The sequence below is a fragment of the Nocardioides terrae genome (assembly GCF_900112345.1).
Taxonomy (GTDB): domain Bacteria; phylum Actinomycetota; class Actinomycetes; order Propionibacteriales; family Nocardioidaceae; genus Nocardioides; species Nocardioides terrae.
On record NZ_FOLB01000009.1, the window covers coordinates 1 to 55361 of the forward strand.

The window sequence follows — 55361 nt, forward strand, 5'->3', positions numbered from 1 at the left end:
CCGCACGGCGGAGGACCTCGTTCTCCTGCTCCAAGAGTCGGATCCGCTTGTTCGCTTCACGCAGCTGCTTGCGCTCGTCCTCGGTGATACCGGGACGGTTGCCGTCCTCGATGTCGGCCTGCTTCAACCAGTTGGTCAGCGAGCCTTCGGAGACGCCGAAGTCCTTCGCGATCTGTGCCAGCGGCGCCTGGCCCTTGCGGGCCACGGCCACGACGTCGTCGCGGAACTCCTTGGGGTAGGGCTTTGCCACGGGGACATCCTTCCGCCTGAGGCCGAAACCTCAGAGGTCAGGTGTCAACCAAACTCGGGGCAGACCCTAAGACGGCCAAGCATCGAGAGGTGCCCGCTCCGAGCCGCCAGCGAAGTGCGCGCCGCCCTCCGCGAGTTCACGCACGGCCTCAACACCCCAGACAGCGTTAACGTCATCGCAGCTTGGCCCCGCCACGCCGAGGCACCCGCGACGTTCCCCAACGCGCCCAACGGCACCGAGGCGGTAGTTTGAGGACGAGGACGTCTTCGTAGTGGAACGCCCCTGAAGGGCCGACAATCGCTCGGCTGTTACCCAAACGGGATACAAATCCCCTGAACGAATCGGAGTTTGCGCAGGTCAGCATGGGTCAGTCAGTCAGTACTACGACCTGTAGTCACTTCTCAGGTAGTGCTCGAACTCGGCGTTCGGGACGATGAGGGCTCCGGCTTGGCCGGGGCCCTCACTGCCTTCTCGACGACCCGAGAAGTCAAGCGTGCAGACGTCAGTACTCCCCCACCGTTGCTGCTCACCCACTCACGGATGCCGAGGTCCGGATACTCGCGGCTTCGCTCATGAGAGCGACGAGAGTGCGTCGCCCTGAGAACGGCGCATCGACTAGGACTACAGCAGGTCTGACCGAGCACTCAAAGCCTCGCCGGTCGGTCCCAGTGTGGTGCCCGCTGAGGCACCGACGCCGTTTTCGGCCCATGCACATCGGCGCCGCCGCAGAGGACCATGGGCAGACGCCAGGCGTCTTCGCCACTGGGCCCTAGCCCTGCCGGGGACGAAGGCAATCCGGCCCCGGCCAGGCTCCGCAATCTCGTTCGTTTGATGCCGGGCCTCTGAGTCACCGGGCCGGGGCCATTCAACTCACACGGACCCTCACACGGACCCTGAATCCGTCCACTCCCCGCGGGGCACAGGATGGGGCGGGGCGGGCGCGTTGCGAGAGCAGGGCTGTTAGGTCGCGGTCGTGACCGTTTCCATGTTCAGCTCGAGTCCACCGTCTATGTCGCGGGTCGTGAGTGACGTGGTGATGTCGGAGAGCTCGGTGATGTCTTGGATGTGGGTGCCGCCGCAGGGGATGTTGGTGTGGCCGGTGGAGAGCTCGCATTCCCAGGTGCGCCGGGCGGAGAGTGAGTCATCGTCTCGATGGATGCGTACTGCGCCTCCGGCTGCCAACCAGCCGGCGAGTTGGTCGTTGACGCGTTCTGCGACCGCCGACGGGTCGGCTAGAGCGGCGGGCGTGAACCCCTTGCGGCGCAGGGACTTGCCGATGCGGTAGGTGTCGGTGGAGCGGTGCGGCTGGATGCGCGAGCGCTGGATCGCTAGGGCGTCGAATGCCGGGTTGCCCAGGGCATCTGTGGGTGCGGCCTTCGTCCATGCCGACGCTAGAGCGGCGTCGAGGGCGAGCGCGGCGAGGTGGCAGGCGGTGTGCGCGGCTGAGAGCGCCGCACGGTAGCCCCGGTCGACGTCGACCCGGGCGGCCTCACCGGTCACGGGTGGTGGTCCTGCGACGATGTGGGCGACGACGAAGGTCCACCCGTTGGTGCCCAGGCGGACGGGCAGGTCGGCGCCGAGGTGGAGGATGCCGTCGTGGATGCCGCCGGTGACGGCGTCGACGATGGGGAGCCGGCCACTGCTGGTGGTCAGCGTTCCGCGGTCGGCCGGCTGGTCGGGCCAGGCCGTGTCGACCGGGTGGAACGCCGTGGTGTCGAGGATGACGGCGGATCGTTCGTCGGTGATCGGCTCGACGTGCAGCACAGTTCCGGTGGAGCTGGTCGCACCGTCCGGGTAGGTGATGATGGTGTCGATCGCGGGCAGTGTCATGGGCGGAGTCCGTTCGTCGAGCTGGTGGAATTGGCTGCGGCACGCGTCGCGTGCTGGTGCCGGTGGCTCAGGGGACGCATCCGTGCAGGGTCTTGAGCCGGCTCGGCATGCTAGGTGCGGCTCGAGCCGGTGTTTCCCTAGAGCCTTGTGAGCGTCGTCGCGATGGCTTCTACAAATCTGTCGACGTCCTGTTCGGTGGTGTCGAAGGAAGTCATCCACCGCACTTCCCCGATGGCGGGGTTCCAGTCGTAGAACCTGAATTGCGCCCGAAGCTCGTCGGCAGCGCGAGGTGGCAGGGTCGCGAAGACGGCGTTGGCCTGGGTGGTCTGGGTGAACGTGAGTTCGGGCAGTTCGCGGTGTTCCAGAGCGGTGCGGAGGCGAGTGGCCATCGCGTTGGCGTGCCTGGCGGAGCGGAGGTAGAGGTCGTCGGTGAGTAGCGCGAGGAATTGCGCGGAGACGAACCGCATCTTCGAGGCGAGCTGCATGGAGAGCTTGCGCAGGAACAGCAAACCGTCGGATGCTGTCGGCTCGAGGACGAGGATGGCCTCGCCGTACAGCATGCCGTTCTTGGTGCCACCGAAGCTCACGATGTCGACGCCGGCGTCGGTGGTGAACCCGCGGAAGGGGCCGTCGAGCGCTGCGGCTGCGTTGCTCAGTCGTGCTCCGTCCATGTGGAGGAGCATTCCCTTCGCGTGGGCGTGCTCAGCGATGGCGCGGATCTCCTCGACCGTGTAGAGGGTGCCGAGCTCGGTGGTGTTGGTGATGCTCACGGCGAGGGGTTGGGCGCGGTGCTCGTCGCCCCAGCCCCAGGCCTCCTGGTCGATGAGGTCCGGAGTCAGCTTGCCGTCGGGTGTCTCTACGGGGAGGAGCTTGAGCCCGCTGATGCGTTCGGGGGCACCGTTCTCGTCGACGTTCACGTGCGCGCTCTTCGCGGTAATGACCGCGCCCCACCTCGGGAGAAGGCTCGTGAGAGCAGTGACGTTGGCGCCGGTGCCGTTGAACACCGGGAACGCTTCAGTGGCCGGGCCGAAGTGCGCCTTCATGACCTCTTGGAGGTTGGCGGTGTAGTTGTCCTCGCCGTAGGCAGGTTGATGTCCGCCGTTGGCCTCCGCTATCGCTGCAAGGATCTCGGGGTGTGCTCCGGCGTAGTTGTCAGAGGCGAAGTCGCGCTGATTTGGGTCGTGCAGCTGACGCATCGTTCTTCTCTCAGTCTTGGTTCATCGGGTTGGAGACGCACGCTGGACGCGAAATGCCTGCCGGGCGCGGGTAGGCGGAAGGGCCGTGGGTCAGTGGATGAGCCCGGTGACGGCGGTGCGCGCTTTCCCGGACAGGCGCACCCGGCCGGAGGTTCCGGTGTCGACGCTCAGCGCTCCGCCGCGCGCTGATGCCTGTTCGGCTGCCAGGACGGTGCCGAGCTGGTCTTGCCAGTAGGGACCGATGGTGCAGTGGGCTGAGCCGGTGACGGGGTCCTCGGGTATCCCGTAGACGGGGGCGAAGTAGCGTGACACGACTCCACCGGCACGCGCTTTGGCGGTGACGATGAGGCCGCCTGCAGGAAGCCGAGCAACGGCCTCTTGGTCGGGTGCGAGGCGACGTAGGACTTCCTCGGACTCCAGGACCGCGAGCACGTTGCGTTCTCCGGGGTCGTCGTTGCTTGTGATGCCCGTCCAGACTGGCGTCGCGCCGCTGAGTGCGGCGAGCAGGTCGGTCATGAGGTCGGCTGATGGCGGCACGGGGTTCGCCGGGACGGCGGGGAAGTCCAGCACGATCCGTTCATCCCGGCGCTTCGCGATCAGCGTTCCGCTCAGGGTCGTGAACGTGATCGCTGCGCTGTCGGTGACTGTTCTGCTCTCCCAGAGCCAATGGGCGCTGGCCAGGGTGGCGTGACCGCACAGCGCGACCTCGGCAACCGGGGTGAACCATCTCAGCCGGAACGACGTGGCCTCGTCGACCGGCACGAGAAAGGCCGTCTCGGCCTGGTGCAGCTCATTGGCGACGCCTTGCATCCACGCGTCGCCGGGGAAGGCGTCCAGGACGACGACCCCGGCCGGGTTGCCCGAGAACGGGCGCCCGGTCGTGAACGCGTCGACGATGGCGAAGGCGGTCTCTGTCGGCATGGGTCAGCGCGGCCCGTAAGCGGTGGTGAGGGCGGCGTCGAGGTCGGCGATGAGGTCGTCGTTGGACTCCAGGCCGATGGCGAGGCGGACCAGGCCGTGCTCGCGGAACGGCTGTGCGAACGCGGCGGCTGGGCCCTCGGGGTACTCCTCGTAGGCGATGAGGGTCTCGTCGTGACCCAGGCTCACCGCGGAGGTGATGACGCGCAGGTCATTGACGAAGCGCAGCCGGTCACCGTGTGCGCCGCCTATCGCGAACGCCACTACGCCACCGAAACCTCCGAGCAGCTGGGCCACGGCTGCGTCGTGCTGGTCGTGACTGGGGAGTCCCGGGTAGGAGACGTGCACGACCCGGGAGTCGCTCTCGAGGAACTCTGCGATGGCCTGAGCGTTCTCGCACTGCCGCTGGAGACGTAGCGGGAGGGTGGTGGAGCCGCGCATGATGAGCCAGGCGTTGAACGGGCTGATCGCTCCGCCGGCGTGCCACATCGCTCCAGTGCGGGTCTGCTCGACGAGGTCGCGTTTGCCGATGACGACGCCGCCCATGGCGTCACCGTGGCCGTTGTAGTACTTCGTGAGTGAGTGGATGACGAGGTCGGCGCCGTGGTCCAAGGGCCGCATCATCGGTGGCGGGGTGAAGGTGGAGTCGATGGTCAGCAGCGCGCCGGCGTCGTGAGCGATGGTCGCGAGGGCCGGGACGTCGGCGACGCGGAGGTCGGGGTTGGCGATCACCTCGGTATGGACGAGTCGCGTGTTGGGGCGCACCGCGGCGCGGACCGCGTCGAGGTCGGTGATGTCGACGAAGTCGACCTCGATGCCGAGCTTGGCCGGGAAGACGTCGGTGAACAGACCGGCGACGCGCATGTAGACGACGTTGGAGACGATGGCGTGGTCGCCGGGGTTGAGGATGGTGAAGAACGCGGCGTGCAGGGCGGCCATGCCGGTGCCGAACACCGCGGCGGCCTCGCCGTGGTCGAGCTTGGCGAGCTTTTCCTCCAGGCCGCGCTGGTTGGCGCCGTGTTCACGCGTGTACACCAGGCCTTGGTAGCCGGGGGCGTCGATGTCGCTGGGGTCCTCGGGCAGCCGATAGGAGTTGGCCATCACGATGGGGGTGCGGATCGCGCCGGTGGTCTCGTCGGCGTGGTTACCGCCGTGGACCGACCACGAGTTGCCGGTGAGAGTGTCGAAGTCGTGCTTGTCGGGGCGGGTCATGACGGGTCCTCGCTCGTAGCGTCTGCGGCTTGATCAGGGGCTTGATCCAGGGCTTGGTCGGGGATCTGGTTTGTGGGCTGCGAGGCGCCGGGTGGGGCGGGCAGGCGGCCGTCGCCGTAGGTCGCGCGGACGTCGGAAACGACGATGCGGTACCCGTCGTACCAGCGCTCGACCTGGCCCCTGGCCTCGCGGTGCTGGGGGAAGCGCCCGAGTTGTGCGACGGACTTGCGGTCGGCGAAGTAGTACATGGCGTTGACGACGTCCCCTTCCGGTGAGAGCCACTTCTCGACGCGGTCGAACCCGGGCAGGCTGCGTGCGTAGTCGTCGATCTCCCCGTCGAGGCGGTAGAAGTCGTCGTCGTAGGTGCCGGGCTTGAAGATGAACTGGCAGCAGATCATGCGCGGGTCTCCTGGGCGGCAGTGCCGGTCGTTGTGGGGGTGGTTGGGATGAGGCGCCGCGCCACGCGGACGCCGGAGCCGAGCCTTCGGAGGTGAGCAACGAGCTCATCGCCAGCGGCAGCGGCAGCGTCGTCGGTGATGGGCGCGAGTGCGTCGAGGATGAACAACGCGGCTGTGGTGTGCGGGGAGAGCTGGGTGCGACGGCCTTGGCGCCAGTTCCAGCGGCGGCAGGTGACGCCGGCGTCGTCGCACCACACGACCTCACCCACGTCGGGGTGCTCGATGGTCGGCTTGCCGTCGGCGAGGGTGTCGAACGGCTCCGTGCCCGTAGCGCGGACGAGCCGCGGCGTACCGGCGTAGGCGTTCAGGTCCTCCCCGCCGATGGGAACTTCGTGGAGGACGCTCATGGCGTTGTAGATGTCAGTGAGCGGGTTGACTCGAGGTAGCCCGGACCCAGCTACCCCTACGCGGCGCAGCAGTGCTTCGAGGCTGTTGCGGGTGCGCTGCGGCTTCGCGCCGAACGCCCGGTAGGCCTCGCGCCACGCGGCGACATGCGAGGTCTCTTCCACGGGCGTGGTCGCGAGCAGCTCGGCGGCCGACCTCTCGGCGCGAACGAGCAGACCCTCTACGGTCGAGTCGCTGGCGTTGCTGGCGCCGCTGAAGGACGCGGGAAGGCCATCGACGGCGATGAGGAACGCGCGGTAGTCAGGGCGCAGGGCGGCTACGGCGTCGTCGACACTCGCGCCAGCGAGGAACGCATCGAGGTCAGTCATGGCTGGCCTCGGTCTTCGTGCCGGCACCCACGCCGGGCTCGAACACGGTGAGGGAGAACCGGGCGGGTTCGGTGCCCTCGTTGGCGTAGGAGTGCGGCACGTCGCTGGCGAATGAGATGGCGTCATCGATCTCGAGCACCTCGGCATGGTCGCCGACGGTGACGGTCACCGTGCCCTCACGAACCTGCAGAATTTCCTTGGTGCCACGCACGTGAGGCTCGCTGTCATGACGGTCGCCCGGTGCGAGCGTCCAGTCCCACAGCTCGAGGATGTCCGGTGGCGTGGTGCCGGCCAGCAACACTCCTCGACCACCGCTTTCGCCGGTCCACAGCGCTGGGGCATCGCCAGCGCGGACGACCTTCACGGGCTTGGTCTGCGGGACCGCCACAAGAGCCTGCAGACCGATGCCGAGCGCGTCGCTGAGTCGCAGCAGCGTGGTCACGCTCGGGTTCGCGGTGCCCTGCTCGACGTTGATCAGCATGCGCCTACTCACGCCCGAGTGCTCGGCCAGCTGGTCGAGGGTCCACTTGCGCGCCTGTCGCTCGGAACGGACCTTCGCACCGATGGCAGCAGCGAGCGCGCCGGCGTTGTTGTCCATGAGTGCAGCATAGTGCATCATAAGTGCAACGCAACTCGCATTCAAGGAGACCGGCATGATCGCTCCCCCCAGCTCGCCCGCGATCGTCAAGCGGGCGGCGGACAGCGCCTCCGCGCCCGCGCCTTCCTCCGTCGACAGTGGCGTCCTCCGGGAGATCTCCCGTCGGGTTCTGTGGCTCTCGGCGGCCATCGTCGATGCGGCCAATCGCGGCCGGCCAAACCACAGCGGCGTCAAGGTGGGTGGGCACCAGGCATCGTCGGCCTCGATGGTCGACATCATGGTCGCGCTGTGGTTCCACAGCTTGCGCGGCGAAGACCGGGTCTCGGTAAAGCCGCACTCCTCCCCGGTGCTGCACGCCATCAACTACCTACTCGGCGACCTGGACGAGTCCTACCTGACGACGCTGCGCGCCAAGGGTGGCCTGCAGAGCTACCCCAGCCGGCTCAAGGACCCCGACACCGTGGACTTCTCCACCGGCTCGGTCGGCATTGGCGCCACAGCAGCACTGTGGGCCGCCATCGCGCACCGCTACACCCGCTCTCACTTCGCCGACACCCCTGTGGCGGGACGGTTCGTCAGCCTGCTCGGCGATGCCGAGCTCGACGAGGGCGCTATATGGGAGGCGGTCGCGGACCCGCAGGTCGCTTCGCTGGGTGAACTGCTCTGGGTGGTGGACCTTAACCGTCAATCTCTGGACCGCGTCGTCCCAGACATCCAGATCGAGCGCCTCCAAGGCATGTTCGCGGCCGCCGGCTGGCAGGTCGTCACCCTCAAGTGGGGCCGCTTCGTCTGCGACCTCTTCGAGCGTCCCGGCGGACGCGAGCTGCGCAGCCGACTCGAGGAGATGCCCAACGAGGAGTACCAGCGGATGCTCCGGGTCCCCGGCGAGGAGGTCGCCGACCGCATTCTGTCCGGACAGGGGTCTGTCGAGCTCCGCGATCTCGTCACCTCTCTCACGACAGTCGAGCTCGGCCGGGCGGTGCGTGACCTCGGCGGGCACGACCTGCCGCTGCTGGTCGACACCTTCGACGGCGCCAACGACCACCGCCCGACGGTGGTGTTCGCCTACACCATCAAGGGCCGAGGCTTGGCTACCGAAGGCCACCCGAATAACCACTCCGCGCTGCTCACCGAACCGCAGATGCGCCAGCTCGCCGAGGCCTGCGGCATCGACACCACCGATCCGTGGGCCACGTTCCCGGCCGAGTCCGATGCCGGTCGGCTCTGCACCCGCAGGGCCGAGGCACTCGCCCGACCGGCCACGACCCCGACCGATCCCGTGAGCGTCCCGACATCCTTGGGGCACCCGCACCGCAAGCCGGTCTCCACCCAGGCCGCGCTCGGCCGGCTGCTCGCCGATGTCGTTCGCGACGCCCCTGAGCTCGCCGCCCGACTGGTGACGTGCAGCCCCGACGTGGCCTCGTCGACCAACCTGGGCGGTTGGATCAACAAGACGGGCGTCTGGTCGGTCAAGGAGCGCCACGACTGGTTCGCCGACGACCGCGAACGCGTCCTGCGGTGGTCGGAGAGCGAGTCCGGTCAGCACATTGAGCTCGGCATCGCCGAGGTCAACCTTGTCGGCTTGCTCGGCGAGCTCGGCACCACGTGGTCGCGGTGGGGCCAACGACTCATCCCCGTCGCGACCATCTACGACCCCTTTGTCAGCCGCGCCCTTGAACCGTGGTCCTACGGCATCTACGCCGGCGGTCAGTCCATCCTCGTCGGCACGCCCTCTGGGGTTACCCTCGCCCCCGAAGGCGGCGCGCACCAGTCCATCACCACCCCCTCCATCGGTCTCGAACAGCCCGGCTGCATCGCGTGGGAGCCAGCGTTCGCCCAGGACTTGGAATGGACGTTCCTCCACGCGGCCAGCCAGGTCGGCGTTCCCGGCGGCACGTCGGCGTACTTCCGCCTCTCTACCCGTCCCCTCGACCCTGAGCTCGCCAACACCCCGCAGGACCCGGCGCTCCTCGAACGGCGCCGCCGCCAGGCCACCGCCGGCGGCTACCGGCTCTCCAACCATCCCGCGGCCGAGGACGACGTCACCCTCGTCGGCGTCGGCGTCCTCATGCCCGAGGTCGTCGAGGCCGCACGCGTGCTCGCCGAGCACGGCGTCACCGCCGGCGTGGTCTGCCTGACGAGCCCCGACCTGGTGTTCCGGTCTTTTCAGCAGCGCGGCCGCCGCGAGACCACCGGCAACCCGAGCGGTGACGTCGTGGAGGATCTGTTCCCCGCTCACGCCGCAGCTCCGTTGGTGACCGTGCAGGACGGACATCCGCACACCCTGTCGTTCCTCGCCGGAGTCCGTGGCGATCGCATCCGCTGCCTTGGCGTGACCGACTTCGGACAGTCCAGCGACCTCGACGACGCCTACGCCCTGCACGGCATCGACGTCACCTCTATCACCGACGCAGCCCTCACCCTGGCCGGGCGATGACCGTCGCCGATAGGGTCGCTGGGTCAGTCGGACACCGACTGCCGGACGAGGGAGCCGTACCCGGACCGCGACAAGACGGCCACGAGGAGCGGTCATGGCCTGGTTCGTCCTAATCGTCGCGGGAGTGCTCGAAGCCGTTTGGGCGGTCGCCCTTGGCAAGAGTGAAGGGTTTACCCGCCTGATGCCCAGCGTGGTGTTCCTCATAGCGCTTGCCGCCAGCATGGCGGGCCTCGGATACGCGATGCGCACCCTGCCCATCGGCACCGCGTACGCCGTGTGGGTCGGCATCGGAGCCGCGCTGACCGTCGCGTTCGGCATGGTCACCGGCGACGAACCTGCCAGTGCGGTCAGGGCGCTGCTCATCGCAGGCCTAATCGCCTGCGTCATCGGCCTCAAGATCGCTCACTGACAGCAAGCACCCGGCCTGACGCAATCCGCGCAGCTTCCGAGAGCGGCGACGTGAGGTTCCGCGCTCACGCGCCGGCGAAGAGGTCGCTCGCAAGAGTCGCAAACGGAGGGTGCACTGCCCAGCGAGTGAGCGAACGCTGCGGGGTTGGTCTACCGCAGGGCGCAAGCCTCCGGCGAGCACGGCACTCACCACCTATGAGCACTAGCCCTTTGGTCCGCTGACCGTCCACAGAGGCCACGCCCGCGCGCTCTGAGCGTCCTTTGGTCAGTGCCGATCGCCATGTGAAGATGCCGGCATGATCGAAGTCGACCTGCCCGAGGACGAGGCCGTCCCCGAACTCACTCGATCCTTCGCCGCATGTGTGGCGTCGGTGACCGAGACGCCCATCACGGAGGTGCCTCAGCCACGAGCAGACCTGCCGGGGGCAATCAGTCACTGGAGAGGCTGGCTCGCAGGTAGGGGCGCAGGACTGGTGACGCTCGCGCAACCGTCTTCGTTCAACTGGCCCGGGTATTGGCTGGCCGTCCTGGGAGCTCCTGGCCCCAACGCGACCGCGGACGACGCAACAGCGGTGCTGATGTTCGGCACCCCGGCCGGCGTGGTGCTGAGCCCACAGAACCCGACCCTTCTCGGCCGAGCTGCGGCCGAGCTCCCCGTCCGGGAGGGCTACGTTCTCAGCGGTCTCGACCCCGCGTTCATCGCACCCACGTCGCCGCCGCTCCAACTGCGGGGCACGGTCGTTGAGATCGCACTGGCCGAGCAAGCCACCGGCGCCATGCGCACCGTCGACCACGCCAGGGCGTTGGCCAACCGAGGCCTGGAGAGTGACCGCTATGCCGCCAAAGCAGGGACCTTCACCCCGGCCAGTGAGACTTCCCGCGGGTATGACCTCACCCTCATCGAAGCCGAGGTGATCGACAGCCTCATGCTGCCGGAGGGCCGCTGCATCGGCTACGCCGAGGCGCGCCGCAACATCGTCACTCGTGGGATCGACCTCAACGCCCTCGTCGGGCGCCGCTTCCAGGTCGGTACCGTCGAGTGCCTGGGCCAGCGCCTCTGCGAACCGTGCTCCCACCTAGAACGCCTCACCACCAAGGGCACACTCCGAGAACTGATCCACCGCGGCGGCCTACGCGTCGACGTCCTCAGCGACGGAGAACTCAAAATCGGCGACGTTGTTCAAACCATCGATTAAGACGGGTCTGCCGCACGAACTGAGGCGGCGACGCCGCCCGGGTGACGGCCATCGACCCACTCAGCCCGACTGTATGGCGAGCGGCCGCCTCCGTGCCCCGGTGCCGGTCGAAGCGATACGCGAACTGGACGTGGACTGCTGGTTCGACGGAAGCGAACCGACAGTTCGTGCCGTCGTCGATCACGCGCGCCGGATCAGTGAGGCACACCTGAGTCAGCCAGTCATTCTCGCCTCTGATGGTCAGGTTGCTCGATGAAGTGCACCGGTGATTGCCAAGGCCCTGCTGGTGGTAATGCAACCGTGCAGGCCCAGCGGTTGCCGGTTGATCCTGAGCCGGATTGGTTGCGACAGACCTAGGGCTGACACGTGCACTACTCGGCATGACAGGGCACACTCAGCGGCTGCTAGTTCCATTGACCGCACGGCCGGGTTCTGACGAGTCTCGGTCGAGGTGTCCGGGATTGTCGCTCTCTCATCGGCTGCCCGCCTGCGGGTGTGGCTCTCTCATGGCCATGAGCGGGCAGCCGGTCCGTCGCGTTGTCAGCTTTCTCCCCGTCGCCAACTGCCGCACGGCGACCGTGGCCACGACCACCGCGAGTGATGTGCCCAAGCCGCGTTGGGAGGACCTAGAGAACGGCCATTTTCTAGACCAATCTAGGCGAGCTGGTCAGCTCCAGCACTCCTGGGAGAGGAGTTAGTCTGTTACAAGCCCGGGACAAACGGCCGGGGAATCTCGACGTTTGCGCAGGTCAGCATGGGTCAGTCAGTCAGTACTACGACATCTGACAGGTGGGGCCGATCTGCCCCTGACCTGCAGAAACGTTCGACCCCTGTCGGTTTGCCCCCGGTTTTCCCGGGGCGAAACCGGCAGGGGTCGTCCGCATCTCGCCGGCTGGTCGCAGGTCGTCCTGCGGAGGAGGGTGGTGAGGCATTGTCGTGATCGATGCCGCGCGGGACCGGTCCCCGTCATGAACATTGACCTGCAGGCCCCCATCTGGGCGATCGAGCATGGCGCGGCGGCGTCCTTCGTCGAGTCCGTCGATACCGCGCGCGAGCACACCTACCGCCCCGACTTCCCCGCCGCCAACGCCGGTTCTCCCGCAACCTGTGGGACCGCGAAGAGGTCCTCGCCTGGTTCCGGCAGCTGCCGGCCCGCGAGGCCGCCAAGTCGAGCAAGGGCAAGGCCCGCAAGACCCCCCGGACCTCGACGCAGACGACTTCGGGTCGGACCAGCGCCGGCAGCCGGCCCGGCCGCGCCGACCGCACTCCGTCGGCGACCGGCACCGCTGCTCCGGTCGGTAAGACCCTCAAGCCCTACCGCCCGCAGGGCTCCCGATGAGCGCGCTGACGGCATCGGAGACGGTGCAGATCCAGGTCGGGAACGTGACCGTGTCCGGGCCCGGTTCCAAGGGCTGCTACCGGCTCACCTGGCTGAATCCGGACGGCTCCGAGGGCGACACCACCGGCGGCAGGGACCTCGACGGCGACATCGCCAAGGCAGAGGGCATCGACAGCTGGGTTTCCTCAGCCGCAGGCCCGAAGGCCTTCGCCACCCTCGAGTCGATGATGGAGGACTGCCTCGAGCAGGGCCGCAGCCCCTACGACGACAAGAAGCCGTGGAAGCCGCAAAACAGGACGCAGATCGAGCGGCACCTCTCGCGGCAGCTGCGGGGGTTCGAGACCTACCGCGGCCTGGACGTCAACCGGGAGCTGGTCGACAAGATGCGTGCCCAAGCGGGGACCGAGGTCATGGTCAAGGAGAACACCATCGTTCTGCGTTCCTTCCTGCTGTGGGGCTACCAGGCTGGCTACCTCACAGCGCTGCAAGGCGAGCTGCTGCCGCGTGCCTGCTCGATGCCCGCACCGAGCATCCGCCGGACCGTCGTCCGAATCAGCGAGGACGAGGGCGACGAGCGGGCTCGGATGAACGGGCAGGAGGAGACCTACATCCGTGACGAGGACGCACCGTCGCGGACACTGGTCAGCGCCCTCAGCCGCACCGTGGCAACCTACTACCCGCTGTGGGGCGAGCTCGCTCCCGAGCTCGCGGCCAACTCTGGTGCCCGCTGGGGCGAGCAGTTCCAGCTCACCGCCTAGCGCTCTACGTCGAACCCCGCGACGAGTGGGACCCGAGACGCAGACCTACGTCGAGGTCGTCACCAAGCGACGCAAGGCCGCCTTCCCGTGGCACTCGCTTCGCCACCGGTGGGCGCGCATCTGCGTCGACATCAAGAAGATGAAGGAAGGCGCGTTGATGGCGATCGGCGGTTGGGAGAACATCGGCACGGTCCAGACCCGGTACTACCGCAGCGGCCACGACAACATGGTGGAGGGCCTTGCCTACACCGGACGGCGATCCTGGAGTTCCTCGTCGAGGACGTGGACCAGGAGTGGCGGCGGCTCGAGAACACCCTGACCGCGGTCGTCACGGAGCCGACCACCATGCCGTGGGGGAACCGCGCCCTGATCTTCCGCGATCCCGACGGCAACCTGGTCAACCTCTTCACTCCCGTCACCGCGCCGGGTCGCGCGAAGTTCCGGCTCCAGGCCGAGCCCGCAGCAGACCGGGGCTAGGCGTCCGGCAGCTCGTCGACGAAGCGGATCGGCGGACCCTGCACCTCGGCGCCCGCCAGGTCGACCAGGGCGTTGCGCAGGGTCCGGCGGACGCGCTCCCGGTCGCGGTCGGCGTCGCACACGATGACCACGTCCTCGTAGCCGCCGTCGATCACGATCGTCGCCTCCAGCTGCTGCTCGCGGACGGCCGCCAGTGCGGCGGCCGGGTCCTGACCGGGCGGGACGCGGTAGCGGAGCTCCTGCCGCACCTGCGTCCCCCGGGAGGCGACGGCACGCCTGATGCCGAGCAGCACGGTCAGGCCGACCAGAGGGTTCGGAAGTCTCACGATCGCTCCTCCTGGAACGGTTCGGGCCACACGAGTGCCGCGCGTCGGATCACCCAGTCTAGCTCGCAATGATTGCGCACACACATCGGTCGGCCCGACTCCTCCGACCCTACCGAGCGAGAACGGGTGCATCCGAGAACCCCGCGGTACTTGCGCAGGTGCAATCGTCGTGGTGAGATCGCCGAGGGGGATCGGTTCGACCAGGGCGGCTCCCGCTCCCGCTGCGCGCAACTGGAGGAAGCGCATGCCCACTGCCCAGCCCAGGTCGACGAGCCGAGCGCCCGCATGAGGCCGAACGACATCGCGCGGCTCGCGCTCGGCGCCGTCGTCCTGGCCCGACCGGGCACCTCGATCCGGGTCGTCGGCGGCCGCGACGGTGAAGACGTCCGGCGTACGGTGCGACTGCTGGGCGTCCGCTACCTCGCCCAGTCGCTGGGGAGCACCTGGCTGCGGCAGCGCCACCCCGGCCACCAGCGCCAGGTCTCCGTCGGGAACGCGACAGTGGACCTCCTGCATGCCGCCTTGATGCTCGCAGTCGCCCGCGTCCTTCCCTGCCGCCGGCGACTGGCGCTGGTGAGCGCCGCCGCCGCCACCGGGTTCGCGACCCGGGACCTGCTCGCCTGGAGACAGGACCGTCGCCTCGAGCAGATCGACCCGGGCGGGGCCGGCGGCGGCCGCTAGCCCCCGGCGACCCAGACGAGCAGGGCGGGCTGGCGGCCGGCGGCCTCACCGCGAAGGCTGGCCGCGGCGCCGACCGGCCGCCGTCGCCGACCTGGCAACGAGGCGCGGACCGACGACGACCGCCGCCGCTGCCGCGACGGTGACCACGCCACAACCCACCTCGATGGCCGCCAGCCCGCGCTCATCGTGATCGGCGAGCCATCCTCCGAGGACGAGGGCCATGCCCGCGGCGCAGCCCAGGCAGGCGGACACCGGGTGGTGGCCTGGTGCGACGACCAGCCGCATGCCCACCAGGCCGATCAGGATCGCCAGACCGACGTCGCGATAGCTGCTGGACCGCCCGGTCACGTCGTGCGCGACGAGCGCTCCCTGCGCGGTGACGAGGAAGGCGGTGACGAGGAGCAGGATCCAGCCGGCCGGGACCGACCAGGATCCGACACTGGCCGGAGGTCGGGCCCCTCGGGCCAGCGGGCTCATCGACGGCGTCGCGGCTCGCTCGGCCACGGGGCCGGAGACCATGTCACCCGGTTCGACCCCGACGTGCCCGCTGCCGTGGGCGATCTCCCGGAGCTCCGCGCTGGCCTGTCCTCCGGTGCGGGTGTCGAACAGGATGCCGCCGCGTGCCGCGACAGCGATGCCTGCGAGCAGCATCGCGACCCCGGCGACCAGCCACACCCCCGACGCCGCCACGACCTCCATCATCCCGAGGGTGATCAGCACCCCGCCGACGAGCGCGGCCGCCACACCGCCCCACACCAGACGCGGCCTCACCGCGCGGTCCCGTCGCCTGCGCGCCTCCTCCGACATGCTCATCCCTCCTCGGTCCCCGCACCTTCGGACTGCCGTGCGGCGTCGTTGCATTTCCTCTACCCAACGCATCTGTTGCGTATCCGCAAACGCTCGGTTCGGCCGCGCCGGTCGCCACGTCGGCCCGCGCGTTGCGTGGGGTGCCCGTCCGGCACCGACACCACCGGACGCCCGCCGACGTGATTCGCCCGAATTCATTGCGTATCCGCATGCATCCCTGGGCGGGGGGTACCGACCGAGAACGGCTGTCGAACTGCCGGGTCCCCCGCCCCCGCGGCACGACCATCGGCTCTGCTGGAAAGGTCACCTGCTTGATGCGCGCGCTCACTGTCGATCCCGGTACGCCGACGTCCCTCCAGGTCGAGGAGGTGGCCGAACCGCGTCCCGGCGCCGACGAGCTGCTGGTCCAGGGCCTGGCGGTGGGGGTCTGCGGCACCGACCGCGAGATCGTCCGCGGCGACTACGGCTGGGCTCCCCCGGGACAGCAGCGGCTGACGATCGGCCACGAGTCGCTGGGACGGGTGCATAGCGCGCCGGAGGGCAGCGGCTTCGCCGTCGGAGACCTGGTCGCGGGCGTCGTACGGCGCCCCGATCCTGAGCCGTGCGGAGCGTGCGCCCACGACGAGTGGGACATGTGCCGCAACGGCGAGTACACCGAGCGCGGCATCAAGGAGCTCGACGGCTACGCCAGCGACCGGTGGGCGGTACCGGCACGCTTCGCCGTCAAGGTCGCCCCGCACCTGGGCCTGGCCGGGGTGCTGACCGAGCCGACCAGCGTCGTCGCGAAGGCCTGGGAGCAGGTCGACCGGATCGGCGAGCGAGCCTGGTTCGAGCCGTCCACGGTGCTGGTGACCGGAGCCGGCCCGATCGGGCTGCTCGCCGCCATGATCGCCGTCCAGCGCGGCCTCGACGTGCACGTGCTGGACCGCCTCACCGACGGCCCGAAGCCCGACCTGGTGCGCAGCCTCGGCGCCACCTACCACCACTCCGACGTCGCGACCATCGCGCGGGAAGCCCGCCCCGATGTCGTCATCGAGGCGACCGGAGTCGGACAGCTCATCTTCGACGCCATCGCCGAGACCGGCTCCTACGGCATCGTCTGCCTGACCGGCGTCTCCCCCGCGGGGCGCCGCCTGCAGATCGACGCCGGCGCGCTCAACCGCGAGCTGGTGCTCGAGAACGACGCCGTCGTCGGATCGGTCAACGCCAACCTGCGCCACTACCAGGCCGCGGCGGACGCGCTGGAGCAGGCCGACCCGGCCTGGCTGCGTCGTCTCATCACGACCACCATCCCCCTCGACCAGGCGCCGACGGCGTTCGACCGCTCGGCGGCCAACGACGTCAAGGTCGTGATCACCCTCGACGACCAGGTCGCGTCCGCGTGAGCGGACACGAGCCCACCGCCGACCTGCACGGCTCCAAGCCGATCTCGAGCTACGCGCTCATCGGCGACCTCCACACCGCGGCCCTGGTGGGCTCGGACGGAGCGATCGACTGGCTGTGCCTGCCGCACTACGACTCCGGCGCCTGCTTCGCCGCCCTGCTCGGCGACGAGTCGCGCGGCCACTGGACGCTGGCTCCCAGCAGCGGCGGGCAGGCCACGTCACACGCCTACGACGACGACACCCTCATCCTGCGCAGCCGGTGGGAGACCGAGGACGGCACCGTGGAGGTGGTCGACTTCATGCCGCCGCGCGGCCATGCGGCCGACGTCGTCCGGATCGTGCAGGGTGTCGCCGGGCGGGTGTCTATGACCTCGACCCTCCGCCTGCGCTTCGACTACGGGCGCGTGCGACCGTGGGTGCGGCTCGGGGAGGGCGTTGCGGCTCCTGCGGGCGCCCACGACGACAGGCACGGCGGTGCCGCCGGGTCGGTCCGCAGCAGCGACGACCCCGACGCATCGCGCGACGCGGCGGCGACCGCGGGCCCGGACTCGGTCTGGGTGCACGCCGACGTGCCGTTGTGCCACGACGGCGACGCCCTCCGCGCCACCTTCGAGGTGGCCGCCGGCGACGAGGTCGCCTTCGTCCTCACCCATCGCGCCTCCCACCTCCCCCGGCCCCCGATGGCGCAGGCGGGTCCCGCCCTGGCCCAGACGCGGACCTTCTGGGAGGAGTGGATCGGCCGGTGCTCCTACACCGGCCGCTGGGCGCCGGAGGTGCGCCGCTCGCTGCTGCTGCTCAAGGCGCTCACCTTCGCGCCGACCGGCGGGATCCTGGCGGCGGCGACGACGTCGCTGCCCGAGCAGCTCGGCGGCGTGCGGAACTGGGACTACCGCTACTGCTGGCTCCGCGACGCCACCTTCACGCTGCAGGCGCTGCTCGGCACCGGCTACACCGACGAGGCGAAGGCCTGGCGCGAGTGGCTCATCCGCGCGGTGGCCGGTGACCCGGAGAAGCTCCAGATCATGTACGGCCTCGACGGCACCCAACGCATCCCGGAGCACACCCTGGACTGGCTGCCCGGGTACGCCGGATCGGCGCCCGTTCGCGTCGGGAACGCGGCCGCCGACCAGCGCCAGCTCGACGTCTGGGGCGAGGTGCTCAACGGCCTCTACCTGGCCCGCGAGTCCGGCCTGGAGGTCGCCGAGTCGGCCTGGGACGTCCAGCTCGCCCTGCTGGACTGGCTGGAGTCGAACTGGCAGGAGCCCGACAACGGCCTGTGGGAGATGCGCGGCCCACGCCGCAACTTCGTGCACTCCAAGGTGATGGCCTGGGCCGGCGTGGACCGGGCGATCCGGACCGTCGAGCAGCACCGCCTGGACGGCCCCGTCGACCGGTGGCGCGCGCTCGCCGCCCAGATGCACGACGAGGTCTGCCGGCGCGGCTACGACGCCGACCGGGAGACGTTCACCCAGTTCTACGGCTCCCACGGCTTGGACGCCGCGCTGCTCCTGCTTCCGCGGGTCGGCTTCCTGCCCTGGGACGACCCCCGCGTCCGTGGCACCGTCCGCGCTGTGCAGCGCGAGCTCACCCGGGACGGATTCCTCCTGCGCTACGACCCGGAGGCCGACGGCGGCCCCGACGGTCTGCCCGGCACCGAGGCGGCCTTCCTGGCCTGCAGCTTCTGGCTCGCCGACGCCCTGCACGGGATCGGGGAGACCGATGAGGCCGAGGCCCTCTTCACCAAGCTCATCGGGCTGCGCAACGACGTCGGGATGCTGAGCGAGGAGTACAGCGCCGCGCACGGTCAGCTCGGCAACACGCCCCAGGCCTTCAGCCTGGTGGGTCTGGTCAACACGGCCCGCCACCTCAGCGACCCCAGCGGACACGGGTACGACACGGCCTGACGAAGGAAAGGTTCCACCATGCCAATCTGGCTCCAAGCAGGTCTGTGGGGACTCCTCGCCGGCGGCGCACTCGTCATCGGTGCGCTCGTCGCCTGGTTCGCTCCCGTCCCCCGCAAGGTCGTCGCGTCCGTGATGGCGTTCGGGGCGGGCGTGCTCATCTCCGCGCTTGCCTTCGACCTGGTCGACGAGGCCGAGACGAGCGGCGGGCTCGTCCCCACCGTCAGCGGGTTCCTGGGCGGCGCGGTGGTCTACGTGGCCGCCAACATCGCCCTGGCCCGGCTCGGGGCTCGACACCGCAAGCGGTCGGGCGAGGAGCAGCCCTCCGAGTCCGAGCAGCAGGGCAGCGGGGCCGCCATCGCCGTCGGCGCGCTGCTCGACGGGGTGCCCGAGTCGATCGTCCTGGGTCTGTCCCTGCTGGGCGGCGGCGGGGTCGGCGTGCCGGTGCTGGCCGCCATCTTCATCTCCAACCTGCCCGAGGGACTCTCGAGCTCGGCCGGCATGAAGCGCAACGGACGCAGCGCCGGCTACGTGTTCGGCGTCTGGATCGGGATCGCCGTCGCCAGCGGACTGGCCGGGCTGATCGGCTGCCTCGTCCTGCAGGACGCCTCCGATGGCACCATCGCGGTGATCACGGCCGTCGCGGCCGGGGCCATCCTGGCCATGATCGCCGACACCATGATCCCCGAGGCGTTCGAGAAGACCCACATGTACGCCGGGCTGATCGCGACGCTCGGCTTCCTCGCCGCGTTCACGATCTCGCGCGCGGGCTGAGCACGCCCCAGTCGGCGCCGGGCCGTACGTCGGCGGCCGGCGTCCGGCTGGAGCTATCCGACCCGGAAGCGGGCCGCGTCCTGCGCCCGGAAGCTCAGGCCGTTCCCGGGCCGCTCGGCGCTGGGAGCGATCGTGCCCCCCAGCGGGTCGAGCGTGCCGTCGAAGAACATCGACTCGATCCGGACGTGGTCATGGAACCACTCCAGGTGGCGCAGGTTGGGGGTCGCTGCGGCCGCGTGGGCGTGCAGGTGGGGGGCGCAGTGCCCGGAGACCTCCAGCCCGAAGGACGCCGCTACCGCAGCGACCCGCATCCACTCGGTGATGCCGCCGCAGCGCGAGGCGTCGGCCTGCAGGCAGTCCACGGCTCCCGCCGCACACATCCGCCGGAAGTAGACGATGTCGGACCCGTACTCCCCGGCCGCGACGTCGGCCGTGACCCGGTCGCGCACCTCGCGGAGCCCGTCGAGGTCGTCGGAGGGCACCGGCTCCTCGAACCATCGCACGCCCAGGTCGGCGGCCGCGGCCATGACGCGGACCGCCTGCTTGCGCGAGTAGCCGCCGTTGGCGTCGACGAAGAGCTCGGCGTCGCCGATCGCCGATCGCGCCTGCTCCATGCGGGCCAGGTCACGGTCGGCGGCGGCTCCCCACGACTCACCGATCTTGATCTTCACCCGCGGGATCCTCTGCTCGAGCGTCCAGTGGGTCAGCTGCTCCCGGAGCTGCGACTCGTCGTAGGTGGTGAAGCCGCCGCTGCCGTAGACAGGGACCTCGACGCGCACGGCACCCAGGAGGCGGTGGAGCGGAAGGTCGAGCAGGCGGGCCTTGAGGTCCCACAGGGCGGTGTCGATCGCCGAGATCGCGTAGCCCGCCACGCCGGCACGGCCGACGTTGCGGACGGCCTTGACCATGGCGCCGAAGCTGCCCGGGACGTCCATCGCGTCGCGGCCGACGACGACCCCGGTGAGCAGGTCGCTCACCAGGGTCGCGCACGCGGCCGGTCCGTAGGTCCAGCCGGTCCCGGTCGTGCCGCCGGAGCGCGCGGTGACCAGCACCATCGTCGTGGCGTCCCAGGCCATCGTGCCGTCACCTTCGGGTGCGTCGGTGGGCACGGTGTAGACCGACACGTCCAGGGTGGTGACCGGTGCGTCGCGCATGGTCAGCCGCTCGAGTGCGGCAGGAACTCCTGGGCCTTGGTCTTGAGGCCCTCCTTCACCATGCCCCACCGGTCCTCGTCGCCCTTCATCACGGCCTGGGCGGCGTCCTTGATCTGGGCGAAGGTCGCATGCGGCGGGATCGGTGGCACGTCGGGATCGGTGTGGAAGTCGATGACCGTCGGCCGGTCCGCCGAGAGGGCGCGGTCCCAGGCCGACGCGACGTCCTCGGGGGCGGTCACGGTGATCGCCTGCAGCCCGAGGGAGGCGGCGAAGGCGGCATAGTCGACGTCCGGCAGCGTCTGGGACTGCGCGAACTTGGGCGAGCCGGCCATCGCCCGCATCTCCCAGGTGACCTGGTTGAGGTCGTTGTTGTGCAGGATCGCGACGATCAGCCGCGGGTCGCTCCACTGCTGCCAGTAGTGCTTGATGGTGATCAGCTCGGCCATCCCGTTCATCTGCATCGCCCCGTCGCCGGCGAAGACGATGACGGGCCGCTCGGGGCAGGCGAACTTCGCGCCGATGCCGTAGGGCACACCGGGCCCCATCGTGGCGAGGTTCCCGGAGAGGGAGCCGCGCATGTCGTCGCGGAACCTCAGCTGCCGCGCGTACCAGTTGGCCGACGATCCGGAGTCGGCGGTCACGATCGCGTCGCCGGGCAGCCGCGGCGACAGCTCGGCGAAGGGCAGCATCGGGTTGATCGGCTCGGCGCTCACCCGGGCCTGGGCGTCCATCACCTCCCACCAGCGCTCGACGTTGGCCTCGATGCTCTCGCGCCAGGAGCGATCGGTCTTCCGGGTCAGCTGCGGGATCAGGGCCCGCAGGGTGGCGGCCGCGTCGCCGACGAGGTTGATCTCGTAGGGATAGCGCATCCCGATGTAGGTGGGGTCGATGTCGATCTGGACGCCGCGGGCCCGGCCGAACTCCGGCATGAACTGCGTGTAGGGGAAGCTCGACCCGACGGTCAGCAGGGTGTCGCAGTCCATCATCATCTCGTAGCTCGGGCGCGTGCCGAGCAGGCCGATGGACCCGGTGACGAAGGGCAGCTCGTCGGAGAGCACGTCCTTGCCGAGCAGCGCCTTGGCCACACCGGCGCCGAGCAGGTCGGCGACCTCGACGAGCTCCTGACGCGCGCCACGGGCTCCGACGCCGGCGAGGATGGCGACCTTGCTGCCGGCGTTGAGCAGCTCGGCCGCGGCGGCGATGGCGGAGGACTGCGGCTCCGGCGTCGGCCACTCGGTCCCGATGCTGGAGGGCACCATCTTGAACGCGTGCGTGGGCGCCGAGTACTCCAGCTCCTGGACGTCGGAGGGGATGATCACCGCCGTGGGCGCTCGCCGTGACAGCGCGGTCCGGATCGCGCGGTCGACCACGTTGGGCAGCTGCTCGGGGACGGTGACCATCTGGACGTACTCGCTGGCGACGTCCTTGAAGAGCGTCAGCAGGTCGACCTCCTGCTGGTAGGAGCCGCCCATCGCAGATCGCGCGGTCTGACCGACGATCGCGACGACGGGCACGTGGTCGAGCTTGGCGTCGTACAAGCCGTTGAGCAGGTGGATGGCACCGGGGCCGGAGGTGGCCATGCACACGCCGAGGTGTCCGCTGAACTTGGCGTAGCCCACCGCTTCGAAGGCGCTCATCTCCTCGTGGCGGGACTGGACGAACTCGGGGTCGTCCTCCGCGCGGCCCCAGGCGGCCAGGATGCCGTTGATCCCGTCACCGGGAAAGGCGAAGACCTTGCTCACACCCCAGTCGCGGAGCCGCTCGAGCAGGTAGTCGGCGACGTTCTTCGATGCCATGTGATCCTCCTTCGGGTGGTCAGGTGATCGTGACCCGCGCTGTACTCGGGACCGGTCAGTCCTCGACGCTCGTACGGCGGGCAGCCAGACGCTCGGCGGTCCGTGCCGCGAGCGCCATGATCGTCAGCGCTGGGTTGGCGCTGCCCTGGGTGGGCAGCACGCTGCCGTCGGTGATGTAGAGGTTGGGGACCGCGAAGGTGCGGCAGTCGGCGTCGACCACGCCGTCCTTCTCCCTGGCCGCCATCCGGGCGCCGCCGACCAGGTGGGCGAACCGGTCGATGGTCATGACCTCACCGGCGCCGGCGGCACGCAGGAGGTCCTCCATGACCGTCCGGGCGGCCTTCATCAGCGCGGTGTCGTTGTCGCACTGGCTGTAGGCGAAGTGGGCGACCGGCATGCCGTAGCGGTCGGTCTCCTCGGCCAGGATCACCCGGTTCTCGGCCTGCGGCAGGAACTCGCACAGGGCGCCGAGGCACGACCAGTGCACATAGTCGCTCATGTAGTCGCGCAACGCGGCCCCCCAGTGACCCTGGGCGGCGACGTGCTCGGCCCACGTGATCGGCAGCGGGGAGACGGTTTGGATGGAGAACCCACGCTTGTAGGGCTTGGTCGGGTCGGTCTCGTAGAACGCCTCGGTGCTCACCTCGGGCGGCGGCGCCTTGTACATGCGCACCTCCGCGTCGAACCTGCCGGCTGTCTGCGGCGCGCCCTGCACCATCAGGTAGCGGCCGACCTGGTCGAAGTCGTTGCACAGGCCGTCCGGGAAGCGGGGCGAGGCCGAGTTGAGCAGCAGCCGCGGCGTCTCGATGGAGTAGCCGGCGATCGCGACGACCTTGGCCCGCTGGAAGCGCGGACGGCCGTCGCGGACGTAGTGGACGCCGGTGGCGCGGCCCGAGCGCTGGTCGATCTCGACGCGGGTCACCATCGCGTCGGGCCGGACCTCGGCACCGTGCGCGAGCGCGTCGGGGATGTGGGTGATGAGGGGCGACGCCTTGGCGTTCACCTTGCAGCCCTGCAGGCAGAAGCCGCGGTAGATGCAGTGCGGTCGGTTGCCGAACCGGCCGTTGGTGATCGCGACGGGGCCGACCTTCGCCTCGATCCCCAGGGCGTAGGCGCCGCGCAGGAAGATCTCCCCGTTTCCGCCGACCGGGTGGGGGCGATGGGGATACCTGTGCGGGTCGCCCCAGGGCCAGTCCTCGCCGGCGACCGGGAGCTCCCCCTCGATCGCCTCGTAGTAGGGCTTGAGGTCGGGGTAGCCCAGCGGCCAGTCGGCGCCGACCCCGTCGCGCGAGAGCGTCTCGAAGTCGCTGGGATGGAACCGTGGCGTGTAGCCGGCGTAGTGCACCATGGACCCCCCGACGCCACGGCCGGAGTTGTTGGATCCGAGCGGGACCGGGTCGGACCCGGAGATGAGGCGAGGCTCGGTCCAGTAGAGGTGGTGCGAGCCCGCTTCGTCGCTGACCCAGTCGGCGTCCGGGTCCCAGAACGGACCGGCGTCGAGGGCGACGACCTTCCACCCGGCGCGCGCCAGCCGCTGGATCATCGTCGAGCCGCCGGCACCGCAGCCGACCACCACGAGGTCGACCTCGTCGGTGTCGGCGAAGGTCCGCATGTCGCGGCGCAGCCGGTGGTTGGTCCGGGTGCCGTCGTTCGGGAGGAGCCAGGCCGACTCGTTCCGTGCCCGCACGCTCATCGCCGGCTCCGAGCAGGGTCGTCGCCGGGACGGGCGTCGCGCACCTCGAACGGCTCGCGCGCATCGACCCCGGTGTTCTTGTAGCCGCGCGGGTAGGCCGGGCCGGGGAAGCCCATCTCGTCCCACGCCGAGGGGTGGGAGTAGAAGGCGGTGCACACGTAGCGCGTCCACAGGCTCCACACGTGCCTGGCGCACAGGCCGTGCCAGCGATCGGACCCGAGGTCCTGGACCTGCTGGATGAGCGTCTCCTGCTCAGCGACGGAGCAGGCCGCGAAGCCGTGACCGAAGCGGTCCCGGGCGTCCTGGTCCAGCGCCGCGAGCGTGTCGCGCCAGGCCTCACCGTCGTGCGGCATGTCGTCGTAGCGCCAGCCGTCGGTCTGCTTCTCCGCCAGGCGGGCGTCGATCATGTTCAGCACCGCGACCCTGGTCCCGCGACCGACCCGCTTGGCGTGATCCTCGCCCGGCTCGCCCAGCAGCCGGTCGCACAACGCGGTGCCGACGGCCTCCTCCTCCGGGGTGAAGAACCGGATGTCCGGCGGCATGCCGAGTCGTGCCATCACGGTCCCGGCGGTGACCGGGTCCCAGTGGCCGGCCTGGGCCAGCGCGTCGAAGCCGGGGAACCGATCGTGACGCTCCCCCGGCGCTACGTCGCTCACCTCTCGCGCCGCAGGAGGGCGGCGAGCAGCCCCATCCCGCCGACCATCGTCACCAGCAGGGGGGCGAGCAGGGGTGGGCCCATCTCGATGTTGTAGCGGGCGTTGCGCCACCCGCCGGGCTTCTGCGCGATCCCGCGCGCGTGCAGGTAGGTGCCCTGGAGCCCGTTGGCGACGATCGCCGCGGACGCCAACGGCAGCGCCGTCTTCGCCATCCGGTGGCTGCAGAAGCCGGCCACGCCGGCCGCGGCCCCGACGGGGCCGAGCGCGACCGGCAGCCACATCAGCTTGTTCCCGAAGCTGGCCGAGTCGTGCTCGAAGTAGATCTCAGCGGCGGTCACCAGCGCACCGGCCGCGGTCAGCGCGGAGAGCGTCCGCTCGAAGCGTCCGGTCTCGACGTTGCGGACCAGGCGGTCGATGCCGTGCCTGGCCGGGGTGATGGTGGAGATGGCTGCCATGTCTGCTCCTACGGGTTGGGCGGCACGCTCGCCGGGCCGACGACCAAGAGCGCAGCACGTTTGCGTATACGCAACTGTACCCGCAATATTTGCGGCCAAGCAACCACTGGAGGACAATCACCGCCATGGCAGAACCGGACCAGGACCCTCAGGCCGACGCCAGGGACGTCGAGCAGATCGACGCGGTCATGATGGCGCTGCAGGCGCTGGTCGGCATCGCGGCGCAGTCGATCACCCAGGTCGAGGACCAGGTGACGCTCCCCCAGCTGCGGGTCCTCGTGCTCATCGCGAGTCGCGGAACGCTGAACCTGAACGCGCTCGCCGAGGCGATGAACGTGCACCCGTCGAACGCGAGCCGCTCGTGCGACCGCTTGGTGGCCGCCGGCCTGCTCAGCCGCACGGAGTCCCCCCTGGACCGGCGCCATCTGATCCTGGGGCTCACCGACCAGGGCCGGGAGCTGATCGGCACCCTGGTCGAGCACCGGCGCGTCGCGATCGGCCACGTCCTCGAGCGAGTACCCGAGAGCCGCCGGCGCGCACTGGTCAACGCCATGCGGGCGTTCGGGAAGGCCGCCGGAGAGAGCTCGGCGGGCGAGGCATGGAAGATGGGGTGGCACCGATGACGTCACCACCGTCGGGAGAGCAGTACCGGATCAGCCGCGGCGACCAGCGCGCGACGATCGTCGAGGTCGGTGGCGGTGTCCGGGAGTACGCCGTCGGCGACCGCGACGTCCTCCAGCCCTATCCGTCCGACGCCATGTGCGACGGGGCCCACGGCGCCCCGCTGATCCCCTGGCCCAACCGGCTGGCCGACGGCCGCTACCGCTTCGACGGGACCGACTACCAGGTCGCGCTCACGGAGCCGGAGAAGCACAATGCGATCCACGGGTTCCTGCACTGGCGTCCGTGGCAGCCGGTCGACCGGCGACCCGACGGCATCACGATGGCGGCCACCCTCTTCCCGCTCCAGGGCTACCCGTTCGCCCTCGACCTGCGCCTGGACTACCAGCTCAGCGACGACGGCCTCGCCGTCACCACGACGGCGGTCAACGTCGGCGACCGGCCGGCACCCTACGGCTGCGGGCAGCACCCCTACCTCTCCCCCGGCGACGACTCCATCGACGAGTGCACCCTCCGGCTCGAGGCGGGGACGCGCGTCCTCACCGACCCGCAGCGGCAGCTGCCGACCGGTCGGGAGCGGGTCGCCGGCACGGCGTACGACTTCCACGAGCCGCACCTGCTGGGCGACCTGCGCATCGACCACGCCTTCACCGACCTGCGGCGCCACCCGGACGGCCGGGCCTGGCTCCGGCTGACCGGGACCGACGGCCGCACCGCCCAGCTCTGGGTCGACGAGACCTACCCCCTGCTCGAGGTCTTCACCGCCGACACCCTCGCGCCGCCTCGCCGGCGGCGCGGGCTGGGCGTGGAGCCGATGACCTGCCCGCCCAACGCCTTCCAGAGCAACGAGGGCGTCGCGCGGCTCGAGCCGGGCGCCACGCACGTCACCCGCTGGGGCGTCTCGCTGGCCGACTAGGTGTGATGTCCAGGGAGGTTGGTCATCACAACTCGGGGGCCCGGGCCGCCCGACGACGCTCAGCCGAGCCAGGTGATGCCGCCCTCGACGCGTGCCACGGCACCGTTGGCCTCCCGCCGAGCCACCACTACCTCGCGGCCTACCGGTGGCTGGAGCACGGCTTCGAGGCCGACGCCGTCGTGCACCTGGGCAAGCACGGGTCGATGGAGTGGCTGCCGGGCAAGAACGCCGCGCTGTCGGCCTCCTGCGGTCCGGATGCCGCGATCGGCAGCATGCCGCTGATCTACCCGTTCCTGGTCAACGACCCCGGCGAGGGCGCCCAGGCCAAGCGCCGGGCGCACGCGACGATCGTCGACCACCTGGTGCCGCCGATGGCGCGCGCGGAGCCCTACGGTGACATCGCGCGGCTCGGGGGCTGCTGGAGGAGTACGACAAGATCTCGGCGATGGACCCGGCCAAGCCGCCGGCGATCCGCGGCGAGATCTGGCAGCTGATGCACGCCGCCGAGCTGCACCGCGACCTCGGCCTCGAGGAGCGACCCGGCGACGAGGAGTACGACGACTTCCTGCTCCACGTCGACGGGTGGCTGTGCGAGATCAAGGACGCCCAGATCCGCGACGGGCTGCACGTGCTCGGGGCCGCGGCGACGTACACGTCCCGACCAGCGAGGTGGACGCCTTCGAGGCACAGGCCCGCGGCCTGGTCGAGGCGTTCGTGCCCCCGGCCGAGGAGGTCGGGCTGATCCGGCCGCTGACCGTCCTCACCATGCGCAAGGCGCTCGACGAGGTGCTCGGGTGGCGCCGCGCGGGCCTCGGCGTCGCGGTCAGCGTCAACCTCTCCGCCCAGCTGGTCGACGACCGCTCGGTTCCGGGCCTCGTCGAGGAGATGCTGCAGGAGCTGCGGGCGCTGGGGGTCCGCATCGAGCTCGACGACTTCGGCAGAGGCTATGCCTCGGCGCGGACGCTGCGCGACATCCCGCTGGACGGGGTCAAGATCGACCGGGACCTCGTCAGCGACCTCGAGTCAGGCCTCGACGCACTCCGCTCCCTCGGTGCCGACGTCGTCCAGGGCTACCACCTCGCCCGGCCCATGCCGCCCGAGCGCATCCGGCACACGCTCGCCGAGGACGCCGCGGCCCTCGACGCCCGGACGCCGGTCACGCCCTGACCGGCAGCGACCGGCGTCCGTAGGGTGGTGGGCATGGCCCGAATCGCAATCGTGGGAGCACACGGGCAGGTCGCCCGCCACCTCGTCGACCGCCTCGCCAGCGGCGGTCATCAGCCGGTCGGCCTGGTGCGCAACCCGGCCCACCGCGCGGAGCTCGAGGGTCGCGGCGCCGAGGTCCGGATGCTCGACATCGAGCAGGCGGACATCGACACGTTCGCGTCCGCGTTCGAGGGATGTGACGCCGTGGTGTTCGCCGCCGGGGGCGGCCCCGACGGCAACAAGGAGCGCAAGCGCACCGTCGACCTCGAAGGCTCGCTGAAGTCGATCGAGGGAGCCCGGCGAGCCGGCATCGACCGGCTGGTCCAGGTCTCCGCGATCGGCGTCGACGACCCGCTGTCCGACGATCTCGGTGAGGTGTGGCGCGCGTACGTCGAGGCGAAGCGCGACGCCGACGCCGCACTGCGTGCCAGCGGACTGCGGTGGACGATCATCCGACCCGGCCGCCTGACCGACGAGCCCCCGACCGGCCGCATCTCCCTGGGCGAGGACGTCGACCGAGGCGACGTCACCCGGGCCGACGTCGCCGCAGTCCTCGCCGCCGTGCTCGACGACGAGGGAACGGTCGGCCGGCAGTGGGACGTCGTCAACGGCGACGTGCCGATCGAGGACGCCGTCCGACGCGAGGTCGAGGCCACCACCCGCGAGGAGTGATCCGTCGGCCGTGCCGTCCGGCGACGGCCGCGCGCCAATCCCCCCTGAGCGGGCCGGACGTGTGCGCTCCCCCGCACCTGGTTACAGGCACCTGCGCTGACGCAACTATTGCGACGATCGAGCAAGGGGTGGTCCAATGGGCTTCGTCAAGGACGTGCGTGCGACCGGCAACGGCCTCCTCGTACGCGTCAGCGTCATCGCCGCGATCGGCGGCCTCCTCTTCGGCTACGACACCGGCGTCATCTCGGGCGCCCTGCTCTACATCCGCGACGACCTCCACGCGAACAAGTTCGAGCAGCAGGCCATCGTGGCCGTGCTCCTGCTGGGCGCCATGGTGGGAGCCCTGGTCTCCGGCTACCTCGCGGACCGGATCAGCCGCAAGTGGACCAAGGTGCTCTCCGGCGGCATCTACTTCTTCGCGGCGATCGGGTGCGCCCTCAGCGTCAACGCCGAGATGCTCATCGGCTTCCGGTTCATCCTCGGCCTCGCGGTCGGCACGGCGTCCTTCGTCTCGCCCCTCTACATCTCGGAGGTGTCGCCGAAGCGCATCCGCGGCGGGCTGACCTCGTTCAACCAGATGGCGGTGGTCACCGGCATCCTGGCCGCCTACATCGTCAACTACCTGTTCAAGGACGTTACCCACGAGTGGCGGTGGATGCTCGGCCTGGCCGCCATCCCGGGGGCTGCGCTCGCGGTGGGCATGCTGACCGTCCCCCGCACCCCGCGCTGGCTCGCGGCCGCCGGGCGGCACGACAAGGCCCGCGAGGTCCTCGAGAGGCTACGCAGCGGCGACGAGGACGCCGACGTCGACGCCGAGCTCGACGAGATCGAGGAGGCGAACGACGCGGAGCGGGAGACCTCGGTGCGGACGCTGTTCGGGCCACGGCTGCGGCCGGTGCTCCTCATCGGCGTGACCCTCGCGCTCGCGCAGCAGCTCGTCGGGGTCAACACCGTGATCTACTACGCGCCCACCATCCTGAGCGACACCGGGCTGACGAACTCCGCCTCCCTCGCCGCCACCCTCCTCGTCGGCGTGACCAACGTGGTCTTCACGGCCGTCGCCGTGCTGCTCCTGGACCGGGTCGGACGCCGGGTGCTGCTGAACACCGGGACGGCGATCCTCCTCGTGGCACTGCTCGTCCTGGGCGCCTACTTCAGCTCCAGCACGCTGCAGGACGACTACGGGTGGCTCGCCCTGGCCGGCCTCATCCTGTTCATCGCCGGGTTCGCCGTCGGCCTGGGACCCGTCTTCTGGCTGATGATCTCGGAGATCTTCCCGAGCGGCGTGCGCAGCAAGGCGATGTCGGTGACGACGGTGTGCAACTGGGGCGCCAACTTCCTGGTCGCCCAGACGTTCCTCACCCTCAGCGGCTGGATCACCCGGCAGGGCGTGTTCTTCCTCTACGCCGGCCTGGCCGTGCTCGCCCTGGTGTTCTTCGTCCTGCGGGTCCCCGAGACCCGCGGGAAGTCGCTGGAGAAGATCCAGGACGAGGTCGCCGGCGGTCAGGAGTGACCGTGCCGTCGAGCCGAGGATGAGGGATCAGCCGGCGCCGCGCGTCATGGCCGGGCGCTCAGCGCAGCCACGGGATCAAGGAGTTCTGCCCGCCTGCGCCGGGCTGCAGACCGGCCGTGGTCGCCGCGGCGAGGAACGACTTCACGCCCGCGGCCAGACGCCGCTGCCCGGCCGGCGAGAGCTGCCCGACGATGCTGTCGAGGATGCGCTCGCGCTCCGCCATCACCGCGTCGACCACCTGCGCCCCGTGCTCGGTCAGCGAGAGCGAGACGTGCCGGCGATCGGCCTCGTCCTCCACCCGCGTCACCAGTCCTGCGGCGACCAGCTTGTCGCAGGTCCGGCTGGCGTTGGAGGAGTTCACGCCCAGACCCTCGGCGATGCCGCTCAGGTTCATCGGCGCCCGGAAGCGGAGCATCACCAGCACGCGCAGCTGCGGCACGCTGATCGACTCGTCGACGGCTCGGAAGGTACGCGCGACGACGGCCGTCATGAGGCGCGAGGCGTCCATCATCGCCTCGGTCGCCTCGCGACGCGGATCCTTCGACGAGGGCGCTGCGGCGTTCATGGCGCCAGCCTAGGAGGTCGATGGGTCGACCAGCGGGTGAGCGTCGCCGTGTCCCGGGGCGAGCTGCCGCCGGCGTACGCAGGGCGGGCGGCTGTCAGGGGCTACGCCGGTGACCTTCGTGGCAACGGCCGTCGTGGGCGGGCTGCTCATCCTGAGCTCCGCGGTCGACGTGTTCTACACCGTGCCGTTCCCGGGCAGTGGACGAGGCCCGGTACGCCGACCCCTGAGCCGGTCGGTCGACGCAGCGTTCCGCGCCACCCGGCACCTCCCCCCGCGGCCCGCGACGCCGTGCCCGCGCGTACGCCGGGCCGAGCCATGTCGCGGCCACCATGCTGGCCTGGTTCGGCCTCCTGGTGGTGGGCTGGGCTGCCGTCTACCGGCCCGCTCTCGGGGACGGCATCCAGGCGGCCACGGGCGCGACGGACGCGTCCTGGGGAACAGCGCTCTACTACAGCGGCTACACCCTCACCACGCTCGGCCTCGGCGACGTCGTGGCGGTGACGCCCTTCTACCGTGTGCTGACCGTCGCGGAGGCGGCGATGGGGTTCGCGACGATCACGCTGGCCATCTCCTACTTCCTGTCGGTCTACAGCACGTTGACCTGTAGGAACTCCTTCGCCCTCTCGCTGCACCAGCGCAGCGCCGGAACCGGCCGCGGTGTCGAGGTCGTCCGGGCCCTGTGGCAGGAGGGTCCGGCGGGCGCCTCGGTGCTCCTGGCCGAGATGGCCACCGAGATGCGCCGGCTGCTGGAGACGCACACCTCCTACCCCGTGCTCCCGACCTTCCATCTCGGGCGGGGCTACGACGCCCTTCCGGGCATCCTGCGGACGACCTGGGAGACCGCGACCGTGCTGCGGACCGCCGTGGCGGTGCCCGAGGACCGCCCCGAGCTGGCGGGGACCAGCGTCCGCGAGATCGCGAGCTCCGCCGAGGAGATGTGCGCCCGGCTCCTGCGTCGTCGTGAACCGCCGGCTGCGTCCGCGAAGCAGCGTGAGCAGTGGGCGCTCGACTACTCGGAACTGTTGGACGACCTCCGGGCCGGGGGCCTGCCCGTGCGCCAGGAGGCGGAGAGCGAGTACGTCCGCGTGCGCAGCGCCTGGGACCCCGCCCTCGCGGACCTCGCCGCCCAGCTGCTCTGCGACGAGGACGCCGAGGAGGAGTGACCTCAGGGAGCAGAGCCGGCGGGGCTGCCGTCCTGCTGCTCCATCACCCTCACCAGTCTCCGCCGGGCGGCGTCGAGCGGTGGCGGGGGCGGCATCTGGTCGAGCAGCGGGAGCAGGCAGGAGATCTCCTGGCAGAGCCGGGCCGCGACGTCGGGCGGCGCACGAGGCAGCAGGTCGGCATAGATCTGCAGGGCCTGGGCGGCGGTCAGGTGCTGGTGGGACTCGTGGGCGCTGACGGTCGTGTAGACGAGCACGAGCAGCAGGATGAGCGCCACGATGGTCAGGCACGTGGCGACGCCGGCACCCACCAGCGGGGGCTTGCCGTCCTGGACGGCCACCATGACGACGAAGCTGTAGACGGACAGGCCGACGAAGAACCCCAGCAGTACCCGAGCCGCCGGATTTCATGCGAACGTATCACTATTGCGTCCGCGCATGCGTCGAGGGCCTCACCATCGGCGTGGACTCCGCAGGCCGGCGGCGCTGACGCCCGACCGCACGCCGGCCGATCGCCGCGGGCCTACCCCCGCCGGCCGCCGTCGATCAGCGGTGCTCGGCGACGTACGCGCCCGGATCCTTGTCGACGGGCTCCAGTCCGGCCCAGTGGCGGGCCTCGAAGGTGGCGAAGCGAACCGCGATGTCGTGGCGGGTCTGCAGATCCGCATGCTGCCGGAAGTCGGCCAGGTCCTCCCGCTCCTCCTCGGCCATGTGCTCACTGTTGGCCTCGCGTGCCTCACGGACGACCGCCCACCACTCCTCGCTGCCGACGGTCGCTGCCGCGACCTTGCGGATCGCGTCGCGGATGTCGTTGTGGTCCTTGATCGCGTCCTCCGTCTCCGCGCCGGGGCCGTCCTCGGACCCGGGGCCACCGTGCCCGAGGCGGAGCACCTCGGGGTAGAAGTAGCGCTCCTCGGCCTCTGCGTGGACCTCCAGCAGCACAGCCAGCCTGCGCCACACAGCTGCCAGCGTCTCGACGTCGCCTCGCTCCACCTCGTCGAGCAAGGCGAACTGACGCCGCTGCTCGTGGTGCTGGAAGAGGATCAGTTCTGTGATGTCCATCTGCGCTCCTAGCGTTCGTCGTCGGATCCGGAGGGAGGCGGGCACGGCTCGCCACATCACCGCAGACGCCGCGCACCGGCCCCTCCTGGCTTCGACAGTAAGGCAAAGGTTGCGTTAGCGCAGTCGTCGATGGAGGTCCGTATCGGACGGTGCTCGCGGCCTGCCCGTGGGACCGTCCGGGGCGTAGCATCCGACATCCGCTGCGGGCAGGGTCCCGCGGTCACACCAGCGCGGGCGGAATCCCAGGGCTACTCATCGGACCGGACCTCGCGCGTGGCCCCGCCGACGAGCGTGATGCTGTAGGTCCACTCCCCACCCATGCCGGGGTTGTCGCCGCTCCCCTCCCCCGCCGGCCACCAGGCGGTGAAGCGGCCGTCCTGGAGCGACGCCTCGACCTCGGGGCCCACGGGTTGTTGCTCACCCGCGAGCAGTACGAGCGCGCTCGTCCTGCTCGACCAGATGCGGGCCCAGGCCGCGCACCCACCTCCAGGCCGACGTGACCTGGCACTCGCTTCGGCGCCGCTTCGCCCGCACCCAGGTCGACCTCTACGAGGCACCCGAGAAGGAGCTGCTCCGGCTCGGCGGATGGGACGACATCCGCACCATTCAGGTCCGCTACTACCGCAGCGGCGAGGAGAACATCAAGTCCGGCACCGCCGGATGACCAACGGCCTCCCCACAACGCTGCCGCCCGACGGTACCGACGCGGGCGTGCGCACGGCCCAGGATGGTAGGCGTCGAGCAGCACGCGGGAGGTCGTCACGCGTCAAGCCGTGCTCCACGTGGGATCGCCCGCCAGGGCTCGCCCTTCTTGAGCCAGAACCGACGCCAGGCGTAGCGCCAGGGGACGACGGCTGCGATGACGACCACCAGTGAGCAGTTGACGAGAACGGTGGTGGTCGCAGCGTCCAGGTCGCCGGCGATGACCTTGGGGAGTGCGACCACGGAGAGCCACAAGACCTTCCAGGCCGTTTCCAGGAGCAGCAGCGGGAGCAGCTTGGCCGGGTAGCGAACGCCGAGGAGCGCGAACAGCGACATCGCGACGAGAACGCACACGGTGACGCCTTCGTACAGCGGGAGTGTGTGCGCTTGTGGAAGGAGCGGCCACTTCACCACGACGAGCCCCAGGCCCATGAAGAGGTAGCCGACGCGCATCACGTTCAGGCGAACCACCGACAGGCCGGCGGCTGTTGCAGCCACTGCGGGCGTTCGGCTGACGGTCTGGCTGGGTGGGCCGCCGTGTGGTCCGGCTCGTGAGCCGGCAGTTGTGCTGGTCATGGAGATCTCCTGGGGTAGGTGAGGGGTTGCGGACTACGCGTTCCATTCGTCGGCGAGGAGGGCGTAGCCGACGGTGTCGAGCCAGGCGCCGGAGCGGTGGAGGGACTCGGCGATGGCGTGGGTCTCGCGCCGCCTCCCGACCCGTTCCATCAGTCGCCAGGAAGCGTCGTTGTCGAGGAAGCAGTTCGCGACGATGCGACGGACTCCGAGGTCCTCGAAGCAGTAGCGCAGGAGCGCTCGGACGGCTTCGGTGGCGTATCCGTGGCCAGCGTAGGCGGGGTCGAGGACCCAGCCGAGCTCTGCTTGGGTGCCCTTGGCCTGGGTGGTCATCTCGAGCTGTGCCCAGGCGTCTTCGCGGCGAAGCATGAAGTCACCGATGACGGGCGCGTTCTCGCCGTGGCCGAGCTCGATGATGACGGTGTTGGCGAGGCGTTCCGGGTCGCCGAAGAGATCTCGGTAGCCGTCGAGGTCAGGTGGGCGGCCGGTGAGCCATTCGTTGACGGAGTCCAGCTGCCGAAACGTCCAGGTGGCGTCAGTGTCGCTGAGGGTCGCCGGCCGCAGCGTGAGCCGCTCAGTACGCACGACGCGCTCGAGTACCGGTGAGGGCCGTTCGCTCGCGACACTGTCGGCGGGTGTGTTGTCGGGTTTGGTGCGGGCCGCGGTGGTCGTGGTCATGCCGATGCTCCTGTGCGGTTGAGTAGGTCGTCGCCGTGGCTGCGCTGTCGGTGCCGTTCGCGAACGGGGCGCGGTCGGCGGCGGATGGCCCATTCGGCGATGGCGAGGTTGATGAACCAGCCGGCGCCCTTCGCGAGGTCGTCTCGGACGTCGCCGGTGCCGAACAGCGCGTGGCCTAGGGGTTCGGTGAGGACCTGGGTTCCTGCCGCGAGGCCGATGGCGTAGGCGCGCACCATCCAGGCCCGGTGTGCCCCGATGTTGCGGGCGGAGGCGGCACGGACCCCGAGAATGATGGCGCCCATCATGGCCGCGGCGAACACCAGCCGGAACGTGTAGAGCACCTCTCCGGTGCCCGGCTTTGGTGAGTACGCCAGTGTCAGCCAGAGCGCGGACCCGGCGACCATGAGACCGGCGACGGCAAGGATGCGGCCTGCGCGCCGGTGCCACGTCAGGTGCTTGCGTCGGAACCGGGGCATGAACTGGACGATGCCGACCAGCGCGAAGACCGCGGCACCGACTATGTGGACGACAAGGGCGATCGGGAACCCGGTGAACCGGTCGTCGGCAGGAAGGACCGCGGGGCCGCCGCCGAGCTGGATGAGGCGCAAGGTGCCGGCAGTCAGCGGGATAGCGCTCAACCCGAGGAGCGCGGCTGGCACAGGCCAGCTGCTCCGGGTCCGGGTGCCGCCTTCGGTGGAACTGCGGGCGGTGGCGGGTGTGGCGATCTGGTTCATCGCTCGCCCCCGGTGGCGCCCTGGGCGTCGTCCGCCGGGCCGGTCTGGACCCTAGCGACGGAGATGAGCGGCATACCGAGGTCGCGAAGCCGGGCGAGCATCCCGTGCAGCGCGGCCTGATCTGCGACGGGGCCACGGAGGATCGTGGTGACACCCTGCCCGGCGCTTCCGGGGCTGTCCGGACTCGGGTTGGGAATGCTGGTCAGGGTCATGCCGTCGAACCACGCCAACCACCGTTCGTGGAGGCGCCCTTCGAGGCGGATCTCGTACCGACCGGGCTCGTGCTCGCCAACGGGTGGGGTGTTCACCGGGCTGCTCCTCTTGCTGGTCCTGACGGTTCCAGCGAGAGCTGGAGTCGTCCTGATGCCTGCAAGCTAGGAGCCGAAGCGATGAGCGGTCGTCACATCATGTGGTGACCAAGGTGGTGAACTTGCCCTTCGCACGGATCCAGCTGGTCTTCGGATCGCTGGCGCTACCCATCTGGTTGCTCGCGAAGGGTTTCCAGGGCACTCCTCGCGTACTGACGTACACAGCTTCGACGCTCGCGACGACACTCAAAAACCGGGACATGCAGCCACGTTGACGGGGTTCAGCGGGTTGCAGCCCGGGACAAGAGGCCGAGCCGGTGAGCACGGCTGATGGCGGCGCGTCGGTTGTTCACGCCGAGCTTGGTGTAGATGTGCTTGGTGTGGGTGCGGACCGTGTTCAGGGACACGACGAGCTGGCGCGCGATGGCGGGACCGTCGAGGTCTGAGCCAAGAAGTCGCAACACGTCGAGCTCACGGTCGCTCAGCGCTTCCACTAGTACCGCCCCTGGGTCCGGTGGCCCTGTGGGTGAAGCACCAACTCCTGGGGCGGCGCCGCCGTCGGCCACCTCGGTCGCGCTACCGCTTCCCGTCACGGCAGTCAGCAGCTCGTGCACATACCCGGACTGGGGCTGGCGGGACGCGAGCTCGCGAAGCGACGGTGTCAGGGCGGAGGCGGCGTCGACGAACACGCGGACCCAGCCGTCGGTCTCGGCGAGGTCGACCGCGTGACGAATGGCTTCGAGCGCGGCGTTCCGGTCCGCGGCCGCGTCGTGTGCAACGGCTCGGAGCACCTCGAGCTCGATGACCGACCCGACCCGGCCGCCATCGGAAGCCGCGGCCAGCAGGCGGTCCAGGAGACCGACCGCGGCGTCCAGGGGCCCCCGGGATCCGGTGGAGGTGTGCTCTGCCAGCAACACCCTGGCGAGGGTGATGTGCTCGTACTCGCGGAAGTAGGACAGCTGGTCGTCGACCGCGACCCCGTGGTCGCGCGCCCAGGCACGCGCCCCAGCGAGGTCTCCACTGGCGGCCAGGATCCGCGCGCGGGAGGCGTGCACCGGTTGGACGTTCGGGGAGTAGTCGCCGACGTAGACCCGCTCGGCCTCGTCGAGCAGCTCGAGGGCTGCGGCCAGGTCGCCCTCGGCCGCACGGAGTCGGGCCATGCCGACTCGCCACCGGTACGGGTTCTGCGGCAACGATGCGGCCTCCCCGAGCTCGTCGGAGCGACGCAGGTACTCGGCTGAGGCGACCAGGTCGTTGCGGTACCACGCCATGCGGCTCAGGCCCACGAGCATGTCGGCGGTGCCCCGCATGACGCTTGCCCCAGGCGGAGTGTTGGCCTCGGCCAGCCCGAGCGCGTGAGCGAAAGTCCTCTCGGCGTCGCGGAGCCGGCCGAGGCGCAGCTCCATGTCGGCCATCGCGACGGAGCAGCCCAGCACGTCGGCGATGTGCCCGACCCGGGTCAGGGCCGGGATGGACCGGGCGTAGCTGGCGTGGGCCGCCGTGATGTCACCGGTCGACCAGGACGCCAGCCCGGACAGCGCCGCCGCTGCCCCGACCGCAAGGTCGTCGCTCGCGACGGCGAGGTCGATGGCGCGTTCGGCGCGAGCGATGGCACCGGGTGGGTCGCCACCGAGGAGGGCGACCGCGGCCCGGTACATCTCGACGGCGGCCGGGACCCGGGCGAGCTCGCCGGGGTCTCGGACCACGAGCTGCGCGGCCGGCTTCCTCAGCAGCTGCTCAACGTGATCGAGGCGTCGCTCGACGCCGTCGAACTGGTTGCTGGCCATCAGGCCGCCGATGAGCGCAATCGCCAAGACGGGGCGGTCTCTGAGGACCTCGTCGGGCACCTGGTCTGCCCAGCGGCTGAGGAGGTCCTCGCGTCGCTCACGCCCCAGGGTTCGGAAGGAGCTCTCGATGAGGTCCGCCGCCTGGTCGAGGTCGTCGCCGGCCAACGCGTGCCGCACGGCGGCTTCCACCTGGCCTGCTTCGGCGTACCAGGCGGCGGCTCGGCGGTGCAACCCGGACACGTCGCCGGGGCGTTCCTCAAGGAGGTGGGACTGGAGCACGTCGCCGAACAGGTGGTGGTAGCGGTACCACGTGCGTCGCCCGTCGAGAGGGACGAGGAACAGGTTGGCGCGGTCGAGCACCTCCAGCATCGCCTTGCCGCTACGCCCGCCCGAGCGTGCGGGCGGGCTGACCGCATCACACAGCTGTCCCGTGAGTCGCGAAAGGATGGAAGTGTCGAGCAAGAAGCGGCGCACGTCGTCGGGCTGGCGGCTCAGGACCTCGTCGGCGAGGTAGTCGACGACGAACCGGTCGTCGCCGGCAAATCCGGCAATGAACGCGGACGGGTCGTCACGGTCACGCAGCGAGATGGCGGCGAGCTGGAGAGCCGCCACCCAGCCCTCGGTGCGGGCCTCCAGTGAGGCGATGTCGGTGACGGTGAGTGCGAAGCCGTGGAGATCATTGAGGTAGGAGGCGACCTCGTCGGGCGTGAAGCGGAGGTCGGATGCACGGATCTCGAGCAGCTCTCCACGTGCCCGTAGCCGCGACAGGGGCAGTGCGGGGTCGACGCGGGTGCTGATGACCAGCCTCAGCTGCGGCGGCATGTGGTCGACGAAGAACGCCATTCCGGCCGCGACATCGACGCTGTCGGCGAGGTGGTAGTCGTCGAGAACCAAGGTGACGTCGCCAGGCTGGACGCTGAGCTCGTTCACCACCCCGGCGAGTACGGCCTCGACCGGCGCCTGCCCGGACCGGAGCAGGGTGAGTGCAGCAGCACCGGAGCCCGGGACCGCTCGGTCGAGGGCCATGAGGACGTAGGTCCAGAACGTGCTCGGCTGACGGTCGCGGCCGTCGAGCGAGACCCACGCGACGGGGTGCTCGCCCGCAGCGCTGTCCTGTCCGGTGCTCATCCACGCGCCGAGAAGCGATGTCTTGCCGAATCCGGCGGGTGCAGAGACCAGCGTGACCGGTGAGCCGGTTGCACGCTTGAGCATGTCGGCAAGCCGGGGGCGCGCAACGACATCGCGTCGTGGACGCGGTTGGAGCAGCTTCGTCTCCACCAGTGGGTCGGCCATGCGGCTCCCCTTCCTGGGCATCGGACCGCACGCCCCCTGAGCGTAGGGCAGAACAGGGTCCTCGGTGCGGGGTCGACTAGCTCCTTGACCCCTGCTGGTTCAGCGCGCTGACTCGGACGTGCTGGCGTGGGTGTGCATCCGTTCACCGGGTCGGCCGAAGATGCTCAGGACCTCGGCGGGTCCATCGCCGGTGCTGCCGAACCAGTGCGGGACCTGCGTGTCGAACTCCGCGGCCTCTCCGATGCCCAGGACGATGTCCTGGTCGCCCATGACGAGCCGCATCTGCCCGGACAGCACGTAGAGCCACTCGAACCCGTCATGCGTGCGCGGCTTAGGGTCCGATTGGGTCTTGGGGATGACGATCTTCCACGCCTGGATGCCGCCCGGGCGCGTCAGCGGCAACACGGTGCGCCCGTTGACGCGACGCGGCTTCAACCGGATGCGCGGGTCGCCCACTTCAGGTGCGCCAACCAGGTCGTCGATGGGCACCCGGTAGGTCTGGGCCAGCGGCAGCAGCAGCTCCAGGCTCGGACGCCGCTGCCCGTTCTCCAGCCGCGACAAGGTGCTCTTGGAGATCCCGGTCAGGGTCGCGACCTCGGTGAGAGTGACGCCGCGCTGCTCGCGAACACGCCGCAACCGTGGGCCGACCAAGTCGAGCGCGGCCGCGATCGGGCCCGTGCTGTTCGCGGGAGCGCTGGCAGCGGCGGAGGTGCTTCGAGGGTCGGCCATGCACCCCATTGCACCGCCTGGTTCCCAGAATCTGCAACAACCGTTGTCGAAGGCACGTGGTCCGACGACTCTGGTGCCATGAACGACTACGACGTGGTGGTGGTCGGCGGGGGCGCCGCCGGCCTCTCAGCAGCCTTGGTTCTCACCCGCGCCCGTCGCGGAGTCGCCGTGGTCGACGCGGGCCAGCCGCGCAACGCACCAGCGGCCCACATGCAGGGCTTCCTCGGCTCCGACGGGCTCGCGCCGACCGAGCTGCTCGCAGCGGGCCGCGCCGAGGTCACCCGCTACGGCGGTCAGCTGGTCTCCGGCACGGTCGCATCCATCACCGCATGCCCGCGCACCAGTGCCCACGACCGCCGCGGCTTCGAGGTCGTGCTCGCGGACGGCTCCGCACTCAGGGCGCGCCGCGTCCTGGTCACGACGGGGCTGCGCGACGACATCCCTGACACCCCCGGTGTCCAGGAGAGGTGGGGCCGCGACCTGCTCCATTGCCCCTACTGCCACGGCTACGAGGTCCGCGACCAGCCCCTCGGCGTCCTCGCCGGCGGCCCTGTCTTCATCGAGGACGCCCTGGCGCACGCGCACCTCATCCGCCAGTGGTCCGACGACGTCGTGTTCTTCGCCAACGGCGGCTCCTTGACCGTCGCGCAGCGTGAGCAGCTCGTCGCCCGCGCCATCGGACTCGTCGAGACACCGGTCGCCCGCCTCGTCGTCGAGGACGGCCGGCTGAGCGGTGTCGAGCTCGAAGGCGGCCAGGTCGTACCCCGGACCGCGGTGTTCGTCCGCCCGCAGTTCGTTCCGAACGACACGCTGCTGACCGGCCTGGGATGCGAGACCGGCCAGAACCACTGGGTCACGGTCGATGCCACCGGGCGCACGAGCGTCCCGGGCGTTTGGGCAGCCGGCAACGCCGTGAACCCGCGCGCCCAGGTCATCACCGCCGCCGGCGAAGGCTCCGCGGCCGCCATCGCCATCAACAACGACCTCGTCGACGAGGACCTCCCCATCACGGTCGCCAACTTCCGACTCGGCCTCCAGGTCGGCTGACCCCATCCACTGGGCCATCTCCGGCCCGGTCCCACCGATAACGCGGCCGCGGCCGCACAGGTCCGGACCAGCACGCCCGCTGACCCGGTGTCCGCCCTCGACTCCGAAGGAGCATCACCATGTCCAACCCCAGCCCCACTCCCAGTCCCGGCAAGGCCGGCACCGGCTCGGCCGCCGGCGCGGTCGGACCGGTCGGACCGCCCTCGAAGCATCAGCTCGCGCTGATGATCTGGATCGCTGTCTTCCCGACCCTCACGGTGCTGAACCTGACTATCGGCCCGTCGCTCAAGGACACCAACCCCGTCCTGCGGACCTTCGTCCTGGCGACCATCGCGGTCCCCATCGTCATCTACGGCCTCATGCCGCGTCTGCACGAGGCCCGTGGCCGCATCCTCGGCCGCCGCGCCGCCTGAGGTTCCACCCCCTCCCGTACCACCACGAACGCGGAGCGTCCTGACTCGTCGGCCGGGAGCCGTCCTCCCCCGTACGGCGTCCGCCCGACGTCGTCGCGGTCCACGACCGCGACACCAGCGCCCCCGGTTCCGCCTCGTGGAGCCGGGGGCGTCCCACGTCCGCCCAGGGTCGTGCGGAATCACCACCCTGCTCACCACCTGTGGTGACGACCTCTCACCACCTTGGTTCCTAGGTTCAAGGTCCAGCACGGCACCACCGACACCGGCAGACCAGCCGCCGCGCAGCCCGACAGGCATCTGGGAACGGGCGCCACCGCCGCCGGCCGCCACACTCGAAAGGCACGACCATGAACCGACTCACCCGCGCCGTGGCGATGGCCAGCGCGAGGCACCCGTGGCGCACGATTGCGAGCTGGGTGCTCGCGGTGGTCGCCGTCTTCTTTCTCGCGGCAGTCGGCGGCGGCACGTTCGTCGACGACTTCTCCGCACCGGGCAGCCAGAGCTCCCGCGCCATGGACCTCGTCAGCAACAACTTCCCCGAAGCCGCCAAGGGCAACGCTCTCGTCGTCTTCGAGGCACCGGAGGGCACCACCCTCGAAGAGGACCAGGCAGACGTCACCGCCGTCCTGGAGAAGGTGACCGGGCTCGACCACGTCGCCTCGGTCACCGACCCGTTCCAGGCCGGCACCATCTCCCAGGACGGCCGCATCGGGTACTCGGTGATGACCCTCGACGTTGCGGAACGCGAGATGGGCAAGCCGGCGTTCGCGACGCTCTCAGAGGGAGTCACCAGCGTCAACACTGGTCCTGACGCCACCGACCTGCGGGTCGAGCTCGGCGGCGACGCGGTCTTCCTGAACGCCGGAGGCGGCAGCTCCGGCCACGTCGGCATCGGCCTCCTCGTCGCGCTCCTGGTCCTCCTCGTCGTGTTCGGCACGTTCGTCGCCGCGGTCCTGCCCATCGGCCTCGCCCTCGTCGCCGTCGGCACCGCGATCGGCGGCATCACCCTCATGGCCGGGTTCATGAACGTGTCGGTCTCGGCCGTCCCGGTCGCCGGTCTCGTCGGGCTAGGCGTGGGCATCGACTACGCCCTGTTCGTGGTCGCCCGCTACCGCGAGAACCGCTCTGCCGGCCGCGACAACGCAGCCGCACTGGCTGGTGCGATGGGGACCTCCGGTGCGGCGGTCGTGTTCGCCGGCGGGACCGTCGTCATCGCCACCTCAGCACTCGTCATCACCGGTGTCGGCGTCCTGACCTCCATCGGCCTTGCGACCGCCATGATGGTGCTCTCCTCGGTCATCGCCGCCGTCACCCTGCTTCCGGCGCTGCTCGGCCTGCTCGGCGACCGCATCGACAAGGGTCGCATCGGGAGCCGACACAGCGCGGTCAAGGCCGCCGAGGAGACTGCCTGGTGGAGGTTCGGGCACCGCGTGTCTGCCCGCCCGTGGCCCTACCTGCTTGCCTCCATCGCGGTCCTGCTGGCGATCGCCGCCCCGGCGCTGTGGATGCAAACCGGGTTCCCGGCCGCCGGCGACGCCCCGAAGGAGACCACCCACCGACAGGCGTACGACCTGCTCACCGAAGGCTTCGGTGTCGGCATCAACGCGCCCTTGATGGTCGTTGTCGATCTCGGCGCTCCGGGCACCGACGCAGCCGGTGTGGAAGTCGTGGCCGACGACATCGCGGCCGTCCCGGGAATCGCCTCGGTCGGCGAGCCCCGGACCTCGGACGACGGCGACACTGTCGTGTTCACCGCCACCCCGACCACCGGGCCGGCGGACCTTGACACCTCGGCGACCATCGACCGGGTCCGCGACGTCATCCCCGGCAACGTCTACATCTCGGGCATCACCGCGGTCACCGACGACCTCAACGCCCAGTTGTCGGCCAAGCTGCCGCTGTTCATCGGAGCGGTCATCGCGGTGTCGTTGCTGCTGTTGATGATGGTGTTCCGCTCCATCCTCGTCCCCCTGAAGGCGGCGGTGATGAATCTGCTGTCCATCGGTGCCGCCTACGGCGTCCTGGTGGTCGTCTTCCAGTGGGGCTGGGGTGCCGAGATGCTGGGCCTGGACGGGCCGACCACCATCACCTCAGTCATCGTCATCATCATGTTCCCGATCCTGTTCGGGCTCTCGATGGACTACGAGGTCTTCCTGCTCTCCCGCATCCGGGAGGAGTACGACCGCACCGGTGACAACACCGAGTCCGTCGCTCGCGGCCTGGCCGGCACCGGCCGGGTGGTCACCTCGGCGGCCCTCATCATGGTCGCGGTGTTCTCCAGCTTCGTCTTCAGCCCGATTCCGTCGCTGAAGATGCTGGGCCTCGGGCTCGCGATCGCCATCCTCATCGACGCAACCATCGTGCGGATGATGCTGGTGCCCGCGACGATGGCACTGCTCGGCAGGACCAACTGGTGGCTGCCGGCCTGGCTCGACCGGCTCCTGCCGCACCTGAACCTCGAAAGTTCCGACGACGCGCTGCCGACCAAGACGGCCCACTCGCCGACGCCATCCGCGGACGGAGCCACGACCGAGACCGGCGAGGTCGTCCGTCGCTGAGCACGAGACCCAGCTGTCGCCCTCCGGGTAGTCCCTCCGGAGGGCGTCAACTTGCACGGATCTCAACCTGAGCCGAGAGCGCCGGACGACGCGGGCGGAGGCGGCCGTCGCGGAGCGTGTCGAATGCAGCCGGCCTCGGCCATGCGAGCTCTCACCATCGGTGCGATATGTCGCTCTGAGCGGTCGTGCGCCCGTCGAGCGGCAGGCGGTGCCATGCGCGCTCGTCCGCCGCCGCGCAGGCGCGACCGCTGGCTCTCCCCAGCCAGTCGGCGTCCACGTCGGAAAGCATCGCCGCAGCTCCCCAGGCAGTCGCCTCAGACCAGGTCTTCTTGACCTCCGGCTGGATGTCTGGAACGGCACATCGCGACTGCACCGATTCCTCCTGCCAGTGGAGACGGTCCATACGTCCTGAGCCGGGCACCGTGCCCGATGTGTGAAGGGATGTGCGATGTCTAACGCTTCTGTCGCCGTACCGACGCGAGGGTCACTGCTGTGGGTCGTGGTCCTGGCGTCGATCGGTGCTTTCATCACCTCGCTCGACGTGGTTGTCGTCTCGACGGCACTGCCGTCGCTGCGCGACCACTTCGGGGCGAGCCTCTCGGACCTCGAGTGGACGATCAACGGCTACAACCTCGCGTTCGCGTGCGCGATGCTGACCTGCGCTGCGCTGGGTGACCGCCTGGGCAAGCGGACGGTCTACGTCGTCGGCCTGCTGCTGTTCACCGCCTCGTCGGTGTGGTGCGCGGTCTCCGGCAACGCTGAGACCCTGATCGCCGCGCGCGTCGTGCAGGGCCTGGGCGCCGCCGCGGTGCTCCCTCTGTCACTGAGCCTGGTCAGCGACGCGTTCCCGACCGAGAAGCGCGGGGCGGCGATCGGCATCTGGGGTGGCATCACCGGCCTGGGCGTCGCCGCCGGGCCGGTCCTGGGCGGCGTCATCATCCAGGGCCTCGACTGGCAGTGGGTGTTCTGGATCAACGTCCCCGTCGGCCTGCTGACTGCGGCACTGTGCCTGGTGAAGGTCCCTGACAACAAGGGCACCCGAGCGCCGCTCGACCTCGTCGGTCTCGCGCTGGCGGCGGCCGGGCTGTTCGCCCTGACCTGGGCGCCGGTCCGGGCGCCCTCGATCGGGTGGGGCAGCACGGAGGTGGTCGCGACGCTGACTGCCGGCGTCGTGCTGCTGGTTTGCTTCGTCGGCTGGGAGGTGCGGTCGAAGGCGCCGATGCTTCCGATGTCCTACTTCAGGCATCGCGGGTTCTCCACCTCGAACGGCGTTGCGTTCGCCCTTGCGTTCTCGCTCATCGGATCCCTGTTCCTGGTGGCCCAGATGTTCCAGATCGGCCTGGGCCACGACCCGCTCCAGGCGGGTCTGCGGATGATGGTGTGGAATGCCATGCCGATGCTCGTCGCGCCGATCGCGGGCGGTCTCTCGGACAGGCTGGGGAACAAGCCGTTCCTGCTGGCTGGGATGCTGTTGCAGGGCGTCGGTCTCGGGTGGCTGGGCCTGGTCGCGAAGGCAGACGTCGGCTACGGCACGCTGATCGGTCCCCTGATCGTCTCCGGAGTCGGCATCTCGATGGTGTTCCCGACCATGGCCAACGCCGTGGTGGGCTCGGTCCCACTCGAACAGTCCGGGTTGGCGTCGGGCACCAACAACACCGTGCGTGAGGTGGGCGGTGTGTTCGGCGTCGCCGTGATGGCAGCCGTCTTCGCGGCGCACGGCAGCTACCGGTCGGCCGGCGACTTCATGGAGGGCTTCAGGTACGCCGAACTCGTGGCAGGAGGGGTCGCCGTCATCGGAGCCCTCATCGCTGCCGCCGCGCCCGGCCGCGCCCGCGTGGATCTCGAAGCCGCGCCGGTCGCCGTGCTCGGGAGCTGAGCGAAGCTCGGGACCAGGCGCTTGTCGGGGAACACGTCAATGCGGGTGATGCGGTCACCCTCGGTCGTGAGCACCACGACGCCGAACGGCTGGTACTGCCCCGTCGCCGCGTCGCGTCGGGACGTCGCGGCGGCGGGCTGTCGGTTCGCCGTCGAAGCGGTCATCCGGAGCCCGGCGCGGGCCTCGGCCGTCAAGGCAGGGTCCAGGCGCAGACCGTCGTCGGTGCCGAGGCCGGCCGGCACGAGCCGGCGCCGCTGCGGTTCCAAGGCCGTGAGGCAGAGGTTGGTCGCGATCCGATAGAGCCAGGTGCGCACGGAGGAGCGACCCCCGATGCATGGGTCGGCATCGGTCGGCAGCCGCCGATGCAATCGGCGGGCGGTGCGTGTCAACACTCCAGAGCTCACCTCCGGTGGGCGGAGGAGTGAGAAGTGATGACGAACGTGATGGCACCGAACCCGGTTCGCAGCCAGCCCGCGCTGGGCTGGGTGCTCGTGCTGACCGCCGCGGCAGCGCTGATCGTCGCGCTGGACCAACTCGTGGTCTCGACTGCGATCAACACGATCCGCGCCGACCTCGACGCGTCGATGGAGAGCCTGGAATGGACGGTCAACGCGTTCAGCCTGAGCTTCGCGGCGCTGATGATCCCGTGTGCCGAGATCGGCGACCGGATCGGGCGCAGGCGCACCTATCTGATCGGCCTGCTCGTCTTCGGGGTCGCCTCCGCGGCCTGTGCCCTCGCCCCCAGCATCGGGCTGCTCATCGCAGCCCGTGTGGTCCAGGGGGCCGGCGCGGCGCTGATCTCGCCCGCGGCCCTCGCGCTGCTGACCGCGGCCACGCCGCCGGCCAGACGCGGCAGCGTGATGGGGATCTACGCTGCCGTCATGGGACTCGCGGTCGTCGGCGGACCTCTGGTCGGTGGCCTCGTGACCGAGGGCCTGGCCTGGCAGTGGATCTTCTGGATCAACGTTCCGGTCATCGCGCTGGTGACCCCGCTCGCCGCGGCGAGGCTCAACGAGATGAGGGGCGGTCAGCCGCTGCGGCCCGACCTGCTCGGCCTCCTGCTCGTCACCGCCTCGATGCTCGGGATCACCTGGGGGCTCGTGCGCTCCGGTTCCTCGGGCTGGGGCAGCGCCGAGGTGCTGGGCACGCTGATCGGCGGCGCGGTGCTGCTGTGCGCCCTCGTGGCCTGGGAGCTTCACACCGCCAACCCGATGCTGCCCATGCGGCTGTTCACCAACCGCGAGTTCTCTGCGGGCAACGCCTCGACGCTCCTGCTGACGGCGTCCCTGTTCAGCACGGTCTTCTTCCTGGCTCAGTACCTCCAGCTCGGGTTGGGGAACAGCCCCGTGGGATCGGGCCTTCGCTACCTCCCCTGGACGCTGCCGATCTTCTTCATCGCCCCGATCGCGGGACGCCTGCAGGACAAGATCGGCTCCCGCATCCTCATCACGACCGGACTGACCGTGCAGGGCGTGGGCCTGCTGTGGATCGCCGCCAACGCTCACGGACACCACGGCTACGGGGCGTCCGTCGCCGCCTTGATCGTCGCGGGAATCGGAACCTCCATGGCGATGCCCGCCCAGCAGAGCGCGGTCATGGCCACGGTGGCGCCGCATCAGATGGGCAAGGCTGCAGGCACCTTCAGCACCGTTCGCCAGATCGGCGGCGTCCTGGGGATCGCGATCCTGGCGGCGGTCTTCGCCGCACACGGCGACGTGACCAGTCCGAGCGAGTTCTCCGCCGGCTTCGCGGCAGCCATGGTCGCCGCAGCCGTCATGGCGTTCCTCGGCGCCGCCTCCGGGCTGTTCGCCGCGGCTCGCCGGCCAGCCGATGCACCCATGCCCGCCGCCGACGGGCCTGACCCGGAGGTCGCCGGTGTCGCGTGAGAGTGGGCTCGGCTTCGCGGAGATCGCGGACCCCTACCGCGCCGAGCTCCTCGCCCACTGCTACCGGATGACCGGATCGGTCCACGACGCCGAGGACCTCGTCCAGGAGACACTGCTGCGGGCCTGGCGGGGCTACGACCGCTTCGACGGGCGGTCCTCGCTCCGCACCTGGCTCTACCGCATCGCCACCAACGCCTGCTTGACCGCCCTGCAGTCGAGCCAGCGACGCGCGCTGCCCTCCGGGCTGGGAGCAGCCGACCAGGCTGGCACGCTCGACCTGGAGCGCGCGGACGCGGTGCCGTGGATCAGTCCGATCCGCACCGCGGCCTCGGACCGCGCCGACCCGGCCCACATCGCGACGGTCCGCGAGAGCACCCGGCTGGCGCTCATCGCGGCCCTGCAGCACCTGCCCGCCCGGCAGCGAGCCGTCCTCCTGCTGGTGGAGGTCGTCGGGTTCGGCGTACCGGAGGCGGCGCGGTTCCTCGACGTCTCCTACCCCGCGACGCGCAGCCTGCTGCAGCGCGCCAGAGCGACGCTCAAGCAGGTGGCGCCCAGGCACGACGACGCCGTCCCGCCGCTGGAGGGCGAGGCCGAGATCCTGGCGCGTTACCTGGCGGCGTTCGAGGCCGCCGACACCGCGGCGCTCGCGCGGCTGCTGCGCGACGACACGACCTACGAGATGCCGCCGATGCGCAGGTGGTTCCGTGGGCCGGCGGCCATCGTGGAGCACCACGAGGTGAGGGTGTGGTCGCGGCCGCGGTCGGCGATCGCCACCTGGGCGAACGGCCACCCGGCGGTCGCGACCTACGTCGACGCGGGCTCAGGCCGACTCGCCTTCCACGGCGTCCACGTGCTGGAGATCGCGGAGGGGCTCATCGACAGGATCGTCGTGTTCCTGGACCCGACGCTGGCGGAAGCCTTCGAGGTCCCCCACGAGCTCGCCGCGCCATGAGCGCGACGCACCCCGTCGATCTCCTCCGGGAGTCCATCTCACTGGCGGCGCTTGCCGTGATCCGGGCCGCGGAGGTCCCGCACTCGATCTCGACCCCGTGTCGCGAGTGGAGTCTCGGCACGCTGGTCCGCCACGTCTCCGACTCGGCCCGGTCGCTCCAGGAGATGCTCACGAGCGAACCGCCGGGCGAACCGCCACTGCCGGGATGCTCCGCCGCACAGGCGGTGTTCGCCGACCTCGACCGGGTCGCCGCGGCGGCCTCCAGGCTCGACGGCGCGGTCGCGCTGACCGCGCTCACGGGCAGCTATGAGCTGACGCTCCACGCCTGGGACGTCGACCAGGCGACCTCGACGGCCGCCGAGCTCCCGAGGCGGGTGGTCGAGGCCCTGCTGGTCCAGGCTCCACTGGTGCTGGCCCACGGAGAGCGTTCCGGTCTGTTCGGCCCCGAGATCGCCGCGTGCGTGGGACAAACCGACCTCGACCGGCTTCTCGCGCTCTTCGGCCGCAGCAGCGACTGGCGCTCGTCCTAGGGCTTCTCTCCCTCAGGCGGCCCGACCGAACGCTCGCACCGACTCGCTCCTCCGGGGATCCGCCACGTTCGATGCATTCCGGTCGCTGCCGAGGTCTATACCCTCGACCCGTTCGCCGAGCGCGAGGACGCAACATGATGAAGCTCAGCCTCTACCTGCCCACCGGCACGACCCAGGAGTTCGCCGGTCACACCGCGGGAGGCCGAGGCTGCCTTCCGGGCCCTTTCGCGCTCGGGCGTGCTGATCACGACCGGCCGGGTCGAGTCGGTTCCGTTCTCAGCCGGGAGCTGCCATGACGACAACGTCCGTGACGGCGGAGGCTGCTGCCCTTCGTCACTATCTCGACGCGCAGCGCACATCGGCCGTCGCGATCCTCGGGGGCCTCAGCGACGAGCAGCTGCGGACGTCAGCGCTGCCGGGTTGGACGCCGATCGGCCTGATCAAGCACCTCGCGGACGCTGAGCGGCACTGGTTCCAGCGGGTATTCGCAGGCGCCGTGGCGGACGACCGCTGGCTCGAAGACGACGAGAACCCGCTCTCTGCGGACCACCCGACCGCGGAGATCCTCGCGTTCTACCGGGCTCAGTGCGATCACAGCAACGCCGTGCTCGCCACCACACCGCTGGACGCGACGCCGATCGGCCAGCACCCGGGCGGCGATCCCGACAACGAGGTCGCCGATCTGCGGGGCATCGCGCTCCACATGATCGAGGAGACGGCACGACACCTCGGCCACTTGGATGTCGCGCGTGAGCTGATCGATGGCCGGACCGGGCTCGGTCCGCGCTAGCGGCGACACGCGCGGCGCGCATCCGGTGCAACGGAACCCCTGTCCTGCGGCGTCCAAGGGGCATGAACACTCGGATTCCGCGCGTTGCACGCGCCCTCATGTCCGCCCTCGTCCTCGCCGCCGGCCTCGGCGCCGCCGCGCCGGCCGTCACCGGCTCGGCGTCGGCCGCCACCGCCAGACGGGTGGTGCACTTCGAGCCCCCGCACAGCGTGCACAACGCGAGGACGGCCGCGCGCTTCCTGCATGGCACCAGCCCGGCCTTCCGGCGCTTCGCCGCGGAGGAGGGCGCTCGCATCCGACGCGAGGACGGCGGGTGCCAGGGCAACAGCGGCCTCTACGTCCAGGCGTTCACCCGCGGCTACGCCTTCGGCTCGGTCGGTACCTGCGGCGGCTACGTAGCGCTGTGGACCAACCGGCTGAAGGGTGGCGGGAAGGGTGGCCACTGGCGTGAGGTGGTCGGCACCCAGGACAGCATCTACTGCCCCGTGCTCAAGCGCTACAAGGTCCCGAGCGCGTTGGTCGGCACGACCTGTTGGAGCCCGCACCGCAAGGAGACCATCCCCTACCACCAGGCGTGAGCGCATCAGCCGGTTCCCGCCCACGACTCAGTGCTCGATGTGCTCCAGGTCCTCGAGCAGCGTCGGGTGCGTCGGGGTCCAGCCGAGGGCTTCGCGGGTGTGCGCGCTGGAAGACGGCTGGTCGAGCGCGAAGATCTGCCCGAGCGGCCCGTAGTCCTCGACCGGGACCGGCTTGACCGCTAGGTCGAGCCGGCGCCCGATCACCTCCGCGATCGCCTTCACCTGGTCGCCCTCGTCGGCGACCGCGTGCCAGGAGGTCCCGGCCGGCGCGTTCTCCAGCGCCAGCCGGAACAGCGCGGCCGCGTCGGCGGAGTGGACAGCGGGCCAGCGCTGCGAGCCGTCGCCAGGGTAGCCCGAGACGCCGCTGTCGCGGGCGATCTGCGTGAGCAGGCCGGCGAAGCCGCCGTTGCCGTTCTGATGGACGGTCCGCGGGAGACGTACGGCGGAGGTCCGCACGCCCCGCTCGCTCAGGGCCAGTGTCCGGTTGACCGTGACGGCACGGCCGCCGACCGGGCCCTCGGTCGGAAGCGGGTCGGACTCGGTCGAGGTGCGACCCGGAACCCACGGCGTGCCCGAGCAGACCACGAACGGCTTGCCGCTGCCGATCAGCGCCTCGCCGATCGCGGTGATGGCCGCGGTCTCCTCCGACACGCCGGCGGCCAGCGCGTCCGGACTGCTGAAGTCGTTGCTGAAGGCGAGGTGGATGACGCCGTCCGCGTCGGCCGCGGCGGCGCGGATGACGTCGAGGTCGCCCAAGCCACCGCGTACGGCGTCTGCGCCGACGCCGGCGAGCTGGGCCGCCGACGCGTCCGAGCGGGCGAGCCCGAGGACGGTGTGGTCGTGAGCGAGGAGCTCGGCGACGACCGCCGAGCCGATGTTGCCGGTCGCACCGGTGACGAAGACCTTCATGAGCTGCTCCTGAGTGATGGAACCTTGGTCTCATCACCGTACCAGGTGACGGGACAAAGGTGTCATCACTAGGATGGGACCGTGGCACGCTGGGAACCCGGAGCACGCGAGCGACTCGTCGTCGCCGCCGTCGAGCTCTTCGCCGAGCAGGGGTACGACGCCACCACCGTCGCCGAGATCGCCGAGCGGGCCGGCGTCACCAAGAGCACCTTCTTCCGGCACTTCCCCGACAAGCGCGAGGTCCTCTCCGCCGGCCAGTCCATGCTCAGCGGTCTCTTCGCCGAGGGCATCGCGGCGGCGCCGGCCGGAGCCAGCCCGCTGACCGCCGTGGCGGCCGGCCTGGAGCGCGCCAGCGACGCGTTCGGCCCGATGAACCGCGAGATCGCGCCTCGGATGGCGGCCGCGATCGCCTCCAGCGTCGAGCTCCAGGAGCGCGAGGCGCTCAAGCGGATCGGGCTCTCGGTGGCCATCAGCACCGCCCTGGTCGAGCGCGGTGTGGCCGAGCCGGTCGCGCACCTCGCCGCAGAGATGGGGGTCCTCGCCTTCAAGCAGGGGTACGCCGGCTGGGCGGCCGCCGCCGACGGAGAGGCCGGTTTCGCGTCGTACGCCGTGGCGGCTCTCGACACCCTGCGCCAGGCGACCTCCGGCCTCTGACGCGGGGGGCTACCCGCCCGCCCGGGCGTCGTGCGCCGGCGCCTTCTCGGTCTGGGTGAACCAGTACAGGCCGACGAGCGGCGGGAGGACGAGGACCGCGGCGCACCCGACGGCGACCAGGAGGCCGACGAGGGTGGCGTGCGCTCCACCCGCGTCGTCGATCTTGACCTCGTCGACGAGCAGCCACGGGTACTGGCCCACTCCCCAGCCGGCGATGACGGTGGCGACGGCGAGCAGCGCGGCCACCCGGGCGATGCCGAACCGGTGCAGCCAGAGCAGCGCCAGCGTGGCGAGCCCGGCGAGGCCGGAGACGACGATGAGCGGCGCGGCCCGGTGCTTCAGCCCGTCCGCGAGGGTGGGGGCGTCGTTCTGCAGCGGGACGAGCGCGACGAACACGAGCAGGCCGGTGAGGATGCCGATGCTCAGCGTGCGCACCCGCAACGAGTGCACCAGGCCCGGGTGGCCGGTCCGCTCGGCGTCGGCGCACAGGAAGACCCCGGCCAGGAAGGCGCAGGTGCCGACGGCGATGCACCCGCCGAAGATCGAGGTCGGGTTCAGCCAGGACGACCACCGGTCGCCGTACCCGTCGGCCGGCACCCGGCCCGAGGCGATCCCTCCCGCAACCGTGCCGAGGAAGAACGGCGTGATGAGCGACGAGCCGGCGAAGGTCGCGCCGTACAGCCGGGCCTGCCCGACCGAGGGTGCGTACTTGCGGAACGCGAAGGCGGCGCCGCGCAGCACGATGCCGGCCAGCGCCAGCACGAGCGGCACGAACAGCGTTGTCGTGACGGCGGCGAAGGTGGTCGGGAAGCCGGTCCACCACGTGACGAGGCAGAAGATCAGCCAGACGTGGTTGGCCTCCCACACCGGACCGATGCTGTGGTCGACGAGGCTGCGCATCTCGGCGCCGCTCTCGGGTCCGCCGGCGGTGAGATCGAAGAAGCCCGAGCCGAAGTCGGCGCCGCCGAAGAGGGCGTAGGCCATCACGCCGACGAAGAGCGCGGCAGCGACGGCGATCTCCAACGTCATCGGGCGACCTCCTCCGGCGCCGGCCCGTAGGGGCTCGGCAGGTCCTCCTCGCCGGCCCGCCAGCGGCGGGTCATCGAGCGGATGACGACGACGGCGCCGATCGTCATGCCGAGGTAGACCACCGCCACCCCGGAGAAGACCCACCACAGTCCGGGATTGTCGCCGGCCGCGTCGACGGTGCGGAGGATGCCGTAGACGGTCCACGGCTGTCGGCCGACCTCCGTGGCGACCCAGCCGCACTCGAGGGCGAGCACCGCCAACGGCCCCGCCAGCACCATGCCGCACAGCGCCCACCGGTGCGCGAGCAGGTCGCGACCGCGCCACCGGGCGAACCAGTAGACGACGACGGCCAGGGCCAGCGCCGTCCCGATGCCGATCATCCCCTGGAAGGCGAGGTGCGTCGTGTTCACCGGCGGCAGCTCGTCGGCGGGGAAGGACTCCAGGCCGCGCACCGGCTTGTGGAAGGAGCCGCGCGCGATGAAGGAGCCCCAGCGAGGGATCGAGAGGTACCAGCGTGGCTCGCCGTCGACGAGGATGCCGCCGATGTGGAGCGGCGCCGGGTTCTCGGTGGTCACGTCCAGCTCGAAGGCGGCCAGCTTGGCCGGCTGGATCGTGCCCAGCGCCATGCCGAGCACGTGGCCGACGATCGGCTGGAGGATCGCCGCGACGGAGGCGAAGCCGAAGGGCACCATCAGCCCGATCCGGTGCAGGTCGTCGCGGCGTCCGCGCAGGATGCCGGTGGCGTAGACCGCTGCGACGACGAACCCGACCAGCATGTAGGCGCCCAGCCACATGTGGGCGAACTGCAGCAGGGCGCGCGAGTTGAACAGCACATGCCACGGCTGCACGTCGGTGACCTCACCATCGCCCGTGAGCGTGAAGCCGGTCGGCATGTTCATCCAGGTGTTGACGGCGATGACGCAGTAGGTGCCGAACACGCCCGCGGCCATCATCGGCACGAGCGCCGCCAGGTGCCAGCGCGGCGGCAGCCGGTCCCAGCCGTAGAGGTAGATGCCCAGGAAGATCGCCTCGGTGAAGAACGAGAGCCCTTCGAACGCGAAGGGCAGACCGAGCACGTCACCGAAGCCGCCCATCAGCCCCGGCCACAGCAGACCCATCTCGAAGCTGAGGACCGTCCCGGAGACCGCGCCGATCGCGAAGAGCACCGCCGCCACCTTGGACCACCGCTTGGCGAGCCGCAGCGCGGTCTCGTCCCCTCGGATCCCGTGCCGGTGCACCACGAAGATCATCGCCGGGAACGCGACGCCGAAGGCCGCGAGGATGATGTGCCACCCGAGGGAGAGGGCCATCTGCTCGCGCGCGGGCAGCAGACCGGCCGGCTCGGCGACCAAGGCCCACACGCCCATCGAGAGGGTCACCGTCCGCGCAGGCGGCGTAGGACGGCCCGGGTGCCCAGTGCCGCGCCCAGTGCTCCTGCCGCCCACGGGCCGGCCACCACGGCCGGGTCGAGCACCTGGTGGCGCCAGTCGGAGCGGCCCCGGCGCGACGCGACCGGGTGGCCGGTGAGCTCGGACCGGAGGCCCGACTCGACCGCGGGGTTGTTCGGGTGACGACTCATCACGGACCCCAGGGTGCTCTCCACGACGTCCACCCGGTCGGCCGCCATCAGCAGCAGCCAGTGGGCGGCCCGACCCTCGCTGAAGCGACGGTAGGCGTAGCGGCGTACGACGCCGGACACCCCCTTGGTCGGACAGCTCGTGCCGAAGACCGGGGTGACTATCGCGTGCTCGATCGAGCGCTCCCGGCCTGCGGCGTCCTCCTGCCGGTCGGGGAACGCCCACCGAGCACCGGAGGCGCCCGGGTCGTACCGCTCCCGGGGCACGGCCGGCCGGTCGGCGGGATCGAGGTCCGCACCCCACCCGGGGATGCGGGCGCGCAGCTGGTCGCTGGTCTCGCGCGGCTGCGGCTTGTCGGCGACGTACGGCGTGTGGCTCATGGCTCCTCCGTTCACGCGCCCTCGGGCACGACCAGGGTCTTGATGCAGCCGTCGAGCTTGGCCGAGAACATGTGGTAGCCCTCGGCGATGTGCTCGAGCGGGATCCGGTGGGTCACGATGTCGCTGGGCTTGAGGTAGCCGTTGCGGATGTGCTCGAAGAGGCGCGGCCACTGCCGCTTGACCGGACACTGGTTCATCCGCAGCGTCAGACCCTTGTTGAGGGCGTCGCCGAACTTCACCGCGCT

General features: G+C 70.4%; 57 protein-coding genes, 1 pseudogene and 1 riboswitch (1 of these 59 running past the window's edge). Of the genes and pseudogenes, 28 read left to right on the forward strand and 30 right to left on the reverse strand.

From position 1 onward, the window contains the following. The 8 genes from BM236_RS12585 to BM236_RS12620 form a co-directional block, all read right to left on the reverse strand. On the reverse strand, positions 1-250 hold a 250-nt coding region (locus BM236_RS12585; protein WP_217645323.1), incomplete at its 3' end, for a transposase. A gap of 960 nt (positions 251-1210) precedes the next feature. Beyond that, positions 1211-2080 carry an alanyl-tRNA editing protein gene (locus tag BM236_RS19015; protein WP_091124307.1) on the reverse strand — a complete coding sequence of 290 codons (870 nt, stop codon included), beginning with the start codon at positions 2078-2080 and terminating at the stop codon, positions 1211-1213. Positions 2081-2217: 137 nt separating this feature from the next. Next, positions 2218-3276 carry a threonine aldolase family protein gene (locus tag BM236_RS12595; RefSeq protein ID WP_091124310.1) on the reverse strand — a complete coding sequence of 353 codons (1059 nt, stop codon included), beginning with the start codon at positions 3274-3276 and terminating at the stop codon, positions 2218-2220. Positions 3277-3366: 90 nt separating this feature from the next. After that, positions 3367-4197: a PhzF family phenazine biosynthesis protein gene (locus tag BM236_RS12600; RefSeq protein ID WP_091124313.1), complete on the reverse strand. Its 831-nt coding sequence runs from the start codon at positions 4195-4197 to the stop codon at positions 3367-3369. A 3-nt stretch (positions 4198-4200) separates the two neighbouring features. Continuing rightward, positions 4201-5406: a trans-sulfuration enzyme family protein gene (locus BM236_RS12605; RefSeq protein ID WP_091124314.1), complete on the reverse strand. Its 1206-nt coding sequence runs from the start codon at positions 5404-5406 to the stop codon at positions 4201-4203. Continuing rightward, positions 5403-5804 carry a hypothetical protein gene (locus BM236_RS12610; protein WP_091124317.1) on the reverse strand — a complete coding sequence of 134 codons (402 nt, stop codon included), beginning with the start codon at positions 5802-5804 and terminating at the stop codon, positions 5403-5405. Before BM236_RS12610 ends, BM236_RS12605 begins: the two co-directional genes overlap by 4 nt. After that, positions 5801-6577, reverse strand: coding sequence for a B3/B4 domain-containing protein (locus tag BM236_RS12615; RefSeq protein WP_091124319.1), 777 nt, complete (start codon positions 6575-6577; stop codon positions 5801-5803). Before BM236_RS12615 ends, BM236_RS12610 begins: the two co-directional genes overlap by 4 nt. After that, positions 6570-7175 carry a helix-turn-helix domain-containing protein gene (locus BM236_RS12620; RefSeq protein WP_175507675.1) on the reverse strand — a complete coding sequence of 202 codons (606 nt, stop codon included), beginning with the start codon at positions 7173-7175 and terminating at the stop codon, positions 6570-6572. The genes BM236_RS12615 and BM236_RS12620 overlap by 8 nt, the downstream gene beginning before the upstream one ends. 55 nt (positions 7176-7230) lie before the next feature. On the opposite strand from BM236_RS12620, the gene BM236_RS12625 reads away from it, so the two are divergent. From BM236_RS12625 to BM236_RS19585, 6 genes are all read left to right on the forward strand, one after another. Next, the gene (locus BM236_RS12625; RefSeq protein WP_091124325.1) at positions 7231-9612 is read left to right on the forward strand and encodes a transketolase-like TK C-terminal-containing protein; all 2382 of its coding nucleotides are present in this window, start codon (positions 7231-7233) and stop codon (positions 9610-9612) included. A gap of 21 nt (positions 9613-9633) precedes the next feature. Further along, positions 9634-9696: riboswitch (guanidine-III (ykkC-III) riboswitch) on the forward strand. 10 nt (positions 9697-9706) lie between these two features. Then, positions 9707-10021: a DMT family transporter gene (locus BM236_RS12630; RefSeq protein WP_091124327.1), complete on the forward strand. Its 315-nt coding sequence runs from the start codon at positions 9707-9709 to the stop codon at positions 10019-10021. Positions 10022-10316: 295 nt separating this feature from the next. Beyond that, positions 10317-11216, forward strand: a complete 900-nt coding sequence (locus tag BM236_RS12635; RefSeq protein WP_139230106.1) for an MOSC domain-containing protein — start codon at positions 10317-10319, stop codon at positions 11214-11216. A gap of 1335 nt (positions 11217-12551) precedes the next feature. Then, on the forward strand, positions 12552-13313 hold the full coding sequence (locus BM236_RS12640; RefSeq protein WP_091124331.1) for a hypothetical protein: 762 nt from the start codon (positions 12552-12554) through the stop codon (positions 13311-13313). 25 nt (positions 13314-13338) lie between these two features. After that, positions 13339-13632 carry a hypothetical protein gene (locus tag BM236_RS19580; RefSeq protein WP_342714184.1) on the forward strand — a complete coding sequence of 98 codons (294 nt, stop codon included), beginning with the start codon at positions 13339-13341 and terminating at the stop codon, positions 13630-13632. Further along, positions 13575-13790 carry a VOC family protein gene (locus BM236_RS19585; RefSeq protein WP_342714183.1) on the forward strand — a complete coding sequence of 72 codons (216 nt, stop codon included), beginning with the start codon at positions 13575-13577 and terminating at the stop codon, positions 13788-13790. The genes BM236_RS19580 and BM236_RS19585 overlap by 58 nt, the downstream gene beginning before the upstream one ends. Here BM236_RS19585 and BM236_RS12650 read toward each other — a convergent pair. After that, positions 13787-14116, reverse strand: coding sequence for a hypothetical protein (locus tag BM236_RS12650; RefSeq protein ID WP_091124336.1), 330 nt, complete (start codon positions 14114-14116; stop codon positions 13787-13789). The two genes, BM236_RS19585 and BM236_RS12650, sit on opposite strands and share 4 nt — an antisense overlap. A gap of 285 nt (positions 14117-14401) precedes the next feature. On the opposite strand from BM236_RS12650, the gene BM236_RS12655 reads away from it, so the two are divergent. Next, entirely contained in the window at positions 14402-14797 is a 396-nt protein-coding gene (locus BM236_RS12655) for a hypothetical protein (RefSeq protein ID WP_091124338.1), read from the forward strand. Positions 14798-14842: 45 nt separating this feature from the next. Here the strand turns inward: BM236_RS12655 and BM236_RS12660 are convergent, their stop codons facing one another. Next, a complete protein-coding gene (locus BM236_RS12660) occupies positions 14843-15610 on the reverse strand; it encodes a TrbL/VirB6 family protein (protein ID WP_091124341.1) in 768 nt (255 codons plus the stop codon). Between the two features lie 308 nt (positions 15611-15918). On the opposite strand from BM236_RS12660, the gene BM236_RS12665 reads away from it, so the two are divergent. The 3 genes from BM236_RS12665 to BM236_RS12675 are packed head-to-tail and all read left to right on the forward strand — an operon-like array spanning position 15919 to position 19664. After that, entirely contained in the window at positions 15919-16989 is a 1071-nt protein-coding gene (locus BM236_RS12665; RefSeq protein WP_091124352.1) for a glucose 1-dehydrogenase, read from the forward strand. Continuing rightward, positions 16986-18893 (forward strand): glycoside hydrolase family 15 protein, encoded by a 1908-nt coding sequence (locus BM236_RS12670; protein WP_245750310.1) that lies wholly within the window; start codon positions 16986-16988, stop codon positions 18891-18893. The genes BM236_RS12665 and BM236_RS12670 overlap by 4 nt, the downstream gene beginning before the upstream one ends. An 18-nt stretch (positions 18894-18911) precedes the next feature. Next, positions 18912-19664 (forward strand): ZIP family metal transporter, encoded by a 753-nt coding sequence (locus tag BM236_RS12675; protein WP_091124355.1) that lies wholly within the window; start codon positions 18912-18914, stop codon positions 19662-19664. Positions 19665-19717: 53 nt separating this feature from the next. Here BM236_RS12675 and BM236_RS12680 read toward each other — a convergent pair whose 3' ends face one another. From BM236_RS12680 to BM236_RS12700, 5 genes are read right to left on the reverse strand one after another with little or no spacing between them, the layout of a single operon-like run. Then, positions 19718-20818: an enolase C-terminal domain-like protein gene (locus tag BM236_RS12680; protein WP_091124358.1), complete on the reverse strand. Its 1101-nt coding sequence runs from the start codon at positions 20816-20818 to the stop codon at positions 19718-19720. Positions 20819-20820: 2 nt separating this feature from the next. Continuing rightward, positions 20821-22614 carry a thiamine pyrophosphate-requiring protein gene (locus BM236_RS12685; RefSeq protein ID WP_091124361.1) on the reverse strand — a complete coding sequence of 598 codons (1794 nt, stop codon included), beginning with the start codon at positions 22612-22614 and terminating at the stop codon, positions 20821-20823. Positions 22615-22669: 55 nt separating this feature from the next. Next, a complete protein-coding gene (locus tag BM236_RS12690; protein ID WP_091124363.1) occupies positions 22670-24307 on the reverse strand; it encodes a GMC family oxidoreductase in 1638 nt (545 codons plus the stop codon). Beyond that, complete coding sequence (locus BM236_RS12695) at positions 24304-24963, reverse strand: gluconate 2-dehydrogenase subunit 3 family protein (RefSeq protein WP_217645324.1); 660 nt, start codon at positions 24961-24963, stop codon at positions 24304-24306. The genes BM236_RS12690 and BM236_RS12695 overlap by 4 nt, the downstream gene beginning before the upstream one ends. Continuing rightward, complete coding sequence (locus BM236_RS12700) at positions 24960-25418, reverse strand: hypothetical protein (RefSeq protein WP_091124366.1); 459 nt, start codon at positions 25416-25418, stop codon at positions 24960-24962. Before BM236_RS12700 ends, BM236_RS12695 begins: the two co-directional genes overlap by 4 nt. 125 nt (positions 25419-25543) lie before the next feature. Between BM236_RS12700 and BM236_RS12705 the strand changes: the two genes are divergently transcribed. The 6 genes and pseudogenes from BM236_RS12705 (at position 25544) to BM236_RS12730 (ending at position 30346) form a co-directional block, all read left to right on the forward strand. Next, on the forward strand, positions 25544-26041 hold the full coding sequence (locus BM236_RS12705; protein WP_091124369.1) for a MarR family winged helix-turn-helix transcriptional regulator: 498 nt from the start codon (positions 25544-25546) through the stop codon (positions 26039-26041). Next, the gene (locus BM236_RS12710) at positions 26038-26955 is read left to right on the forward strand and encodes an aldose 1-epimerase family protein (RefSeq protein ID WP_091124698.1); all 918 of its coding nucleotides are present in this window, start codon (positions 26038-26040) and stop codon (positions 26953-26955) included. Before BM236_RS12705 ends, BM236_RS12710 begins: the two co-directional genes overlap by 4 nt. Positions 26956-26960: 5 nt before the next feature. Further along, a pseudogene (locus BM236_RS12715) lies at positions 26961-27697 on the forward strand (cobaltochelatase subunit CobN). Then, positions 27625-28122, forward strand: coding sequence for an EAL domain-containing protein (locus BM236_RS12720; RefSeq protein WP_175507676.1), 498 nt, complete (start codon positions 27625-27627; stop codon positions 28120-28122). Before BM236_RS12715 ends, BM236_RS12720 begins: the two are co-directional and overlap by 73 nt. Positions 28123-28155: 33 nt before the next feature. After that, positions 28156-28833, forward strand: a complete 678-nt coding sequence (locus tag BM236_RS12725) for an SDR family oxidoreductase (protein WP_091124371.1) — start codon at positions 28156-28158, stop codon at positions 28831-28833. Between the two features lie 136 nt (positions 28834-28969). Next, complete coding sequence (locus tag BM236_RS12730; RefSeq protein WP_091124374.1) at positions 28970-30346, forward strand: sugar porter family MFS transporter; 1377 nt, start codon at positions 28970-28972, stop codon at positions 30344-30346. A gap of 58 nt (positions 30347-30404) precedes the next feature. On the opposite strand, the gene BM236_RS12735 is transcribed toward BM236_RS12730, so the two are convergent. Then, positions 30405-30911, reverse strand: coding sequence for a MarR family winged helix-turn-helix transcriptional regulator (locus BM236_RS12735; protein ID WP_091124376.1), 507 nt, complete (start codon positions 30909-30911; stop codon positions 30405-30407). A gap of 329 nt (positions 30912-31240) precedes the next feature. Here BM236_RS12735 and BM236_RS12740 point away from each other — a divergent pair, with 329 nt between their 5' ends. Next, positions 31241-32074: a potassium channel family protein gene (locus BM236_RS12740; protein WP_091124378.1), complete on the forward strand. Its 834-nt coding sequence runs from the start codon at positions 31241-31243 to the stop codon at positions 32072-32074. Between the two features lie 2 nt (positions 32075-32076). On the opposite strand, the gene BM236_RS12745 is transcribed toward BM236_RS12740, so the two are convergent. The 3 genes from BM236_RS12745 to BM236_RS19020 all read right to left on the reverse strand — a co-directional run bounded on the left by BM236_RS12745 (position 32077) and on the right by BM236_RS19020 (position 33540). Next, the gene (locus tag BM236_RS12745; RefSeq protein ID WP_091124381.1) at positions 32077-32415 is read right to left on the reverse strand and encodes a hypothetical protein; all 339 of its coding nucleotides are present in this window, start codon (positions 32413-32415) and stop codon (positions 32077-32079) included. Positions 32416-32617: 202 nt separating this feature from the next. Continuing rightward, on the reverse strand, positions 32618-33133 hold the full coding sequence (locus BM236_RS12750) for a hemerythrin domain-containing protein (protein ID WP_091124383.1): 516 nt from the start codon (positions 33131-33133) through the stop codon (positions 32618-32620). 248 nt (positions 33134-33381) lie between these two features. Continuing rightward, positions 33382-33540, reverse strand: a complete 159-nt coding sequence (locus tag BM236_RS19020) for a hypothetical protein (RefSeq protein WP_175507677.1) — start codon at positions 33538-33540, stop codon at positions 33382-33384. A gap of 89 nt (positions 33541-33629) precedes the next feature. Here BM236_RS19020 and BM236_RS19025 point away from each other — a divergent pair, with 89 nt between their 5' ends. Then, positions 33630-33797: a hypothetical protein gene (locus BM236_RS19025; RefSeq protein WP_175507678.1), complete on the forward strand. Its 168-nt coding sequence runs from the start codon at positions 33630-33632 to the stop codon at positions 33795-33797. A gap of 95 nt (positions 33798-33892) precedes the next feature. Here BM236_RS19025 and BM236_RS12755 read toward each other — a convergent pair whose 3' ends face one another. From BM236_RS12755 to BM236_RS12780, 6 genes are all read right to left on the reverse strand, one after another. Further along, entirely contained in the window at positions 33893-34288 is a 396-nt protein-coding gene (locus tag BM236_RS12755; protein WP_091124386.1) for a hypothetical protein, read from the reverse strand. A 156-nt stretch (positions 34289-34444) separates the two neighbouring features. After that, positions 34445-35086: a GNAT family N-acetyltransferase gene (locus BM236_RS12760; protein WP_091124388.1), complete on the reverse strand. Its 642-nt coding sequence runs from the start codon at positions 35084-35086 to the stop codon at positions 34445-34447. Further along, positions 35083-35820: a DUF2306 domain-containing protein gene (locus BM236_RS12765; RefSeq protein WP_091124390.1), complete on the reverse strand. Its 738-nt coding sequence runs from the start codon at positions 35818-35820 to the stop codon at positions 35083-35085. Before BM236_RS12765 ends, BM236_RS12760 begins: the two co-directional genes overlap by 4 nt. After that, on the reverse strand, positions 35817-36128 hold the full coding sequence (locus BM236_RS12770; RefSeq protein WP_091124393.1) for a hypothetical protein: 312 nt from the start codon (positions 36126-36128) through the stop codon (positions 35817-35819). The genes BM236_RS12765 and BM236_RS12770 overlap by 4 nt, the downstream gene beginning before the upstream one ends. Before the next feature lie 281 nt (positions 36129-36409). After that, positions 36410-39043 carry a winged helix-turn-helix domain-containing protein gene (locus BM236_RS12775; protein WP_245750311.1) on the reverse strand — a complete coding sequence of 878 codons (2634 nt, stop codon included), beginning with the start codon at positions 39041-39043 and terminating at the stop codon, positions 36410-36412. A gap of 264 nt (positions 39044-39307) precedes the next feature. Further along, positions 39308-39937, reverse strand: a complete 630-nt coding sequence (locus BM236_RS12780; RefSeq protein ID WP_217645325.1) for a helix-turn-helix domain-containing protein — start codon at positions 39935-39937, stop codon at positions 39308-39310. 78 nt (positions 39938-40015) lie between these two features. Here BM236_RS12780 and BM236_RS12785 point away from each other — a divergent pair, with 78 nt between their 5' ends. The 9 genes from BM236_RS12785 (at position 40016) to BM236_RS12830 (ending at position 50567) form a co-directional block, all read left to right on the forward strand. Beyond that, positions 40016-40984, forward strand: coding sequence for an NAD(P)/FAD-dependent oxidoreductase (locus BM236_RS12785; protein WP_091124399.1), 969 nt, complete (start codon positions 40016-40018; stop codon positions 40982-40984). A gap of 119 nt (positions 40985-41103) precedes the next feature. Further along, positions 41104-41397 (forward strand): putative antibiotic biosynthesis monooxygenase, encoded by a 294-nt coding sequence (locus BM236_RS19395; protein WP_245750312.1) that lies wholly within the window; start codon positions 41104-41106, stop codon positions 41395-41397. A 347-nt stretch (positions 41398-41744) separates the two neighbouring features. Beyond that, positions 41745-43955: an MMPL family transporter gene (locus BM236_RS12795; RefSeq protein WP_091124401.1), complete on the forward strand. Its 2211-nt coding sequence runs from the start codon at positions 41745-41747 to the stop codon at positions 43953-43955. A 448-nt stretch (positions 43956-44403) separates the two neighbouring features. Beyond that, complete coding sequence (locus tag BM236_RS12805; protein WP_217645326.1) at positions 44404-45831, forward strand: MFS transporter; 1428 nt, start codon at positions 44404-44406, stop codon at positions 45829-45831. 431 nt (positions 45832-46262) lie between these two features. Next, entirely contained in the window at positions 46263-47717 is a 1455-nt protein-coding gene (locus BM236_RS12810) for a DHA2 family efflux MFS transporter permease subunit (RefSeq protein ID WP_245750313.1), read from the forward strand. After that, positions 47707-48669, forward strand: coding sequence for an RNA polymerase subunit sigma-70 (locus tag BM236_RS12815; RefSeq protein ID WP_217645327.1), 963 nt, complete (start codon positions 47707-47709; stop codon positions 48667-48669). Before BM236_RS12810 ends, BM236_RS12815 begins: the two co-directional genes overlap by 11 nt. Continuing rightward, complete coding sequence (locus tag BM236_RS12820; RefSeq protein WP_091124407.1) at positions 48666-49199, forward strand: maleylpyruvate isomerase N-terminal domain-containing protein; 534 nt, start codon at positions 48666-48668, stop codon at positions 49197-49199. Before BM236_RS12815 ends, BM236_RS12820 begins: the two co-directional genes overlap by 4 nt. A gap of 307 nt (positions 49200-49506) precedes the next feature. Further along, the gene (locus BM236_RS12825; protein WP_245750314.1) at positions 49507-49989 is read left to right on the forward strand and encodes a DinB family protein; all 483 of its coding nucleotides are present in this window, start codon (positions 49507-49509) and stop codon (positions 49987-49989) included. Between the two features lie 98 nt (positions 49990-50087). Next, positions 50088-50567: a hypothetical protein gene (locus tag BM236_RS12830; RefSeq protein ID WP_091124411.1), complete on the forward strand. Its 480-nt coding sequence runs from the start codon at positions 50088-50090 to the stop codon at positions 50565-50567. Positions 50568-50594: 27 nt separating this feature from the next. Here BM236_RS12830 and BM236_RS12835 read toward each other — a convergent pair whose 3' ends face one another. Beyond that, positions 50595-51476, reverse strand: a complete 882-nt coding sequence (locus BM236_RS12835) for an SDR family oxidoreductase (RefSeq protein ID WP_091124414.1) — start codon at positions 51474-51476, stop codon at positions 50595-50597. A gap of 81 nt (positions 51477-51557) precedes the next feature. On the opposite strand from BM236_RS12835, the gene BM236_RS12840 reads away from it, so the two are divergent. After that, positions 51558-52130, forward strand: coding sequence for a TetR/AcrR family transcriptional regulator (locus BM236_RS12840; protein WP_091124415.1), 573 nt, complete (start codon positions 51558-51560; stop codon positions 52128-52130). Positions 52131-52139: 9 nt separating this feature from the next. On the opposite strand, the gene BM236_RS12845 is transcribed toward BM236_RS12840, so the two are convergent. The 4 genes in view from BM236_RS12845 to BM236_RS12860 are tightly spaced (at most 11 nt apart) and all read right to left on the reverse strand, a layout consistent with a single transcriptional unit that may run on beyond the window. Beyond that, positions 52140-53159: a cytochrome d ubiquinol oxidase subunit II gene (locus BM236_RS12845; protein ID WP_091124417.1), complete on the reverse strand. Its 1020-nt coding sequence runs from the start codon at positions 53157-53159 to the stop codon at positions 52140-52142. After that, positions 53156-54526 carry a cytochrome ubiquinol oxidase subunit I gene (locus BM236_RS12850; protein WP_217645328.1) on the reverse strand — a complete coding sequence of 457 codons (1371 nt, stop codon included), beginning with the start codon at positions 54524-54526 and terminating at the stop codon, positions 53156-53158. The genes BM236_RS12845 and BM236_RS12850 overlap by 4 nt, the downstream gene beginning before the upstream one ends. Positions 54527-54534: 8 nt before the next feature. After that, positions 54535-55116, reverse strand: a complete 582-nt coding sequence (locus BM236_RS12855; protein WP_091124419.1) for a hypothetical protein — start codon at positions 55114-55116, stop codon at positions 54535-54537. Between the two features lie 11 nt (positions 55117-55127). Continuing rightward, on the reverse strand, positions 55128-55361 hold the final stretch of the coding sequence (locus BM236_RS12860; protein WP_091124421.1) for a zinc-dependent alcohol dehydrogenase. The gene runs 915 nt beyond the window's last position; only the last 234 of its 1149 coding nucleotides appear in the window; its start codon lies beyond the right edge, outside the window; the stop codon is at positions 55128-55130.

Bases quoted from the DNA above. Each gene is read 5' to 3' on its own strand.
- BM236_RS19015 (WP_091124307.1), bottom strand. From the start codon at position 2,080: ATGACACTGCCCGCGATCGACACCATCATCACCTACCCGGACGGTGCG.
- BM236_RS12595 (WP_091124310.1), bottom strand. From the start codon at position 3,276: ATGCGTCAGCTGCACGACCCAAATCAGCGCGACTTCGCCTCTGACAAC.
- BM236_RS12600 (WP_091124313.1), bottom strand. From the start codon at position 4,197: ATGCCGACAGAGACCGCCTTCGCCATCGTCGACGCGTTCACGACCGGG.
- BM236_RS12605 (WP_091124314.1), bottom strand. From the start codon at position 5,406: ATGACCCGCCCCGACAAGCACGACTTCGACACTCTCACCGGCAACTCG.
- BM236_RS12610 (WP_091124317.1), bottom strand. From the start codon at position 5,804: ATGATCTGCTGCCAGTTCATCTTCAAGCCCGGCACCTACGACGACGAC.
- BM236_RS12615 (WP_091124319.1), bottom strand. From the start codon at position 6,577: ATGACTGACCTCGATGCGTTCCTCGCTGGCGCGAGTGTCGACGACGCC.
- BM236_RS12620 (WP_175507675.1), bottom strand. From the start codon at position 7,175: ATGGACAACAACGCCGGCGCGCTCGCTGCTGCCATCGGTGCGAAGGTC.
- BM236_RS12625 (WP_091124325.1), top strand. From the start codon at position 7,231: ATGATCGCTCCCCCCAGCTCGCCCGCGATCGTCAAGCGGGCGGCGGAC.
- BM236_RS12630 (WP_091124327.1), top strand. From the start codon at position 9,707: ATGGCCTGGTTCGTCCTAATCGTCGCGGGAGTGCTCGAAGCCGTTTGG.
- BM236_RS12635 (WP_139230106.1), top strand. From the start codon at position 10,317: ATGATCGAAGTCGACCTGCCCGAGGACGAGGCCGTCCCCGAACTCACT.
- BM236_RS12640 (WP_091124331.1), top strand. From the start codon at position 12,552: ATGAGCGCGCTGACGGCATCGGAGACGGTGCAGATCCAGGTCGGGAAC.
- BM236_RS12655 (WP_091124338.1), top strand. From the start codon at position 14,402: ATGAGGCCGAACGACATCGCGCGGCTCGCGCTCGGCGCCGTCGTCCTG.
- BM236_RS12660 (WP_091124341.1), bottom strand. From the start codon at position 15,610: ATGAGCATGTCGGAGGAGGCGCGCAGGCGACGGGACCGCGCGGTGAGG.
- BM236_RS12665 (WP_091124352.1), top strand. From the start codon at position 15,919: ATGCGCGCGCTCACTGTCGATCCCGGTACGCCGACGTCCCTCCAGGTC.
- BM236_RS12675 (WP_091124355.1), top strand. From the start codon at position 18,912: ATGCCAATCTGGCTCCAAGCAGGTCTGTGGGGACTCCTCGCCGGCGGC.
- BM236_RS12680 (WP_091124358.1), bottom strand. From the start codon at position 20,818: ATGCGCGACGCACCGGTCACCACCCTGGACGTGTCGGTCTACACCGTG.
- BM236_RS12685 (WP_091124361.1), bottom strand. From the start codon at position 22,614: ATGGCATCGAAGAACGTCGCCGACTACCTGCTCGAGCGGCTCCGCGAC.
- BM236_RS12690 (WP_091124363.1), bottom strand. From the start codon at position 24,307: ATGAGCGTGCGGGCACGGAACGAGTCGGCCTGGCTCCTCCCGAACGAC.
- BM236_RS12700 (WP_091124366.1), bottom strand. From the start codon at position 25,418: ATGGCAGCCATCTCCACCATCACCCCGGCCAGGCACGGCATCGACCGC.
- BM236_RS12705 (WP_091124369.1), top strand. From the start codon at position 25,544: ATGGCAGAACCGGACCAGGACCCTCAGGCCGACGCCAGGGACGTCGAG.
- BM236_RS12710 (WP_091124698.1), top strand. From the start codon at position 26,038: ATGACGTCACCACCGTCGGGAGAGCAGTACCGGATCAGCCGCGGCGAC.
- BM236_RS12725 (WP_091124371.1), top strand. From the start codon at position 28,156: ATGGCCCGAATCGCAATCGTGGGAGCACACGGGCAGGTCGCCCGCCAC.
- BM236_RS12730 (WP_091124374.1), top strand. From the start codon at position 28,970: ATGGGCTTCGTCAAGGACGTGCGTGCGACCGGCAACGGCCTCCTCGTA.
- BM236_RS12735 (WP_091124376.1), bottom strand. From the start codon at position 30,911: ATGAACGCCGCAGCGCCCTCGTCGAAGGATCCGCGTCGCGAGGCGACC.
- BM236_RS12740 (WP_091124378.1), top strand. From the start codon at position 31,241: ATGCTGGCCTGGTTCGGCCTCCTGGTGGTGGGCTGGGCTGCCGTCTAC.
- BM236_RS12745 (WP_091124381.1), bottom strand. From the start codon at position 32,415: ATGGTGGCCGTCCAGGACGGCAAGCCCCCGCTGGTGGGTGCCGGCGTC.
- BM236_RS12750 (WP_091124383.1), bottom strand. From the start codon at position 33,133: ATGGACATCACAGAACTGATCCTCTTCCAGCACCACGAGCAGCGGCGT.
- BM236_RS12755 (WP_091124386.1), bottom strand. From the start codon at position 34,288: ATGCGCGTCGGCTACCTCTTCATGGGCCTGGGGCTCGTCGTGGTGAAG.
- BM236_RS12760 (WP_091124388.1), bottom strand. From the start codon at position 35,086: ATGACCACGACCACCGCGGCCCGCACCAAACCCGACAACACACCCGCC.
- BM236_RS12765 (WP_091124390.1), bottom strand. From the start codon at position 35,820: ATGAACCAGATCGCCACACCCGCCACCGCCCGCAGTTCCACCGAAGGC.
- BM236_RS12775 (WP_245750311.1), bottom strand. From the start codon at position 39,043: ATGAGCACCGGACAGGACAGCGCTGCGGGCGAGCACCCCGTCGCGTGG.
- BM236_RS12780 (WP_217645325.1), bottom strand. From the start codon at position 39,937: ATGGCCGACCCTCGAAGCACCTCCGCCGCTGCCAGCGCTCCCGCGAAC.
- BM236_RS12785 (WP_091124399.1), top strand. From the start codon at position 40,016: ATGAACGACTACGACGTGGTGGTGGTCGGCGGGGGCGCCGCCGGCCTC.
- BM236_RS19395 (WP_245750312.1), top strand. From the start codon at position 41,104: ATGTCCAACCCCAGCCCCACTCCCAGTCCCGGCAAGGCCGGCACCGGC.
- BM236_RS12795 (WP_091124401.1), top strand. From the start codon at position 41,745: ATGAACCGACTCACCCGCGCCGTGGCGATGGCCAGCGCGAGGCACCCG.
- BM236_RS12805 (WP_217645326.1), top strand. From the start codon at position 44,404: ATGTCTAACGCTTCTGTCGCCGTACCGACGCGAGGGTCACTGCTGTGG.
- BM236_RS12810 (WP_245750313.1), top strand. From the start codon at position 46,263: ATGACGAACGTGATGGCACCGAACCCGGTTCGCAGCCAGCCCGCGCTG.
- BM236_RS12820 (WP_091124407.1), top strand. From the start codon at position 48,666: ATGAGCGCGACGCACCCCGTCGATCTCCTCCGGGAGTCCATCTCACTG.
- BM236_RS12830 (WP_091124411.1), top strand. From the start codon at position 50,088: ATGTCCGCCCTCGTCCTCGCCGCCGGCCTCGGCGCCGCCGCGCCGGCC.
- BM236_RS12835 (WP_091124414.1), bottom strand. From the start codon at position 51,476: ATGAAGGTCTTCGTCACCGGTGCGACCGGCAACATCGGCTCGGCGGTC.
- BM236_RS12845 (WP_091124417.1), bottom strand. From the start codon at position 53,159: ATGACGTTGGAGATCGCCGTCGCTGCCGCGCTCTTCGTCGGCGTGATG.
- BM236_RS12850 (WP_217645328.1), bottom strand. From the start codon at position 54,526: ATGGGCGTGTGGGCCTTGGTCGCCGAGCCGGCCGGTCTGCTGCCCGCG.
- BM236_RS12855 (WP_091124419.1), bottom strand. From the start codon at position 55,116: ATGAGCCACACGCCGTACGTCGCCGACAAGCCGCAGCCGCGCGAGACC.